The 56,458-nt window shown below is 62.0% G+C and carries 56 protein-coding genes (1 of these 56 cut by a window edge); 53 read left to right on the top strand and 3 right to left on the bottom strand.

Going from position 1 to position 56,458, the window contains the following annotated elements; all coding sequences use genetic code 11:
* The 43 genes from flgK to B2Y33_RS06570 all read left to right on the top strand — a co-directional run.
* On the top strand, window positions 1–1,910 hold the 3' portion of the coding sequence (flgK, locus tag B2Y33_RS06780) for a flagellar hook-associated protein FlgK (RefSeq protein WP_206405610.1). It extends 133 nt beyond the left edge of the window; the window shows 1,910 of its 2,043 coding nt (coding positions 134–2,043); the start codon falls outside the window, past its left edge; the stop codon is at window positions 1,908–1,910.
* A gap of 11 nt (window positions 1,911–1,921) precedes the next feature.
* Window positions 1,922–3,487 (top strand): flagellar hook-associated protein 3, encoded by a 1,566-nt coding sequence (locus tag B2Y33_RS06775; RefSeq protein ID WP_059183749.1) that lies wholly within the window; start codon window positions 1,922–1,924, stop codon window positions 3,485–3,487.
* Window positions 3,488–3,912: 425 nt separating this feature from the next.
* On the top strand, window positions 3,913–4,842 hold the full coding sequence (locus tag B2Y33_RS06770; protein WP_023533948.1) for a ketoacyl-ACP synthase III: 930 nt from the start codon (window positions 3,913–3,915) through the stop codon (window positions 4,840–4,842).
* A 587-nt stretch (window positions 4,843–5,429) separates the two neighbouring features.
* The gene (locus tag B2Y33_RS06765; protein ID WP_206405609.1) at window positions 5,430–7,139 is read left to right on the top strand and encodes a flagellin; all 1,710 of its coding nucleotides are present in this window, start codon (window positions 5,430–5,432) and stop codon (window positions 7,137–7,139) included.
* 77 nt (window positions 7,140–7,216) lie between these two features.
* Window positions 7,217–7,567, top strand: a complete 351-nt coding sequence (locus B2Y33_RS06760; protein WP_128610306.1) for a flagellar protein FlaG — start codon at window positions 7,217–7,219, stop codon at window positions 7,565–7,567.
* Between the two features lie 78 nt (window positions 7,568–7,645).
* Window positions 7,646–9,001 (top strand): flagellar filament capping protein FliD, encoded by a 1,356-nt coding sequence (fliD, locus tag B2Y33_RS06755; protein ID WP_027915943.1) that lies wholly within the window; start codon window positions 7,646–7,648, stop codon window positions 8,999–9,001.
* Between the two features lie 79 nt (window positions 9,002–9,080).
* The gene (fliS, locus tag B2Y33_RS06750) at window positions 9,081–9,473 is read left to right on the top strand and encodes a flagellar export chaperone FliS (protein WP_145128581.1); all 393 of its coding nucleotides are present in this window, start codon (window positions 9,081–9,083) and stop codon (window positions 9,471–9,473) included.
* A 24-nt stretch (window positions 9,474–9,497) separates the two neighbouring features.
* Window positions 9,498–9,791, top strand: a complete 294-nt coding sequence (locus tag B2Y33_RS06745; protein WP_027915945.1) for a hypothetical protein — start codon at window positions 9,498–9,500, stop codon at window positions 9,789–9,791.
* A 179-nt stretch (window positions 9,792–9,970) separates the two neighbouring features.
* Complete coding sequence (fleQ, locus tag B2Y33_RS06740; protein WP_288632789.1) at window positions 9,971–11,446, top strand: transcriptional regulator FleQ; 1,476 nt, start codon at window positions 9,971–9,973, stop codon at window positions 11,444–11,446.
* Window positions 11,447–11,586: 140 nt separating this feature from the next.
* Window positions 11,587–12,804, top strand: coding sequence for a sensor histidine kinase (locus tag B2Y33_RS06735; protein WP_028687993.1), 1,218 nt, complete (start codon window positions 11,587–11,589; stop codon window positions 12,802–12,804).
* Window positions 12,804–14,162, top strand: coding sequence for a sigma-54-dependent transcriptional regulator (locus tag B2Y33_RS06730; protein WP_206405607.1), 1,359 nt, complete (start codon window positions 12,804–12,806; stop codon window positions 14,160–14,162). Before B2Y33_RS06735 ends, B2Y33_RS06730 begins: the two co-directional genes overlap by 1 nt.
* Before the next feature lie 226 nt (window positions 14,163–14,388).
* Entirely contained in the window at window positions 14,389–14,721 is a 333-nt protein-coding gene (gene fliE, locus B2Y33_RS06725; RefSeq protein ID WP_023533916.1) for a flagellar hook-basal body complex protein FliE, read from the top strand.
* A 15-nt stretch (window positions 14,722–14,736) separates the two neighbouring features.
* Window positions 14,737–16,515 carry a flagellar basal-body MS-ring/collar protein FliF gene (fliF, locus tag B2Y33_RS06720; RefSeq protein ID WP_023533998.1) on the top strand — a complete coding sequence of 593 codons (1,779 nt, stop codon included), beginning with the start codon at window positions 14,737–14,739 and terminating at the stop codon, window positions 16,513–16,515.
* Window positions 16,508–17,527, top strand: a complete 1,020-nt coding sequence (fliG, locus tag B2Y33_RS06715; RefSeq protein WP_023533955.1) for a flagellar motor switch protein FliG — start codon at window positions 16,508–16,510, stop codon at window positions 17,525–17,527. The genes fliF and fliG overlap by 8 nt, the downstream gene beginning before the upstream one ends.
* Before the next feature lie 115 nt (window positions 17,528–17,642).
* On the top strand, window positions 17,643–18,419 hold the full coding sequence (fliH, locus tag B2Y33_RS06710) for a flagellar assembly protein FliH (protein WP_088523278.1): 777 nt from the start codon (window positions 17,643–17,645) through the stop codon (window positions 18,417–18,419).
* Window positions 18,409–19,764 (top strand): flagellar protein export ATPase FliI, encoded by a 1,356-nt coding sequence (gene fliI / locus B2Y33_RS06705; RefSeq protein ID WP_023533988.1) that lies wholly within the window; start codon window positions 18,409–18,411, stop codon window positions 19,762–19,764. Before fliH ends, fliI begins: the two co-directional genes overlap by 11 nt.
* A 6-nt stretch (window positions 19,765–19,770) precedes the next feature.
* Window positions 19,771–20,223 carry a flagellar export protein FliJ gene (gene fliJ / locus B2Y33_RS06700; protein WP_027915950.1) on the top strand — a complete coding sequence of 151 codons (453 nt, stop codon included), beginning with the start codon at window positions 19,771–19,773 and terminating at the stop codon, window positions 20,221–20,223.
* A gap of 132 nt (window positions 20,224–20,355) precedes the next feature.
* Complete coding sequence (locus B2Y33_RS06695) at window positions 20,356–20,661, top strand: STAS domain-containing protein (RefSeq protein ID WP_027915951.1); 306 nt, start codon at window positions 20,356–20,358, stop codon at window positions 20,659–20,661.
* Window positions 20,662–20,669: 8 nt separating this feature from the next.
* Window positions 20,670–22,361: a fused response regulator/phosphatase gene (locus B2Y33_RS06690; protein WP_206405606.1), complete on the top strand. Its 1,692-nt coding sequence runs from the start codon at window positions 20,670–20,672 to the stop codon at window positions 22,359–22,361.
* Between the two features lie 48 nt (window positions 22,362–22,409).
* Window positions 22,410–22,757 (top strand): Hpt domain-containing protein, encoded by a 348-nt coding sequence (locus B2Y33_RS06685; protein WP_027915953.1) that lies wholly within the window; start codon window positions 22,410–22,412, stop codon window positions 22,755–22,757.
* 89 nt (window positions 22,758–22,846) lie between these two features.
* The gene (locus tag B2Y33_RS06680; protein WP_027915954.1) at window positions 22,847–24,088 is read left to right on the top strand and encodes a flagellar hook-length control protein FliK; all 1,242 of its coding nucleotides are present in this window, start codon (window positions 22,847–22,849) and stop codon (window positions 24,086–24,088) included.
* Between the two features lie 161 nt (window positions 24,089–24,249).
* The gene (gene fliL / locus B2Y33_RS06675; RefSeq protein WP_023533973.1) at window positions 24,250–24,747 is read left to right on the top strand and encodes a flagellar basal body-associated protein FliL; all 498 of its coding nucleotides are present in this window, start codon (window positions 24,250–24,252) and stop codon (window positions 24,745–24,747) included.
* A gap of 9 nt (window positions 24,748–24,756) precedes the next feature.
* Complete coding sequence (gene fliM, locus B2Y33_RS06670; protein WP_023533965.1) at window positions 24,757–25,725, top strand: flagellar motor switch protein FliM; 969 nt, start codon at window positions 24,757–24,759, stop codon at window positions 25,723–25,725.
* A gap of 42 nt (window positions 25,726–25,767) precedes the next feature.
* Window positions 25,768–26,232, top strand: coding sequence for a flagellar motor switch protein FliN (fliN, locus tag B2Y33_RS06665; RefSeq protein WP_023533974.1), 465 nt, complete (start codon window positions 25,768–25,770; stop codon window positions 26,230–26,232).
* Window positions 26,232–26,681 carry a flagellar biosynthetic protein FliO gene (gene fliO, locus B2Y33_RS06660; protein WP_027915955.1) on the top strand — a complete coding sequence of 150 codons (450 nt, stop codon included), beginning with the start codon at window positions 26,232–26,234 and terminating at the stop codon, window positions 26,679–26,681. The genes fliN and fliO overlap by 1 nt, the downstream gene beginning before the upstream one ends.
* A complete protein-coding gene (fliP, locus tag B2Y33_RS06655) occupies window positions 26,678–27,433 on the top strand; it encodes a flagellar type III secretion system pore protein FliP (RefSeq protein WP_023533994.1) in 756 nt (251 codons plus the stop codon). Before fliO ends, fliP begins: the two co-directional genes overlap by 4 nt.
* Before the next feature lie 21 nt (window positions 27,434–27,454).
* Window positions 27,455–27,724, top strand: a complete 270-nt coding sequence (fliQ, locus tag B2Y33_RS06650) for a flagellar biosynthesis protein FliQ (protein ID WP_023533926.1) — start codon at window positions 27,455–27,457, stop codon at window positions 27,722–27,724.
* 7 nt (window positions 27,725–27,731) lie between these two features.
* Window positions 27,732–28,508 (top strand): flagellar biosynthetic protein FliR, encoded by a 777-nt coding sequence (gene fliR / locus B2Y33_RS06645; protein ID WP_027915956.1) that lies wholly within the window; start codon window positions 27,732–27,734, stop codon window positions 28,506–28,508.
* Window positions 28,509–29,651, top strand: coding sequence for a flagellar biosynthesis protein FlhB (gene flhB, locus B2Y33_RS06640; RefSeq protein ID WP_027915957.1), 1,143 nt, complete (start codon window positions 28,509–28,511; stop codon window positions 29,649–29,651).
* Between the two features lie 145 nt (window positions 29,652–29,796).
* Window positions 29,797–31,926, top strand: coding sequence for a flagellar biosynthesis protein FlhA (gene flhA / locus B2Y33_RS06635; RefSeq protein ID WP_027915958.1), 2,130 nt, complete (start codon window positions 29,797–29,799; stop codon window positions 31,924–31,926).
* Window positions 31,927–31,937: 11 nt separating this feature from the next.
* Entirely contained in the window at window positions 31,938–33,248 is a 1,311-nt protein-coding gene (flhF, locus tag B2Y33_RS06630; RefSeq protein WP_201870947.1) for a flagellar biosynthesis protein FlhF, read from the top strand.
* A gap of 93 nt (window positions 33,249–33,341) precedes the next feature.
* On the top strand, window positions 33,342–34,175 hold the full coding sequence (gene fleN / locus B2Y33_RS06625) for a flagellar synthesis regulator FleN (protein WP_023533996.1): 834 nt from the start codon (window positions 33,342–33,344) through the stop codon (window positions 34,173–34,175).
* Window positions 34,172–34,912 carry an RNA polymerase sigma factor FliA gene (fliA, locus tag B2Y33_RS06620; RefSeq protein ID WP_023533945.1) on the top strand — a complete coding sequence of 247 codons (741 nt, stop codon included), beginning with the start codon at window positions 34,172–34,174 and terminating at the stop codon, window positions 34,910–34,912. The genes fleN and fliA overlap by 4 nt, the downstream gene beginning before the upstream one ends.
* Window positions 34,913–35,017: 105 nt before the next feature.
* Window positions 35,018–35,392 (top strand): chemotaxis response regulator CheY, encoded by a 375-nt coding sequence (locus B2Y33_RS06615; protein WP_161780420.1) that lies wholly within the window; start codon window positions 35,018–35,020, stop codon window positions 35,390–35,392.
* Between the two features lie 20 nt (window positions 35,393–35,412).
* Complete coding sequence (locus B2Y33_RS06610; protein WP_023533920.1) at window positions 35,413–36,201, top strand: protein phosphatase CheZ; 789 nt, start codon at window positions 35,413–35,415, stop codon at window positions 36,199–36,201.
* A gap of 12 nt (window positions 36,202–36,213) precedes the next feature.
* Window positions 36,214–38,445, top strand: a complete 2,232-nt coding sequence (locus B2Y33_RS06605; protein WP_028687988.1) for a chemotaxis protein CheA — start codon at window positions 36,214–36,216, stop codon at window positions 38,443–38,445.
* A gap of 47 nt (window positions 38,446–38,492) precedes the next feature.
* On the top strand, window positions 38,493–39,611 hold the full coding sequence (locus B2Y33_RS06600; protein WP_027915962.1) for a protein-glutamate methylesterase/protein-glutamine glutaminase: 1,119 nt from the start codon (window positions 38,493–38,495) through the stop codon (window positions 39,609–39,611).
* Window positions 39,611–40,351 (top strand): flagellar motor protein, encoded by a 741-nt coding sequence (locus B2Y33_RS06595; protein WP_027915963.1) that lies wholly within the window; start codon window positions 39,611–39,613, stop codon window positions 40,349–40,351. The genes B2Y33_RS06600 and B2Y33_RS06595 overlap by 1 nt, the downstream gene beginning before the upstream one ends.
* A 3-nt stretch (window positions 40,352–40,354) precedes the next feature.
* Window positions 40,355–41,212: a flagellar motor protein MotD gene (gene motD / locus B2Y33_RS06590; protein ID WP_028687986.1), complete on the top strand. Its 858-nt coding sequence runs from the start codon at window positions 40,355–40,357 to the stop codon at window positions 41,210–41,212.
* Window positions 41,213–41,348: 136 nt separating this feature from the next.
* Window positions 41,349–42,137: a ParA family protein gene (locus B2Y33_RS06585; protein ID WP_028687985.1), complete on the top strand. Its 789-nt coding sequence runs from the start codon at window positions 41,349–41,351 to the stop codon at window positions 42,135–42,137.
* Window positions 42,137–43,069 carry a CheW domain-containing protein gene (locus B2Y33_RS06580; RefSeq protein WP_027915966.1) on the top strand — a complete coding sequence of 311 codons (933 nt, stop codon included), beginning with the start codon at window positions 42,137–42,139 and terminating at the stop codon, window positions 43,067–43,069. The genes B2Y33_RS06585 and B2Y33_RS06580 overlap by 1 nt, the downstream gene beginning before the upstream one ends.
* A gap of 4 nt (window positions 43,070–43,073) precedes the next feature.
* Entirely contained in the window at window positions 43,074–43,553 is a 480-nt protein-coding gene (locus tag B2Y33_RS06575) for a chemotaxis protein CheW (protein WP_003254393.1), read from the top strand.
* A gap of 1 nt (window position 43,554) precedes the next feature.
* Window positions 43,555–43,950 (top strand): DUF2802 domain-containing protein, encoded by a 396-nt coding sequence (locus tag B2Y33_RS06570; protein ID WP_206405605.1) that lies wholly within the window; start codon window positions 43,555–43,557, stop codon window positions 43,948–43,950.
* Between the two features lie 32 nt (window positions 43,951–43,982).
* On the opposite strand, the gene B2Y33_RS06565 is transcribed toward B2Y33_RS06570, so the two are convergent.
* The 3 genes from B2Y33_RS06565 to B2Y33_RS06555 form a co-directional block, all read right to left on the bottom strand.
* Window positions 43,983–46,691: a dermonecrotic toxin domain-containing protein gene (locus B2Y33_RS06565; protein ID WP_206405604.1), complete on the bottom strand. Its 2,709-nt coding sequence runs from the start codon at window positions 46,689–46,691 to the stop codon at window positions 43,983–43,985.
* 73 nt (window positions 46,692–46,764) lie between these two features.
* A complete protein-coding gene (locus B2Y33_RS06560) occupies window positions 46,765–47,097 on the bottom strand; it encodes an EscU/YscU/HrcU family type III secretion system export apparatus switch protein (RefSeq protein WP_027915968.1) in 333 nt (110 codons plus the stop codon).
* A complete protein-coding gene (locus tag B2Y33_RS06555) occupies window positions 47,094–48,644 on the bottom strand; it encodes a flagellar hook-length control protein FliK (protein WP_206405603.1) in 1,551 nt (516 codons plus the stop codon). Before B2Y33_RS06555 ends, B2Y33_RS06560 begins: the two co-directional genes overlap by 4 nt.
* A 161-nt stretch (window positions 48,645–48,805) precedes the next feature.
* Here B2Y33_RS06555 and ccmA point away from each other — a divergent pair, with 161 nt between their 5' ends.
* Genes ccmA through B2Y33_RS06505 form a run of 10 tightly spaced genes read left to right on the top strand, consistent with a single transcriptional unit; the run spans window position 48,806 to window position 56,149 of the window.
* Entirely contained in the window at window positions 48,806–49,438 is a 633-nt protein-coding gene (gene ccmA, locus B2Y33_RS06550) for a cytochrome c biogenesis heme-transporting ATPase CcmA (RefSeq protein WP_027915970.1), read from the top strand.
* On the top strand, window positions 49,435–50,103 hold the full coding sequence (ccmB, locus tag B2Y33_RS06545) for a heme exporter protein CcmB (protein ID WP_027915971.1): 669 nt from the start codon (window positions 49,435–49,437) through the stop codon (window positions 50,101–50,103). The genes ccmA and ccmB overlap by 4 nt, the downstream gene beginning before the upstream one ends.
* A 45-nt stretch (window positions 50,104–50,148) precedes the next feature.
* Window positions 50,149–50,916, top strand: coding sequence for a heme ABC transporter permease (locus B2Y33_RS06540; protein WP_027915972.1), 768 nt, complete (start codon window positions 50,149–50,151; stop codon window positions 50,914–50,916).
* The gene (gene ccmD, locus B2Y33_RS06535; RefSeq protein ID WP_023533952.1) at window positions 50,913–51,089 is read left to right on the top strand and encodes a heme exporter protein CcmD; all 177 of its coding nucleotides are present in this window, start codon (window positions 50,913–50,915) and stop codon (window positions 51,087–51,089) included. The genes B2Y33_RS06540 and ccmD overlap by 4 nt, the downstream gene beginning before the upstream one ends.
* On the top strand, window positions 51,086–51,541 hold the full coding sequence (ccmE, locus tag B2Y33_RS06530) for a cytochrome c maturation protein CcmE (protein WP_028687980.1): 456 nt from the start codon (window positions 51,086–51,088) through the stop codon (window positions 51,539–51,541). The genes ccmD and ccmE overlap by 4 nt, the downstream gene beginning before the upstream one ends.
* A gap of 11 nt (window positions 51,542–51,552) precedes the next feature.
* Window positions 51,553–53,526, top strand: coding sequence for a heme lyase CcmF/NrfE family subunit (locus B2Y33_RS06525; protein ID WP_173645908.1), 1,974 nt, complete (start codon window positions 51,553–51,555; stop codon window positions 53,524–53,526).
* Entirely contained in the window at window positions 53,523–54,059 is a 537-nt protein-coding gene (locus tag B2Y33_RS06520; RefSeq protein WP_023533963.1) for a DsbE family thiol:disulfide interchange protein, read from the top strand. The genes B2Y33_RS06525 and B2Y33_RS06520 overlap by 4 nt, the downstream gene beginning before the upstream one ends.
* The gene (locus B2Y33_RS06515; RefSeq protein ID WP_049695634.1) at window positions 54,056–54,532 is read left to right on the top strand and encodes a cytochrome c-type biogenesis protein; all 477 of its coding nucleotides are present in this window, start codon (window positions 54,056–54,058) and stop codon (window positions 54,530–54,532) included. The genes B2Y33_RS06520 and B2Y33_RS06515 overlap by 4 nt, the downstream gene beginning before the upstream one ends.
* A complete protein-coding gene (ccmI, locus tag B2Y33_RS06510; protein WP_028687979.1) occupies window positions 54,525–55,715 on the top strand; it encodes a c-type cytochrome biogenesis protein CcmI in 1,191 nt (396 codons plus the stop codon). The genes B2Y33_RS06515 and ccmI overlap by 8 nt, the downstream gene beginning before the upstream one ends.
* An 11-nt stretch (window positions 55,716–55,726) precedes the next feature.
* Window positions 55,727–56,149, top strand: a complete 423-nt coding sequence (locus tag B2Y33_RS06505; protein WP_059183762.1) for a hypothetical protein — start codon at window positions 55,727–55,729, stop codon at window positions 56,147–56,149.
* The last annotated feature ends 309 nt before the right edge of the window (window positions 56,150–56,458 follow it).

Genomic DNA, 56,458 nt, shown 5'->3' with positions numbered 1-56,458 from the left:
CTTCGCAGTACATGGGCGCAGGTTTTCTGGGCAGTGGGACCACGCTGGCAGACGTGCGCCGTATCTACAGTGCCTACCTCGACAATCAGTTGCAGACGGCGACCTCCCTGCAAGCCGATTCCACGGCATTCCAGGACCAGATCACCGGTATCGACAAGTTGCTGGCTGACCGTGACACCGGCATCAGCTCGGTGCTCACGGCCTTCTTTTCGGCCCTGCAGACAGCGGCAGCCAAACCGGGCGATGTGGCTTCGCGGCAATTGCTGTTGACCCAGGCGCAGACCTTGAGCAACCGTTTCAACGCCGTCAGCACCCAACTGACCCAGCAGAACGATGTGATCAACTCCCAGCTCGATACCTTGGCGGGGCAGGTCAACAAGCTCACCACCAGCATCGCCGAATACAACAAGCAGATCGTGGCTGCCAGCGGCACCGGCAGCACGCCCAACAACCTGCTCGACGCCCGCAGCGAAGCCGTGCGCCAGCTGAACGAACTGGTGGGCGTGACCGTTCAGGAGCGTGAGGGCAACTACGATGTGATCCTGGGCAGCGGCCAGTCGCTGGTGACCGGGAGCCGGGCCAACCCGCTGTCGGTGCAGCCGGGGGTGGCCGACAAGAGCCAGGCGACGTTGCGCATCAACTACGAGTCGTTCAGCTCGGACGTGACCTCGGTGGCCACCGGGGGCACCATCGGTGGCCTGTTGCGCTACCGCCAGGACGTGCTGACGCCGTCGATGAACGAGCTGGGCCGCGTGGCGCTGGTCGTCGCCGACAGCATCAACAGCCAGCTGGGCCAGGGCCTGGACGCCAATGGCCAGTTCGGCAGCTCGCTGTTCTCCAGCATCAACAGCGCCAGTGCCATCGCCCAGCGCAGCCTGGCCTCGTCGAACAACAGCGCAGGTTCGGGCAACCTGGATGTCACCATTGCCAACAGCGGCGCCCTGAGCACCTACGACTACGAAGTGAAGTTCACCAGCGGCAATCAGTACAGCGTGCGCCGCTCCGACGGCACCGACATGGGTTCGTTCGACCTCAATGCCGACCCCGCGCCGGTGATCGACGGGTTCAGCCTGTCCCTCAAAGGTGGCGCCCTGGCGGCGGGTGATAGCTTCAAGGTGATTCCTACTCGCTCAGCCGCGACCGGTATTGCCACAGTGCTCACCGATGCCAACAAGCTGGCATTCGCAGGCCCCGTAAGCGCTGCCGTCGGCAGTGGCAACAGCGGCACCGGCACCATCACCCAACCCAACCTTGGGCAAGCGCTGGATATCTACGGCGGTGCCGACACGGCGCTGACGCAGCAGGCGATCAAGGACGCCCTGCCGGTGCGCGTGGTGTTCGACGCAGCCAGCGGTGGGTCCCAGGGCTACAAGCTATTCGATGCCAAGGGCGCGCAGATCGGCACCGGCACCGTGGTGCCAGGCCAGGACAACAAGCTCTCGCTGTCGATCCCGATGCGTGATGCATCGGGCAACCCGATTCTCGACCCCAGCGGCAATCCGCGCAGCTTTGCGCTGGAAACCACTGTGGGTGGCAGCCCGGCAGCCAATGACAGTTTCACCTTGTCGTTCAACGTCGATGGCAAAGCCGATAACCGCAATGCCAATGCCCTGTTGAGCCTGCAGACCAAATCGACCGTGGGGACCAATTCCGGTGGCGGCACCAGTTTCACTTCCGCCTATGCCGCCTTGGTAGAGCGGGTGGGTGCCAAGGCCAGTCAAGCGTCCATCGATACCACGGCAACGGCCGCGGTACTCAAGTCGGCAAGTGAAAGCCGCAGCGCCGTCTCTGGGGTGAACCTCGACGACGAAGCCGCCAACCTGGTCAAGTTCCAGCATTACTACACTGCGTCGTCCCAGATCATCAAGGCGGCGCAAGAAACGTTCTCGACGTTGATCAACGCGCTATAAGGAGGCTGATCGTGCGAATTTCAACTGCCCAGTTTTACGAAACCAGCTCCAACACCTATTCCAAGAATTACTCGGATTTGGCCAAGATCACGGCCCAGGTGACCTCCAAGTCGCGCATTCAGACCGCAGGCGACGATCCAGTGGGCGCTGCGCGCTTGCTGTTGTTGCAACAGCAGAGCGCGTTGCTCGATCAGTACAGTGGCAACATGACCACCGTCAAGAACACCCTGCTGCAGCAAGAAAGCGTGTTATCTACCATCAACGATGCGCTGCAGCGGGCAAGCGAGCTGTCGATTCAGGCGGGTAACGGTGGTCTGAGCGACGCCGATCGCACCTCCATCGCCAGCGAAATCAAGGAGATCGAGGCCAACGTGTTCGGCCTGCTCAACTCCCGCGACGCCAACGGGGACTACATGTTTGGAGGGTCCAAGAATGCGACCCCGCCCTATGTTCGCAATGCCGACGGCTCCTACAGCTATCAGGGCGACCAGACCCAGATGAGTCTGCAGGTGTCCGACACCTTGCACCTGGCCATCAACGACAGTGGCTTCAGCGTCTTCGACCAAGCCACCAACAACAGTCGCACGCAATCGACCTTGCAGGCGCCGACGCCCAACGATGGCAAGGTGCTGCTTTCGGGTGGGTTGCTGACATCGGCCAATACCTACAGCGACAAGTTCGCCGCGGGCCAGCCTTATACGGTTACCTTTACCAGCGCCACTGAATACAGCATCAAGGACGCCGCCGGTAACGACATCACCAACGAAACCGCTGGCAAGGGCAAGTTCGATGTCAATACCGAAGGCGGCAAGATGATCTCGTTGCGGGGTGTGGATTTCGAGGTCAACCTGAACCTTGCCGAGGGTGACGATCCTGATGCCGTGGTGGCAGGGCATGTCTTCACCCTTGAAGCCAAACCAGACACCCTGACCGCTACCCGCAGTGCAGGCAACCCATCGACCTCTCAGGTCGTGGGCTCAAGTGTTACGGACCCCGATGCCTACCGCAGTACCTTCCCCAGCAACGGTGCAGTGCTCAGGTTCACCAGCGACACCGAGTATCAGCTGTTTGCACAGCCCTACGATGCCCAGAGCAAACCGATAGCGTCGGGCACCGTGGGGGCGGGTAATGCCGTGACGGTAGCGGGTGTGACCTATCAGTTCGACGGGGCGCCGGCTCAAGGCGATCAGTTCTCCATCAATGCCAATACCCACCGCACGCAGAACCCTCTGGACACCCTGGGGCAGTTGCGAAGCGTGTTGGAAAAACCCCTTGATACCCCTGAAGCGCAGGCTGCTCTGAAAGCTGCAACGGACTCGGCGATTTCCAACCTGGCCAGTGCGCGTGATCGCATCGACATTACCCGAGGCTCGATCGGTGCACGGGCCAATTCCCTTGAGATCCAGGCTCAGGAAAACGAAAGCCTTGGTCTGGCCAACAAGAGCACGCAAAGCGCTATTGGCGACACCGACATGGCGACCGCCACGATCCAGCTGACCCTGCAACAGGCGATGCTCGAAGCCTCGCAGCTGGCATTTGCACGCATATCGCAGTTGAGCTTGTTCGATAAGCTCTAAGTGGATCAGGGGGCGCGAAGCCAGGCTTTGCGCTCTGCTTCGCCGCAACCGATCAGGGCTGTGATTTTGCGACTTCGCTGCGTTAGCGCGCTCATCTGATGGCGCCCGCAGCGAAGGGTGCGTCAACGGCGAGCTCGATTGAAACTCGCGGTCTTGACCCTCAATGACGGGACATCCCGACGCACGACACGTGCACAATTCCACGTGGCATGACCCCTGATACCTGCCTTTCATTGCATTTCAATGTGACCAATGAGTCAAAACGGTCATCTTCCCTGTATTCTATGCAGCAGCTGTTGCAGCATTTTGTTACCGGTGCGCAGGCAGGCGCTGCTTTATCCCCTCCCCAGGCGGTGACGCTCCGGTTTTTGGCGCCCTCAATCGATCGAGTGGTGGTCTTTGGCTGTTTTCATTGGGAAGCCAGAATGATTGGCATCAAGAGTATCGCGAGTTACGTGCCCACCGCTGGCCTGGACAACTACGTCCAGGGTGCGAAGTTCGGCAAGGACGAAGAGTTCATGTTCGGCAAGATCGGTGCGTCCTTCCTGCCACGCAAGGCCCCGGAGCAGGAAACCTCCGACCTGTGCGTGGAGGCCGCCCGGGCACTGTTCGCCAACAACCCCGACCTCGATCCGCAGTCGATCGACGCGTTGATCGTGGTGACCCAGAACGGCGATGAAGAGGGCCTGCCGCACACCGCCGCCATCGTCCAGAGCAAGCTCGGGTTGTCTACCCGCGTGGCAGCGTTCGATATCTCCCTGGGCTGCTCGGGGTATGTGTATGGGCTGTACGCGATCAAGGGCTTCATGGAGGCGGCGGGCCTGAAGAACGGGCTGCTGATCACCGCCGACCCGTACTCGAAGATCGTCGACCCGGAAGATCGCAATACCACCATGCTGTTCGGCGACGCGGCCACCGCCACCTGGATGGCCGATGGCGCCATCTGGAAGCTGGGCGAGGCGCGTTTTGGCACCGACGGTTCGGGCGCCGAGCACCTGAAGGTGTCCGATGGCACGTTCTTCATGAATGGCCGGCAGGTCTTCAACTTCGCCTTGGTCAAGGTACCGGCTCACTTGCACGAGCTGCTCGATGCCAGTGGGTTGCAGTCGTCGGATATCGATGCGTTCTGTATTCACCAGGGCAGTGCGGCGATTGTCGATGCGGTAGCTCGCCGGTTCGAGGAGCATCACCCGGAGAAATTCGTGAAAGACATGCTGGAGACGGGCAATACCGTGTCGTCCAGCGTGCCATTGCTGCTGCAGAAGCACATGCTCGACGGTAGCTGGAAGCGGGTGGCAGTGAGTGGGTTCGGGGTGGGGTTGTCCTGGGCTTCGGCGATTCTTTATCGCGATTGATGTGTCCGCGGTGGGGTAGGGGCGTTCTGCCTTTGTTCGGGCTGGTCCCTGTGCTTAATCGGTTGAGCCCAACTTCCAGGGCTGCTTAAAGGCCCATCGCGGACGGTGCCAAAATCAGCTGCTAAGCGCAAACCTGGGTCCGCTGCGCAGCCCATCGCAGCCGGTCCGGCGCCCCGGCGAGGCCGCTCCCACCCCAACCGCGTGACGCCTGAATTCGCGGGCTCGCACTTTGTGGGAGCGGCTTCGCGCTGCGATGGGCCGCGCAGCGGCCCCGACATTTCCTGACGCCAAGCTGCATACCTTGAACCTTCGCCACCTCCTCTTCAGCCCCCAGTTCGCCAAGCCATCCCTCGACTCGCTCCAGACGCCGTCATCCCCCTCATACCTCCCCACCCCGCTTTTTGACGCCAAAATTCCGCGCTTAACCCCTTGATTTTCCAGGGCTGGCTGCATGCCAGCATTTTTTTTTGCAAAAACCCCTCAAGCAACCGGGCCATCCGACGATAACCATTACGAAGGTTCTCTAGGCCACACCCGGCTGTCGCCAGGGCCGGAAGCCGCAGTATCCATACCACGAGGAATTCGTCATGGCTTTGACCGTCAACACCAACATCACCTCCTTGAGCGTTCAGAAGAACCTGAACCGCGCTTCCGAAGCGCTGGGTACTTCGATGTCCCGCCTGTCCTCTGGCCTGAAAATCAACAGTGCCAAAGACGACGCCGCTGGCCTGCAAATTTCCAATCGCCTAACCAGCCAGATCAAAGGCCTGAGCGTTGCCGTAAAAAACGCCAACGACGGCATCTCCATTGCCCAGACCGCTGAAGGCGCAATGCAGGAATCGACCAGCATTCTTCAGCGTATGCGCGAACTGGCCCTGCAGTCGGCTAACGGCTCTAACAGCGATGACGACCGTACTTCCTTGCAGCAGGAATTCACTGCTCTGTCCGGCGAACTGAATCGTATTGCTAGCACCACCACCTTCGGTGGTCGCAACCTGCTGGATGGCTCCTTCGGTAGTACTGCTTTCCAAGTGGGTGCAAGCGCTAACGAAACTATTTCGTTCAGCATGAAAGACGTAAGTGCGACCGGTTTGAAGGGTAGCTACAGCGAAGCGAATGTTGCCGGTAGTGTTACTAATCTCTCGGCTTCTGTAGTAGGTAAAGTTTTCACCCCGCCTCCTGCTAGTTTTACAACTACCGTTGATCTTTCCTCGTTCTCTGCTTTGGGGAACGATGAAGTAGCGAAGTTGACTGTCGGCTCAACAGATATTGATATCAAAGGGGCAGTTACCACCCCTGCAGCAGCACCCGCGGAGAATAACGACAAAGCAACGCTTTCTGCCGCATTCGAAGCGGCGCTTGCCGCGGAAAGCATCACCTTCACTAAAGACGGTGATAAATACAGCCTCTCCAGCCCAACAACCTTCACCGCAACTACTAGTGGTACAGATGCTGGAAAGCTTGGTTTCACTGTTCCAGCAGTAGCAGCAGCGTCTGCTACCAAAATTAGTATCAATGATAAAGAGATCACCATCCCTGCAGGCAAAACTGCTGCTGAAATAGCAGGTATCATCAATACCGATACCACAGACACTGGTGTGAAAGCGGCGGTCGATTCCGCAACCGGCCGACTGCTGCTGAGCTCTGAAGGTGGTAAGGCGATCAAGCTGGAGAACGGTACTGCTGGTGCTTTGTCCTCTTTAGGTCTGTCTTCTGGCTCGACTCAAGCTAAATTGGTCGCGGATACTTCCATCACTCTTAACAACGTTGAAGTGAAGTTCAAAAAGGGCGATGACATGGATGCTGTGGTAGCTGCTATTAACAGCGCTAGCACCGGCGTCACTGCCAGCAAAAACGAAGACAATACTCTGAGCCTTTTCTCTGACGGCAACATCTCTATCGCAGATGGTAGCGCTGGCACTGGTTTGAAAACTTTGGGTCTTGAGGCCAAAGTAGGTACTACCACTGCTACTACTGTGGAAACCACTGTTTCTGACCTGAATATCCTGAATGCAGCAGATTCTCAGGTTGCTATCCAGGCTCTGGACGCGGCCATCGCCCAGGTTGACAGCCAGCGCGCTCAGCTCGGTGCCGTGCAAAACCGCTTCGACAGCACCGTTGCCAACCTGAACAGCATCTCGGAAAACTCCACCGCTGCCCGCAGCCGTGTACAGGACGCCGACTTCGCTTCGGAAACCGCCGAGCTGACCAAGCAGCAAACCCTGCAGCAGGCATCCACCGCGATCCTGTCCCAGGCCAACCAGCTGCCGTCTTCGGTACTGAAACTGCTGGGCTAATTGCCAAAGCAGGCTAAGTTTGACGAAGGGTACGTTCACGTACCCTTTCGTCTTTTCGTCACTTGAGGGTGTAAGTCGTGGATATAAGCATGAAGCTGGGCCTGTCCCATCCCGCTGCCATCACGCCGGAAGCGCCATCCAGCGCACGGCCACCCAGCGAGCCGGTCAAGGCCGAGCCCGCCGACAAGGTTTCCGAGCCCGTAGCCCGGCCTGATCTGGAGAGCGCCGTCAGTGCCATCCAGGATTTCGTCAAGGCTTCGGAGCGACAACTGGATTTTTCCATCGACGACTCCACCGGCCAGGTGGTGGTCAAGGTCATCGCCCGACAAAGCGGTGAAGTCATTCGCCAGCTGCCTTCTGAAGCTGCGCTCAAGCTGGCGGAAAACCTCAAAGATGCCAACAGCCTGTTGTTCAGCACTCAGGTTTAAGTTGGCACGGCTTTTGTTTACCAGCGCACGGATGCTTTTTCGTCGGGATACCGGCGGTTACGATAAAGGAGATGTGATATGGCAAGCTCGACCATCAATGGGCTTGGCTCTGGCCTGGACATCAGCGGCATTGTGAAGGCCCTGGCAAGTGCCGAGAAGGCGCCCAAGCAAACCCAGATCAACAACCAGACCACCACCGCCACCACCTCGCTTTCGGCCATCGGCTCCGTCAAGAGCGCGCTCGAAACGTTCCGTGCCGCAGTCGCCAAGCTCAACACCGCATCGAGTTTTTCAGGCCTGGCTTCTTCGTCCTCGGACGAGGCCATCGCCAAGATCAAGCTGGGCGACGGCGCTTCCTCGGGCAACTACGCGCTTGAAGTCACCCAGCTGGCGACCGCCTCGAAAATCTCCACCCAGATTTATGAAAAGACCTCGACGATCGTCAACGACTCGGGTGAATCCCAGACCCTGACCATCAACCAGGGCAATGCGACCCACAGCGTAAACATTGCCGCGGGCGCCACACTTCAGCAGGCGCGTGACACGATCAATGACCAGCTGCAGTCCAAGGGCATCACGGCCAACATCGTGACCGATGCCAGTGGGTCGCGGCTCATTTTCTCATCGACCAAGATGGGCGAAGGTACCGAGTTGACGCTGGGTGGCGATGCCAGCATGGCGCAGGGTGTGTCTACCGTTGCCACGCCGCAGAACGCCAAATACACCCTCGATGGGCTGGCGCTGGAGTCTGCTTCCAACACCGTGACTGGCGCGATCAGCGGTGTGGACATAACCCTGGTCAAGGAAGGCAAGTCCAACCTGGCCGTCACCAGCAACAGCGACACGCTCAAGACGTCGGTCAAGTCTTTCGTCACTGCCTACAACGCGCTGATGACCACCATCAACACCCAGACCAAGGTCACTACCGGGGCCGATGGCGCAGCCACAGGTTCGGCCGCGTTGACCGGCGATGCCACCATGCGCTCGCTGGTCAATTCCGTGCGCAACGAGATCAGTCATAGCGTCGGTGCAACGGGTCTGCGCACCTTGTCGCAGCTCGGAATCAACACGGTGCAGAAAACCGGCCTGCTGGAGTTCAACGACACCAAGTGGGATGCGGCGGTCAAAACCTATGGTGCCGACATCAACAACCTGTTTACAGGCAAGGATGGGCTGTTGACGCGCATGACCAACGTCACCGAGGAGTACACCAAAGCCGGTGGCATCCTCGCCTCGCGCCAGACCAGCCTTACCAACCAGCTCAAAGAGCTCGAGGAGTCGCAGCAGGCGTTGGATCGGCGCATCGATTCACTGACGGACACCCTGACCAAGAAGTACAACGCGATGGACACCATGGTTGCGCAGCTCAAGGCGACCAGCGACAGCGTCATGACCACGCTCAACGCGTTGAATAAAGCCAAGAGCGACAGCTGACAGCGCTAAAGAAAACGCGCGGGGCGCCGATAAACTGGCTATACGGCCCCCGTCCAGCCTTGTTCACTGAGGATTTACCATGCACCCGATGAGAGCCCTTCGCCAATACCAGAAGGTCAATTCCCACGCCCAGATCTCCGAGGCCACGCCCCATCGTCTGGTGCAGTTGCTCATGGAAGGCGCGTTGGATCGCATGGCTCAAGCCAAAGGCGCCATCTCTCGCGGTGACGTGGCACAAAAAGGTGTCATGTTGGGCAAGGCCGTCGACATCATCGGCGGCCTGCGCGAAGGGCTGGACAAGGACAAGGCTGTCGACCCGGATGAACTTGATCGCCTGGACAGTCTGTACGAGTACATGACGCGCCGGCTGACCCAGGCCAACCTACACAGTGATCCCGAAATAATCGATGAGGTCGCACGACTCATGATCACCGTCAAGAGCGGCTGGGATGCTATCGCGACTGCCGAGTAACAACCTCTCTGCAAGGAGTCACCTATGAGCGCATTGCATCAGATTGCCCACACCTGCCACGCATTGAACGAAGCGCTGGAAGCTCGCGATTGGGTGACCATTGGTCAATTGGACTTGGGTTGCCGTGCGCTCGTCGATGAGGCGCTGGTAGCCGACCAGGAAGATGCGACCGCGCTCAAGGCGAACCTGGAGGCACTCATGGCCGTGTATCGTCAGCTAATCGACGTTGCAAGTGATGAGCGTCAATCTCTGGTCGCAGAAATGTCGAATATCAATCAAGCCAAACAGGCCACAAAGGTATACCATCTATTCAGCTGAGATTGCGTGAGGCCGGATGCAGCCCGCACTTCTACGGCGCCATATATTTGACTGCTCGGACGTTTTTGACTTTACTAGTGCCTGTTCTCGTATTCCAGACGTCGAAACACTGACCATTCAGTCGGAATGATGTCGAGCACGCCTTCGGGCGCCGATATGACTAGGGAAGTTGCTATTGCATGTGGCGTGAAACCAAGATTCTCCTGATCGATGACGACAGCACCCGCCGCCGCGATCTGGCGGTGGTGCTCAACTTCCTGGGCGAAGAAAACCTGTCCTGCGCCAGCCATGACTGGCAGCAAGCGGTCGAGCCCCTGTCTTCGAGTCGCGAAGTGCTTTGCGTACTCATCGGCACTGTTAGCACGCCCGGCACGCTGCTTGGGTTGCTTAGGACAGTGCTTTCATGGGATGAGTTCCTTCCAGTCTTGTTTTTAGGTGATATTTCTTCGAGCGAGTTGCCTGAAGAGCTGCGCCGTCGCGTGATGTCGAACCTGGAAATGCCGCCCAGCTACAGCCAATTGCTCGACTCCCTGCACCGTGCGCAGGTGTATCGTGAGATGTACGACCAGGCCCGTGAGCGCGGCCGTCAGCGCGAGCCGAATTTGTTCCGCAGCCTGGTGGGCACCAGCCGTGCCATTCAGCACGTACGCCAGATGATGCAGCAAGTGGCCGATACCGACGCCAGTGTGCTGATCCTGGGCGAGTCGGGCACGGGCAAGGAGGTGGTGGCGCGCAATCTGCACTACCACTCCAAACGCCGCGAAGCGCCGTTCGTGCCTGTCAACTGTGGCGCGATCCCGGCTGAGTTGCTGGAAAGCGAACTGTTTGGCCATGAAAAAGGTGCGTTCACCGGCGCCATCACCAGCCGTGCGGGTCGCTTCGAACTGGCCAACGGCGGCACGTTGTTCCTGGATGAGATTGGCGACATGCCGCTGCCCATGCAGGTCAAGTTGTTGCGCGTGCTGCAGGAGCGTACGTTCGAGCGGGTGGGCAGCAACAAGACACAGAGCATTGATGTACGCATCATTGCCGCCACCCACAAGAACCTCGAAAACATGATCGAGGCTGGCACCTTCCGCGAAGACCTGTATTACCGGCTTAACGTCTTCCCTATCGAAATGGCGCCCCTGCGCGAGCGCGTCGAAGACATCCCGCTGCTGATGAACGAGCTGATCTCGCGCATGGAGCACGAAAAACGTGGCTCCATCCGCTTCAACTCGGCGTCGATCATGTCCCTGTGCCGCCACGGCTGGCCGGGCAATGTGCGCGAGTTGGCCAACCTGGTCGAGCGTATGGCCATCATGCATCCGTACGGGGTGATCGGTGTGTCGGAACTGCCGAAGAAATTCCGCTACATCGATGACGAAGACGAGCAGATGGTCGATAACCTGCGCAGCGACCTGGAAGAGCGCATTGCCATCAACGGGCACGCGCCCAGCTTTAGCAACCCTGCCATGTTGCCGCCTGAAGGCCTGGACCTGAAGGACTACCTGGGCAGCCTGGAGCAGGGGCTGATCCAGCAAGCACTGGACGACGCCAACGGCATCGTCGCGCGCGCTGCCGAGCGCTTGCGCATTCGCCGCACCACGCTGGTCGAGAAAATGCGTAAGTATGGGATGAGCCGGCAGGGTGGTGAAGACCAGGCAGAGGAGTGATCGTGGTCGATAGGCGGTAGATTCTCTGCCGGAGTGCAAAGTCTCCGGCAAATGTCGTAAGCCCTTATCTGCGGCACGGGTATTGCTACGCACTGGCCACCACACCGTTTTTATGACGGTCAGCCACGCGAGAGAGCACGATGCCCCAGGCCGCCCATGTATCCCGAGCCCTTTCCCCCCAGGCGCAGTCACTGGTCGAGCAGGAAAGCCGCCAGGGTGTCGAGCAGGCGTTCGCTTTGTTCGACCAGGTCTCCAGCCAGCTCAGCCAGTCCTACAGCCTGCTCGAAGCCCGGGTCAGTGAGCTCAAGGGCGAGCTGGCGGTGGTCAGCGCCCAGCGCATCGAGGAGTTGAACGAGAAAGAACGCCTGGCCAACCGCTTGCAGCATTTGCTGGACCTGCTGCCGGGCGGGGTGATCGTCATCGACGGGCAGGGTAGCGTTCGCGAAGCCAATCCGGCCGCCTGCGAGTTGTTGGGCAAGCCATTGATCGGCCAGCTGTGGCGTGAAGTCATTGCCCGCAGTTTTGCCCCGCGCCTGGACGACGGCCATGAAGTGTCCCTGCGCGACGGCCGTCGCCTGTCCATTGCCACGCGCTCGCTGGATGCCGAGCCGGGGCAGCTGGTGCTGCTCAACGACCTGACGGAAACCCGTCGCCTGCAAGACCAGTTGGCACGCCACGAGCGATTGTCCTCGCTCGGGCGCATGGTCGCCTCGCTGGCGCATCAGATTCGCACGCCGCTCTCTGCTGCCATGCTCTACGCCAGCCACCTGGCCGACCCTGAACAGGCGTTGACCACTCAGACCCGGCAGCGCTTCGCTGGCAGTCTCAAGGAGCGTCTGCATGAGCTGGAACAACAGGTCCGCGACATGCTGGTGTTCGCCCGTGGCGAGTTGCCACTCACGGATCGAATTTCTCCGAAAGCCTTGTTCCAGGCGTTGCAGCAGGCTGCGCAGACGCATGTTCACGGGCACGCGGTGCGCTGGCAGTGTGACAGCCGCCTGGGTGAGCTGCTGTGCAACCGCGACACGCTGGTGGGTGCACTGCTGAACGTGATCGAAAACGCCACCCAGGCCAGCCAGGGCGCTGCGCGGCTCAAGGTGCACCTATGGCGTCGCCAGCAGACCCTGCACCTGTGCATCAGTGACGCTGGCACTGGCATTGCACCTGATCTGCTCGCCCGTCTTGGCGAGCCCTTCCTGACCACCAAGTCGACCGGTACGGGGCTCGGGCTGGCGGTGGTCAAGGCGGTGGCCAAGGCCCACCACGGCAGCGTGCAGGTGCGTTCGAAGGTGGGGCGCGGCACCTGCGTGCGGGTGGAGTTGCCCTTGATCGACGGGTCGTTGGCGGAGAGCCGGTGATGACGGTGAATGTGTTGCTGGTCGAGGATGACCGTGTGCTGCGCGAGGCACTGGCCGATACCCTCGACCTGGGTGGTTTCGCCTACAAAGCGGTGGACAGTGCAGAGCAGGCCCTGAAAGTGGTGCACGAAGAACCCTTCAACCTGGTCATCAGCGACGTGAACATGCCGGGCATGGACGGCCACCAGTTGCTGGCCCAGCTGCGCCGCCAGCAGCCGCAATTGCCGGTATTGCTGATGACCGCTCACGCGGCCGTGGAACGGGCGGTGGAAGCCATTCGCCAAGGTGCGGTGGATTACCTGGTCAAGCCCTTTGAACCCAAGGCGCTGCTCAACCTTGTGCAGCGGCATGCCGCCGGGCGTATAACGGACGAGGAAGGCCCTGTTGCACGCGAGCCCTCCAGCCGGCAGTTGCTGGAGCTGGCCGCACGCGTGGCGCGCAGTGGCTCGACCGTGTTGATTTCCGGTGAGTCGGGCACGGGCAAGGAAGTGCTGGCGCGCTACATCCACCAGCAGTCCCCCCGTGCCAGCCAGCCGTTCGTTGCGATCAACTGTGCCGCCATTCCGGACAACATGCTTGAGGCCACGCTGTTCGGCCATGAGAAGGGTGCCTTTACCGGGGCGATCGCTGCCCAGCCCGGGAAGTTCGAGCAGGCCAACGGGGGTACCTTGCTGCTGGACGAGATCTCGGAAATGCCCCTGGCCTTGCAGGCCAAGTTGCTGCGGGTGCTGCAGGAACGTGAGGTCGAGCGGGTAGGGGGGCGCAAGCCCATCGCGCTGGATATCCGCGTGGTGGCCACCACCAACCGGGACCTGGCGGGCGAGGTGGCTGCCGGTCGTTTTCGCGAGGACCTGTTCTACCGGTTGTCCGTGTTCCCGCTGGCCTGGCGCCCCCTGCGCGAGCGGCCCGGCGACATCGTTCAACTGGCCGAGCGCTTGCTGGCTCGTCACATTGCAAAAATGCAGCATGCCCCCGTGCGCCTGTCCGCCGACGCGCAGGCCTGCCTGCAAGCCTGGACCTGGCCTGGCAACGTGCGTGAGCTAGATAATGCATTGCAGCGCGCCTTGATCCTGCAGCAAGGCGGGGTGATCGAGGCGGCGGATTTTTGTCTTGATGGCGCCATTCCCTTGTCAGGTGGCACTGTGCCACTATCTGGGCAAGGTGGACTTGCAGCCGAGCAGGGCGACGACAAGCGGCGTCACGAGTACCAGCAGATCATCGATACCCTGCGGGCCGAGCGAGGTCGGCGCAAGGAAGCGGCCGAGCGCCTGGGGATCAGCCCGCGCACGCTGCGCTATAAGCTTGCGCAGATGCGCGACGCCGGTTTCGACGTCGAGGCCAGTCTGTTTGGCGAGTAAGACAGTCGCGTTTACCCTGCAGACGTCATCTCTAGCGCGGGTAATCCAGCGCTCTTTTAGGCATCGCCCGCCAAGCGTGCGTGATCTTCACGGTGCTTCGTAGCCTGATACGCCCGTTTTTTCCTAGACGTATTCACCCTTTCATAAGGCTGGCACCTTTGTTGCTTTACGAAGGCTATCCGCCGCATGACTGTCAAAAATATGCGGCCGCCGGAGAGAGAAGCTCATGACCCAAGGTGTTGAATTCAATCGTCTGATGCTGGACATGCGGGCCATGCAGGCCGATGCCATGTCGCTGCCGAAAGTATCAGCCGCCCCTGAGCTGGCCCCAGGGCAAAGTACCTTTGCCGACATGCTGGGCCAGGCCATCGGCAAGGTGAATGACACCCAGCAGGCCTCTTCGCAGCTGGCGAACGCGTTCGAAATCGGCAAGACCGGGGTCGACCTCACCGACGTGATGATTGCCTCGCAGAAAGCCAGCGTTTCGATGCAGGCCTTGACCCAGGTACGCAACAAGCTCGTCCAGGCGTACCAGGACATCATGCAAATGCCGGTTTGAGGGCAGACGTAGACCATGGCTGAAGCAGTCGTCGACAACGCGCCCGCCAAGGGCGGCGCGCCAGCGCCCAAGGCACCCCTGGTGCGCCTGGCGTTCCTGGAAAACATTGCGCAGATGCCCATGCTGCGTCAGATCGGCCTGATGGTCGGCCTGGCTGCCAGCGTGGCGATCGGCTTTGCCGTGGTGCTGTGGTCGCAGCAGCCGGACTACCGTCCGCTGTACCCCAGCCTGTCGGGCATGGACACCAAGCAGGTCATGGACACCCTGGCGGCGGCCGACATTGCCTACAACGTGGAACCCAATTCCGGGGCCCTGCTGGTCAAGGCCGACGACATCTCCCGTGCGCGCCTGAAGCTGGCAGCTGCGGGCGTGGCGCCTACCGACGGCAACGTCGGCTTCGAGCTGCTCGACAAGGAGCAGGGCCTTGGCACCAGCCAGTTCATGGAGGCCACGCGTTACCGCCGCAGCCTGGAAGGCGAATTGGCGCGCACCGTGTCGAGCCTGAACAACGTCAAGGGTGCCCGCGTGCACCTGGCCATTCCCAAGAGCTCGGTGTTCGTGCGCGATGAGCGTCGGCCCAGTGCATCGGTACTGGTCGAGCTCTATCCAGGTCGTGCACTTGAGCCCGGCCAGGTAATGGCCATCGTCAACCTGGTGGCCACCAGCGTGCCTGAGCTGGACAAGTCCCAGGTCACCGTGGTCGACCAGAAAGGCAACCTGCTGTCCGAACAGATCCAGGATTCTGCCCTGACCCAGGCCGGTAAGCAGTTCGACTACAGCCGCCGAATGGAAGGCATGCTGACCCAGCGTGTGCACAACATCCTGCAACCGGTGCTGGGCAACGACCGCTACAAGGCCGAAGTGTCTGCCGACCTGGACTTCAGTGCGGTCGAGTCCACCTCCGAGCAGTTCAATCCGGACCAACCGGCGCTGCGCAGTGAGCAGTCGGTCGACGAGCAGCGCGCTAGCAGCCAGGGCCCACAAGGTGTGCCGGGCGCGTTGAGCAACCAGCCACCGGGTGCCGCTTCGGCGCCACAGACCACTGGCGGTACCGCAGGTGCAGCGGGCGCCATCCAGCCTGGCCAGCCGTTGGTCGATGCCAATGGCCAGCAGATCATGGACCCGGCCACCGGCCAGCCGATGCTCGCGCCTTATCCGTCCGACAAGCGCCAACAGAGCACCAAGAACTTCGAGCTCGACCGCTCCATCAGCCATACCCGCCAGCAACAGGGGCGCATGACGCGCCTGTCCGTGGCGGTTGTGGTGGACGATCAGGTCAAGGTGGACGCCGCCACCGGGGAGACCACCCATGTGCCGTGGGCTGCCGAGGACCTGACGCGCTTCACCCGGCTGGTCCAGGATGCCGTTGGCTTCGACGCCAGCCGGGGCGACAGCGTGACCGTGATCAACGTGCCGTTCGCGCCAGACCGTGGCGAAGAGATTGCCGATATCGCGTTCTACCAGCAGCCCTGGTTCTGGGATATCGTCAAGCAAGTGCTGGGCGTGCTGTTCATCCTGGTGCTGGTGTTCGGCGTATTGCGGCCTGTGCTCAACAACCTGACAGGGGGTGGCAAGCAGCCTGCCCTTGAAAATGACATGGAGCTGGGCGGCATGATCGGTCTAGATGGCGAACTGGCCAACGACCGCGTCAGCCTGGGTGGCCCGACAAGCATTCTGCTGCCTAGCCCCACCGAGGGTTACGAGGCACAGCTCAACGCAATCAAAGGCCTTGTGGCCGAAGACCCGGGCCGCGTAGCCCAGGTCGTCAAAGACTGGATCAACGCCGATGAGTGATAACCGAGCCGTTACCGCCAAGCTGAGCCGCGTCGACAAGGCAGCCATCCTGCTGCTCTCGCTGGGTGAAACCGATGCCGCGCAGGTACTGCGCCACATGGGGCCCAAGGAAGTGCAGCGCGTGGGCGTGGCCATGGCGCAGATGGGCAACGTGCACCGTGACCAGGTCGAACAGGTGATGAGCGAGTTCGTCGAAGTGGTCGGTGATCAGACCAGCCTGGGCGTGGGCTCCGATGCGTACATTCGCAAGATGCTCAACCAGGCACTGGGCGAGGACAAGGCCAACGGCCTGGTCGACCGCATCCTGCTCGGTGGCAACACCAGCGGCCTGGACAGCCTCAAGTGGATGGAACCACGCGCCGTGGCCGACGTGATCCGCTACGAGCACCCGCAGATCCAGGCCATTGTCGTGGCTTACCTGGACCCTGACCAGGCCGGTGAGGTGCTGAGCAACTTTGACCACAAGGTCCGGCTGGACATCGTATTGCGCGTCTCGTCGCTCAATACCGTGCAACCTGCTGCCCTGAAGGAGCTGAACCAGATTCTGGAGAAACAGTTCTCCGGCAATTCCAACGCCGCGCGCACCACCCTGGGTGGCATCAAGCGTGCCGCCGACATCATGAACTTCCTCGACAGCTCCGTGGAAGGCGCCCTGATGGATTCGATCCGCGAAATCGACAGCGACCTGTCCGAGCAGATCGAAGACCTGATGTTCGTCTTCAACAACCTGGCCGATGTGGATGACCGCGGTATCCAGGCGCTGCTGCGCGAGGTGTCTTCCGACGTGCTGGTGGTGTCGCTCAAGGGCGCGGACGAGCGGGTCAAGGACAAGGTGTTCAAGAACATGTCCAAGCGTGCTTCGGAACTGCTGCGTGATGACCTCGAGGCCAAGGGTCCGGTCCGTGTCAGCGATGTCGAAACGGCCCAGAAGGAAATCCTCACCATCGCCCGTCGCATGGCCGAAGCCGGCGAAATCGTGCTCGGTGGCAAAGGTGCCGAGGAAATGATCTAAGCGGCGAGCCGCCATGGGTCAGCGCAAGGCGATTGCGTCACGCACGCAATCTGCCTTAGCGTGCAGTCTTCGGCAGGCGGTATGGCGCCTGGCACCCTGATAGACAGGTTTTTGAATGTCGACCAAAGAACATCACCCCAGTGACCTGATCCGGGCCCGCGACCTCGAGGGCGTGGACGTCTGGACGTTGCCCAGCTTCGACCCCCAGCCCGCGCACGAGCCTGAGCCCGAACCGGTCGAGGTGGAGGAAGAAGTCGAGGAAGTGCCGCTGGAGGACGTTCAGCCGCTGACCCTCGAAGAGCTCGAAGCTATTCGCCAGGAAGCCTACAACGAAGGCTTCGCAACCGGTGAGCGTGATGGGTTTCACAGCACCCAGCTCAAGGTGCGCCAAGAGGCTGACGAGGCCCTGAAGGCGAAGCTGGGCAGCCTGGAAAAGCTGATGACCCATTTGATGGAGCCCATCGCCGAGCAGGACACCCAGATCGAAAGGACCCTGGTGCACCTCGTGTCGCACATGGCGCGCCAGGTGATCGGCCGTGAACTCACGAGCGATTCCAGCCAGATTACCCAGGTGCTGCGCGAAGCCCTCAAGCGCCTGCCCATGGGTGCCGACAATATCCGTATTCACCTGAACCCGCAGGATTTCGAACTGGCCAAGGCCTTGCGCGAGCGCCACGAAGAGCAGTGGCGCCTGCTCGAAGACAGCACCCTGCTTCCCGGTGGCTGCCGTATCGAGACTGCCCACAGCCGTATCGATGCGACCATGGAAACCCGCATCGAGAAGACCGTCGCGCAGTTGTTCGATCAGATGCATGACCATGCGCTGCACCCGGCAGCGCCTGATGTGAGCGTTGACCTGGACGCGCCGGTGGAGGACGCCGATGCGCCTTGACCGTACTAGCTTCGCCAAGCGCCTGGGCAGTTATGCCGAGGCCATCGAGGTGCCGGCGCAACCGGTGGTCGAGGGGCGACTGCTGCGCATGGTAGGCCTGACCCTGGAAGCCGAAGGGCTCAGGGCAGCCGTGGGTAGCCGCTGCCTGGTGGTCAACGACGACAGCTACCACCCGGTGCAGGTCGAAGCGGAAGTCATGGGGTTCTCTGGGTCGAAGGTGTTCCTCATGCCGGTTGGCAGCATTGTCGGCATCGCCCCGGGTGCCCGCGTGGTGCCGCTCGACGACGGTGGTCGGCTGCCCATGGGCATGAGCATGCTGGGCCGGGTACTGGACGGCGCGGGCCGCGCGCTGGACGGTAAAGGCGGCATGAAGGCCGAGGACTGGGTGCCGATGGACGGGCCGGTGATCAACCCGCTCAACCGCGACCCCATCAGCAAGCCGCTGGACGTGGGCATCCGCAGTATCAACGGCCTGCTCACCGTCGGGCGCGGCCAGCGCCTGGGCTTGTTCGCCGGTACCGGTGTGGGCAAGTCGGTCTTGCTGGGCATGATGACCCGCTTCACCGAAGCCGAAATCATCGTGGTCGGCCTGATTGGCGAGCGGGGCCGCGAAGTGAAGGAATTCATCGAACACATCCTTGGCGAGGAGGGGCTCAAACGCTCCGTGGTGGTGGCTTCGCCCGCTGACGATGCGCCCCTGATGCGCTTGCGGGCGGCCATGTACTGCACCCGTATCGCCGAGTATTTTCGCGACAAGGGCAAGAACGTGCTGCTGTTGATGGATTCGCTGACCCGCTTTGCCCAGGCGCAGCGGGAAATCGCACTGGCCATCGGGGAGCCGCCCGCCACGCGTGGCTATCCGCCTTCGGTGTTCGCCAAACTGCCCAAGCTGGTCGAGCGAGCGGGCAATGGTGAGCCGGGTGGCGGCTCGATCACGGCGTTCTACACGGTGCTGTCCGAGGGCGACGATCAGCAAGATCCGATCGCAGACTCGGCCCGGGGTGTGCTGGACGGCCACTTCGTACTGTCGCGACGGCTGGCCGAGGAGGGTCACTACCCGGCAATCGACATCGAAGCGTCCATCAGTCGGGTGATGCCCCAGGTGGTCGATGCCGACCACCTTCGCCAGGCGCAGAAATTCAAGCAGCTCTGGTCTCGGTTGTCGCAGAGCCGCGACCTGATCAGCGTGGGTGCCTACGTGGCGGGCGGGGACCCCGAGACCGACCTTGCCATCGCGCTGCAGGCCAGGCTGGTGGAGTTTCTGCGTCAAGGGCTGCGTGAGAACGTGGGCATGGCGCAAAGCCGCGATCAACTGGGGGCGATCTTCACGCCCCCGGCGGGCTGATAGGCCATGGCATTGCCCGGACGTGCGGCGCGCCTGGCCCCCGTGGTGGACATGGCCGAGGAAGCCGAGCGCAAGGCGGCCCAGCGCCTGGGCCATTTCCAGCAGCAGGTGGCCACGGCCCAGGCCAAGCTAACGGAGCTGGAGCGCTTTGGCGAGGATTATCAACAGCAGTGGCTCAACCGGGGCGGCCAGGGTGTAGACGGAAACTGGCTGGTCAACTACCAGCGCTTTCTCGGCCAGCTGGAAACGGCCATGACCCAACAGCGCCAGAGCCTCACCTGGCACCAGAACAACCTCGCCAATGCCCGCGGCACCTGGCAGCAGGCGTATGCGCGGGTAGAGGGCTTGCGCAAGCTGGTGCAACGCTATATGGACGAGGCGCGGCGCGCCGAGGACAAGCGCGAGCAGCGCTTGCTCGACGAGTTGTCCCAGCGGCTGCCGCGGCAGGGGCCGCTGTAGCTGGGGGAGCTTGATCTAGCCCCAGGTCTCTGCCCACCGGCCAATACGGCTCCCATCCCCGCTTGCCCCCTCGCCCCATCACTGCTACACCTTCATGGAGCCGCATCCGCCATCATCGAAGGAATCGCTAGCATGGCAGTGGAAACCGATGTCTCGCAGGACGGTAAAAAGCTGACGATCAAAATCAAGGGACGTTTCGATTTCGGCAAGCACCAGGCCTTTCGTGAGGCCTACGAACGCCAGCCACGCCGCCCTGACGCGGTCATCGTCGACTTGCAGGAGGTGACCTACCTGGACAGCTCTGCATTGGGCATGCTTCTGCTGCTGCGCGATCACGCCGGCGGGGACGAGGCGGATGTGCGGGTCGTCCATGCCAATTGCGACGTACGCAAGATTCTCGCCATCTCCAATTTCGACAAGCTTTTCGACATCAGTTGAGCGCACCGATGGCTGATGAGCTTGGGTTGACCGTGCTGGTGGCTGAAGATGGCGCGGCCGATCGTCTGCTATTGGCGCAGATCGTCAGGCGCCAAGGACACGACGTGTTCACTGCCGAAAATGGCCAGCAAGCCGTGGACGTGTTCAAGGCTCAACGCCCGCAAGTGGTGCTACTCGATGCGTTGATGCCGGTCATGGACGGCTTCGAGGCGGCGCGGCAGATCAAGGCCCTGGCTGGCGAAACCCTGGTGCCCATCATCTTTCTCACGGCACTCAACGAAGAACAGGCCCTGGTGCGTTGCCTGGAAGCCGGTGGGGATGATTTTCTGGCCAAGCCCTACAGCGCAGTCATTCTGGCAGCCAAGATTCGGGCCATGGACCGGCTGCGACGGCTTCAGGCCACGGTGCTGGATCAGCGCGATCAGATTGCGCGGCACCACCACCATTTACTCAACGAACAGCGGGTGGCCAAAGCCGTATTCGACAAGGTGGCCCATTCTGGCTGTCTGGACGCACCGAACATCCGCTTTTTGCAATCGCCGTACGCGCTGTTCAACGGCGACCTGATGCTGGCCGCGCTCACGCCGTCCGGGGACATGCGCGTGCTGCTGGGGGACTTCACCGGGCACGGGCTGCCGGCTGCCGTGGGGGCCATGCCGCTGGCCGAAGTGTTCTACGGTATGACGGCCAAGGGCTACGGCATGGCGCAGGTATTGCGAGAGATGAATGCCAAGCTAAAGCGCATTCTGCCTGGCGACATGTTCTGCTGCGCACTGCTGGTCAACCTGAGCATGCAGCGCGGCGCAGTGGAGGTATGGAATGGCGGCATGCCTGATGGCTTCCTGCTTTCCACTGGGGGCAAGGTGTTGTCTGCATTGAGTTCCCGGCACTTGCCGCTGGGTGTTCTGGGTGCTGAGCAGTTTGACGACCAGACCGAAGTCTGGCCGCTGGCGCCGGGCGAGCGGCTGCTGCTGATGTCCGATGGGGTGCTCGAAACCGCCGATGATCAGGAGCGTCTGTTCGGTGAGCAACGCCTGCGGGCGGTATTGGCCGACAACCGCAATCCCGCGCTGTTGTTCGATGAGCTGCTCGACGCGCTACAACGCTTCGGTGGGCGGGCGCGCGACGATGTCAGCTTGTGTGATATACGCATGCTGGGTGCGCAATTGCCGCAGCCCATGGCGATGTTGCCTCAGGACCTGGGCCGCTGTAGCGCCATGGACTGGTCGCTGAGTTTCGATGTGAGAGGAGAAAGCCTGCGCCGTTTCAACCCGGTACCCTACCTGGTGCAGTTGTTGCAGGAAATACATGGCCTGCGTTCATCGGCCGGCACCCTCTACAGTGTGCTGAGCGAACTGTACTCTAATGCGCTTGAACATGGCGTGCTGGGGCTGGATTCTCGGCTCAAATGCGATGCGCCAGGCTTTGCCGATTATTATCAGGAGCGTGCCAGGCGCTTGCAGGTGATCGAAGAAGGCTACGTGCGCATCAATCTTGCAGTTGAACCGCTCGCCGCTGGTGGGCGTCTGAAAGTGGAGGTCAGGGACAGCGGCGAAGGGTTCGACGTGCAGCGGGTGCTTGCGCAGCCATTGCCAGAGCAAGGCCTCAGTGGCCGGGGAATGGCACTGGTCAGGCGCCTGTCCACTGTGGCGCGCTGGACAGAGGGCGGGCGCTGTGCGCACGTCGAGTTCATCTGGTGAGTCCGCGTCGGGCTCTGCCATAATCTGACTTGATCAAGGAGCGAACAAGTGGCTGACATGCATATCGACCACAAGGTACTCAGTGACCTGCGTGAAATCATGGAAGACGGCTATCTGCAGCTGGTGCAGACCTTTCTGGACGATTCCGAACGGCGTCTTGGCCAACTTCACGCTGCCCGCAGCGCAGTGGAACTCGGCGCCGCCGCCCACAGTTTCAAGGGCAGCAGCAGCAACATGGGCGCCGTTGCGCTGGCAACTCTGTGCCAGGAACTCGAGGACAAGGCCCGCCATCCCCCGCTGCTGGGCATCGAAGACCTTATCAACCGGATTGATCTGGAGTTTGCCGAGGTGCAGCGCTTCTACCGTGCCGAACATCATCGGATATCGGCGGGTTAGCCCACGCGCTTGCCGCCCCCGTATGAGTTGGCGCGAGTTTTGCTGGGTAATGCCCGTGATCATTTTGTTTATGGCGCGGAGACTGCTCAATGCCTGTTGCATCCAACCCTTTGCTGCAAGCCAACATCAAGGCTGACGCAGCCCGTTCTGCTAGCGCCACCGCCGCCAAACCCCAGCAGACGCTGGGCGAGCAGGGTGATGGCTTCGGTCAGATGATGGCCAGGCAGGGGCGTGACAAGGTTGCCGGCGCTGCAGACAAGAACGCTTCGAGCAAGGCCGCTGAAAAGGCTGAAGCGGCCTCAAGCGGCAAAGGCAAGCCTGCCGACAAGCGCAGCGTTGCCGATGACGGCAATGCCTCGCCCACCGAGCACGCCACCCAGGCCGACACTGGCATGCGCGATGCCAGCCTGGTTGCCGGTCAAGTCACTGACGCGCAGCCTGGCGCCCAGTTGATCCAGGCCCAGGCCGAGGCGGTAGCCCCTGTTTTGCAGGCTGCCAATGATCAGCCGCCGTCCGAAGAGGCGCCAGATTTCGACCCTGCTGCCGATGCCCTGGCGAACTTGCCTACCCTGCGCCTGGCCCTGGAGCACAGTGCCCAAGCCAAGGGGGCCACCTCGGCCCATGCCGCAGACCCTGGTCAGCAACAGGCGCAGGCTGCGTCCGTCAATACCTTGGCGCAGGCGGGGCAAGGGGCCGAAGAAGCTTCCACCGACACCGGTGACAAGGCATTTGGCGCATTGCTCGAAGAAGGGTTGAAAGACACCAAGGGCGCCAACAGCGATACCCGAATCGATGACTTCGCCAGCCGCCTGGCCAACCTCACCCAGGCGGCAACGGCCAAGACGGCCAACGCCGTGCCGGTGAACCCCAACCCGTTGCAGCAGCCGCTGTCGATGAACCAGAACGCCTGGACCGAGGGGCTGGTGAACCGAGTCATGTACTTGTCCAGCCAGAACCTCAAGTCGGCTGATATCCAGCTTGAGCCTGCCGAGCTGGGGCGCTTGAACATCCGCGTCAATGTCGCCGCCGACCAGGCTACCCAGGTGACCTTCATCAGCGGCCACGTCGGTGTACGCGATACGCTGGACAGCCAGGTGCACCGGCTGCGCGAACTCTTTGCCCAGCAGGGCCTGGCCCAGCCGGATGTCAACGTGGCCGATCAGTCGCGAGGTCAGCAGCAACAAGGGCAGGCGGCGCAGGGGCAGGGGGGGAATGGTCTGTCCGGGGTGGCTGCGCGTGCAGGGGAGGGCTCGGTCGACGCAGCCGAGCGCGAACGGCCTGTGGAGCAGCAGGTCGTGATTGGGGACAGCGCTGTGGATTATTACGCCTGAGGCGGCTGAAGATAGGGTGACCGCCCGGCTGCCAATGCTGTTCATGTAAGACCGCTGGGGCCGTGTAATGGCCCCAGCCTGGACGCTCGCCTATTTGGCATAACACTTGCTCACCCCAAGCCATCTTCCCAGTTACTCCCGATGGACGACGGAATATTGGCATGGCGAATACCGAAGCAGTCAAAGACCCTGCCCCAAAAGGCAAACTCAAACTGATCCTCCTGGCCGTGGGTGGCCTGCTGGTGGCCGTGGGCATTTCCGTGGGCGCCACATGGTTCATCATGCACAAGAGCGAGCCTGCGCCTGCCGAGCAGGAAGGCGCCAGCACTACCAAGCCAGCGGCCATCTACGAAGCGCTCACACCCGCGTTCGTGGTGAACTTCAACCAGAATGGTCGCCAGCGCTACATGCAGGTCAGCATCACCTTGCAGGGGCGCAATCAGGCTGACCTCGATGCCCTTAAAGTGCACATGCCGGTCATCCGTAACAACCTGGTGATGATGTTCTCCGGGGTCGGCTTCGATACCCTGGCCAGCAGTTCGGTCGGCCAGGAAATGCTGCGCCAGAAAGCGACCGTCGTGGTGCAGGAAGTGGCCCAGAAAGAAGTCGGCAAGCCCGTGATCGACCAGTTGCTGTTCACCAATTTCGTATTGCAGTAGGAGCACGCAATGGCCGTACAGGACCTGCTGTCCCAGGATGAGATCGATGCCCTGCTGCACGGCGTCGACGATGGCCTGGTGCAGACTGAAAGTGCATCCGAGCCTGGCAGTATCAAAAGCTATGACCTGACCAGTCAGGACCGTATCGTCCGGGGCCGCATGCCGACCCTGGAGATGATCAACGAGCGATTTGCCCGTTACACCCGCATCAGCATGTTCAACCTGCTGCGCCGCTCGGCCGATGTGGCCGTGGGCGGCGTGCAGGTGATGAAGTTCGGGGAATACGTGCATTCGCTGTACGTGCCCACCAGCCTCAACCTGGTCAAGATCAAGCCGCTGCGCGGCACTTCGCTGTTCATCCTCGACGCCAAGCTGGTGTTCAAGCTGGTGGACAATTTCTTCGGCGGGGACGGCCGACACGCCAAGATCGAAGGCCGCGAATTCACCCCGACCGAGTTGCGCGTGGTACGCATGGTGCTGGACCAGTGCTTCATCGACCTCAAGGAAGCCTGGCAGGCGATCATGGAGGTGAACTTCGAGTACATGAACTCCGAGGTCAACCCGGCCATGGCCAACATCGTCGGCCCCAGCGAGGCGGTCGTGGTGTCCACGTTCCATATCGAGCTCGACGGCGGCGGGGGCGACCTGCACGTGACCATGCCGTATTCGATGATCGAGCCGGTGCGTGAAATGCTCGATGCCGGGTTCCAGTCCGATCTGGACGACCAGGACGAGCGCTGGGTCAAGGCGCTGCGTGAGGACGTGCTTGATGTCGCCGTGCCGGTAACGGCCACGGTAGCCAGGCGTCAGCTCAAATTGCGGGACATCCTGCACATGCAGCCCGGGGACGTCATCCCAGTCGAGCTGCCCGAGCACCTTGTGCTGCGCGCCAACGGCGTGCCGGCCTTCAAGGCGCGCCTGGGCTCGCACAAGGGCAACCTGGCGCTGCAGATCATCGACCCGATCGAACGCCGCTGACGGCGGCCGCTCCCAACGAATTGAATGCCTGTCGAGGAAATCATGGCTAACGAAAACGAGATCACCTCCCCGGAAGACCAGGCGCTCGCCGATGAGTGGGCTGCTGCGCTGGAAGAAACCGGTGCGGCCGGCCAGGCCGACATCGATGCACTGCTGGGCGATACCAGCCAGAATCAGGGGCCCGGCCGCCTGCCGATGGAGGAGTTCGCCAGCTCGCCCAAGCCCAATGCCAACGTCAGCCTCGAAGGCCCGAACCTGGATGTGATTCTCGACATCCCGGTGAGCATCTCGATGGAAGTAGGTAGTACCGAAATCAACATCCGCAATCTGCTCCAACTCAACCAGGGTTCGGTGATTGAGCTCGACCGCCTGGCAGGCGAGCCCTTGGATGTGCTGGTCAATGGCACGCTGATCGCCCATGGCGAAGTGGTAGTGGTCAACGAGAAGTTCGGCATCCGCCTGACGGACGTGATCAGCCCCAGTGAACGCATCAAGAAGCTGCGTTGATGAAGGCCAGGGTGCGCGTCATCGCGGCGGTTGCCGCGGCACTGGCCAGCCAGGTGTGTCTGGCCGCCGCTACGCCTGCGGCGACGCCGGTCAACCCTCCAGGGAGCCTGGGCGGGCAACTGGCGCAAATGGTCTTTGGCCTGTTGCTGGTGGTCGGGCTGATCTTTCTGCTCGCCTGGCTGCTGCGCCGAATGCAAGGTTCGGCGGTCAAGGGCGGGCACGTGATCGACATCATCGGCAGCCGCGCCATCGGCCCGCGTGATCGGCTGCTGCTGGTGCAGGTGGGCAAGGAGCAGATCCTCATCGGTCATACACCTGGCAACATCGAAGCGTTGCACGTGCTGGCCGAGCCAGTGGATGTACCCCAGGGTGCCCGCCAGGTGACGCCTGAGTTCGCCCAGCGGCTGATGGAACTGATGGGCAAGGACCCTAAGGACAAGACCCGATGAGCGCAGCGCTGCGACTGTTGTTCACCTTGGCGCTGCTGTTGGCGGCGCCGTTGGCACTGGCGGCCGACCCGCTGTCAATCCCGGCCATCACCCTGTCCAACGGTACCGATGGGCAGCAGGAGTACTCGGTCAGCCTGCAGATCCTGTTGATCATGACGGCGCTGAGCTTCATTCCAGCGTTCGTCATCCTGATGACCAGCTTCACCCGGATCATCATCGTCTTTTCCATCCTGCGCCAGGCGCTGGGGCTGCAACAGACGCCTTCGAACCAGATACTGACCGGCATGGCGCTGTTCCTGACCCTGTTCATCATGGCGCCGGTGTTCGACCGCATCAACCAGACGGCCCTGCAGCCTTACCTGAACGAGCAGTTGACCGCCCAACAGGCCATTGACCGAGCGCAGGGCCCGCTCAAGGACTTCATGCTGGCCCAGACCCGGCAGAGCGATCTGGACTTGTTCATGCGCCTGTCCAAGCGCACCGACATCGCCAGCCCCGATCAGGTGCCGTTGAGTATCCTGGTGCCGTCCTTCGTCACCTCGGAACTCAAGACGGCCTTCCAGATCGGCTTCATGATCTTCATTCCGTTTCTGATCATCGACATGGTGGTGGCCAGCGTGCTCATGGCCATGGGCATGATGATGCTGTCGCCGCTGATCATCTCCTTGCCATTCAAGATCATGCTGTTCGTGCTGGTCGATGGCTGGGCCCTGATCATGGGCACGCTGGCCAGCAGTTTCGGTGGTGTGTGACTTTGCCTGGGAGGGCCGTGCATGACGCCTGAAGTAGCCGTCGACCTGTTCCGCGACGCCTTGTGGCTGACCACGTTGATGGTTGCCGTTCTGGTGGTTCCCAGCCTGCTGGTGGGTTTGATCGTGGCCATGTTCCAGGCCGCCACCCAGATCAATGAGCAGACCTTGAGCTTTCTGCCGCGCCTGCTGGTGATGTTGATCACACTGATCGTGGCCGGGCCGTGGTTGGTGCAGAAGTTCATGGAGTACATCACGACCCTGTACACCAACATCCCCCAGCTCATCGGTTGATGCGCGAATGCTTGAGCTGACCGACACGCAAATCGGCACCTGGGTGGCCACCTTCATCCTGCCGCTGTTCAGGGTGACGGCGGTGCTGATGACCATGCCCATCTTCGGCACGCGCATGTTGCCGGCGCGGGTGCGCTTGTACGTTGCCGTGGCGATTACCGTGGTCATCGTGCCGGCGCTCCCGCCCCTGCCGCCGTTCGATCCGTTGAGCCTCAAAGGGGCGCTGCTGTGCGCCGAGCAGATCATCGTCGGTACCATGTTCGGCTTGGGGTTGCAGTTGCTTTTCCAGGCCTTCGTGATCGCCGGGCAGATCGTGGCAGTACAGATGGGGATGGCCTTTGCATCTATGGTCGATCCTGGCAACGGGGTCAACGTCACTGTGATCAGTCAATTCATGACCATGCTGGTGAGCGTGCTGTTTCTGCTGATGAACGGTCACTTGGTGGTATTCGAGGTGTTGACCGAGAGCTTCACCACGCTACCGGTTGGCAATGCCCTGGTGGTCACGCATTTTTGGGAGTTGGTCGGGCGCATGGCGTGGGTGTTCGGCGCTGGGCTGATATTGATCCTGCCGGTGATCGCAGCGCTGCTGGTCGTCAACGTCGCCTTTGGCGTGATGACCCGTGCGGCCCCGCAACTGAATATTTTTTCCATTGGTTTCCCACTGACCTTGGTCATGGGCATGCTCATTTTCTGGATCGGCCTTGCCGATATACTGTCTCATTACCAGGCATTGGCCAGCGAAACGTTGCTGTGGCTGCGGGATTTGGCGAGGGCCGGTTGAATGGCAGAAAGCGAGAGCGGTCAGGACAAGACAGAGGAACCCACCGAAAAGCGCAAGCGCGACGCACGGGAAAAAGGCGAAATCGCGCGTTCCAAGGAGCTCAACACGGTGGCGGTCACCCTGGCAGGTGCCGGGGGCATATTGGCTTTTGGCGGGTATCTGGCCGAGACTCTGCTGGAAATGATGCGCATGAACTTCAGCCTGACCCGAGAGATCATCGTCGATGAGCGATCCATGGGGGCGTTCTTGCTCACGTCCGGCAAAATGGCCATCTGGGCCGTGCAGCCGATTCTGATCCTGCTATTCGTGATTTCCTTCGTTGCGCCGATCGTACTGGGTGGGTTCGTATTCTCCGGCAGCTTGCTGCAACCCAAATTCAGCCGCATGAACCCACTTTCGGGCATCAAGCGCATGTTCTCCATGAATGCCTTGACCGAATTGCTCAAGGCGCTGGCCAAGTTCTTCGTGATCCTGGTAGTGGCGGTGGCGGTGCTGGCCAGCGACCGTCAAGCTCTGCTGTCGATCGCCAACGAGCCGCTGGAGCAGGCAATCATCCACAGCCTGCAGGTGGTAGGGTGGAGCGCACTCTGGATGTCGGCCGGGCTGTTGCTGATCGCGGCCGCCGACGCCCCGTTCCAGCTGTGGCAGACGCACAAGAAAATGAAGATGACCAAGCAGGAAGTGCGCGACGAGTACAAGGACAGCGAGGGCAAGCCGGAGGTCAAGCAGCGTATCCGCCAGTTGCAACGCGAGGTGTCGCAACGGCGAATGATGGCGGCTGTGCCCCAGGCCGATGTGATCATCACCAACCCGACCCATTACGCCGTCGCGCTGCAGTACGATCCGGAAAACGGGAATTCGGCCCCCTTGCTGCTGGCCAAGGGCAGCGACTTCATGGCCTTGAAGATTCGCGAGATCGGCGCTGAGCACAAGATCCAGATTCTCGAATCCGCCGCCTTGGCTCGGGCGATCTACTACTCCACCGAGGTGGAGCATGAAATTCCTGCCGGCCTGTACTTGGCGGTGGCTCAGGTGTTGGCGTATGTCTTCCAGATCCGTCAGTACCACGCAGGCAAGGGTAAGCGGCCAGATCCGCTGAAGACCGACTTGCCCATTCCGCCCGATCTGCGACGCGACAGTTGACCTTGCGCCGGGGATGGCTGAAATGGCCGCCATAGGGCCAGCACAGGCAATATAAATTCTCCACCCGACAAAGTTGGAAAGCTTCTTGCAATGGCAGCGCCAGTCGCCTGACAGGCGTCAAAGTTTTGCAAGAAGAGGACTCGCGGTGGATCGCACTCAGTTAATCAGCAACGCTCGCCATAACCTGGCCGGTCTCGGGCGGGGCAACCTCGGCGTGCCGCTGTTGCTGTTGGTGATGCTGGCAATGATGATGTTGCCAATACCACCGTTTTTGCTCGACGTGTTCTTCACCTTCAACATCGCCTTGTCCATCGTGGTGCTGCTGGTCAGCGTGTACGCGCTGCGCCCGCTGGACTTCGCCGCTTTCCCCACCATCCTGCTGGTGGCGACCCTGCTGCGACTGGCCCTGAACGTGGCTTCCACCCGCGTGGTCATGCTGCACGGCCAGGAAGGGCACGGCGCCGCGGGCATGGTGATCCAGGCCTTCGGCGATGTGGTCATCGGCGGCAACTACGTGGTCGGTGCGGTGGTCTTCGCCATCCTCATGATCATCAACTTCGTGGTAGTGACCAAGGGTGCGGGGCGTATCTCGGAGGTCAGCGCACGCTTCACCCTGGATGCGATGCCGGGCAAGCAGATGGCCATCGACGCCGACCTGAACGCCGGCCTGATCGACCAGGCGCAGGCCAAGGCGCGCCGCAGCGAAGTCGCCCAGGAGGCTGAGTTCTACGGTTCGATGGACGGTGCCAGCAAGTTCGTGCGCGGTGACGCCATCGCTGGCCTGCTGATCCTGTTCATCAACCTGATCGGTGGCATGCTGATCGGCATGTTGCAGCATGGCATGAGCTTCGGTGATGCCGGCAAGGTGTATGCCCTGCTGACCATCGGTGACGGCCTAGTGGCGCAGCTGCCTTCGCTGCTGCTCTCCACCGCCGCAGCCATCATGGTCACCCGTGCCTCGGGCTCGGAGGACATGGGCAAGCTGATCAACCGCCAGATGTTCGACTCGCCCCGGGCCCTGGCTGTGTCCGGCGCCATCATGATCGTCATGGGCCTTGTGCCGGGCATGCCGCACCTGGCGTTCCTGAGCCTGGGCCTGATGGCGGGCGGCGGTGCCTACCTGGTGTGGAAAAAACAGCATAAGACCAAGGTGCTGGCCCAGCAGGAAGCACAGCGCCAGCAAGAGCTGCTGCCGTCCCCGCAGAGGGCGGCCGAAACCAAGGAGCTGGGCTGGGACGACGTCACCCCGATCGACATGATCGGCCTCGAGGTGGGTTATCGCTTGATTCCGTTGGTCGACCGCAACCAGGGCGGGCAGCTGCTGGCGCGGATCAAGGGGGTGCGCAAGAAGCTGTCTCAGGACTTGGGCTTTCTCATGCCTACCGTGCACATCCGCGACAACCTGGACCTGCAACCCAGTGCCTATCGCCTGACGTTGATGGGGGTAATTCTGGCCGAAGCAGAGATCTACCCGGACCGCGAGCTTGCCATCAACCCAGGGCAGGTGTTCGGCAGCCTCAACGGCATTGCGGCTCGCGATCCTGCTTTTGGCCTGGAGGCGGTGTGGATCGACGTCGGTCAGCGCTCCCAGGCTCAGTCGCTTGGCTACACCGTCGTAGACGCCAGCACGGTGGTGGCCACTCACCTCAACCAGATATTGCAGAAGCATTGCCACGAGCTGATCGGTCACGAAGAAGTGCAGCAACTGTTGCAAGTCTTGTCCAAGGCGTCGCCCAAGCTGGCGGAAGAGTTGGTGCCGGGTGTCATTTCGCTGTCTGGTCTTCTCAAAGTCCTACAGGCTTTGTTGTCAGAACAGGTGCCAGTGCGCGATATTCGTAGCATTGCCGAATCCATCGCCAACAACGCGGCAAAGAGTCAAGATACCGCCGCTTTGGTCGCGGCCGTGCGCGTCGGATTGTGTCGCGCCATCGTGCAAAGCATTGTTGGCGTTGAGTCCGAGCTGCCTGTGATCACTTTGGAGCCCAGGTTGGAACAGATCTTGCTCAATAGTCTGCAGAGGGCCGGGCAAGGTCAGGAAGACGGAGTGCTTCTTGAGCCGAGCATGGCCGAAAAGCTACAGCGTTCGCTGATCGAAGCCGCACAGCGTCAGGAGATGCAAGGCCAGCCGGCCATCCTCCTGGTTGCTGGCCCGATCCGCGCCATGCTGTCGCGTTTCGGTCGGCTGGCCGTACCGAATTTGCATGTGCTGGCGTATCAGGAAATACCGGACAACAAGCAAGTCACCATCGTTGCCACCGTGGGCCCTAATGGCTGAGGTAGTGGATAATGCAAGTTAAGCGATTCTTCGCCGCTGATATGCGTCAGGCCATGAAGCTGGTGCGCGATGAGCTGGGCGCTGATGCGGCCATCATCGGCAATCGCCGTATCGCAGGCGGGGTCGAACTGACCGCCGCGCTGGACTACAAGCTGTCCGCCCTGGCACCTCGGGTACCGAACGTCGAACTCGAAGAAGAGCTTCGCAAGACGCACACGCGCATCGCCACGGCCAAGGCCGAGCTCGATCAGCGCCCGGACAGCAGCGACAGCAATCGCCAACTGTTCGCCGGTCAATCGCTCACGGCGGCCGAGCCCTTGGTCGAGCCGCATGTCGATACCCCGCAGCCGGCCGCCACCGCAAGCAGCCAGGCCTCGGTGGACCCGCGCCTGTTCGATGCCATGCGCTCGGAGCTGACCGGCTTGCGCGAACTGCTGGAAGTGCAGCTGGGGTCGCTGGCCTGGACCCAGCTGCAAGGTAGCAAGCCGCAGCAGGCCACGTTGTGGCGCCGGCTGCAGCGCATCGGCCTGTCTGGCCCCATTGCCCGCGAATTGCTCGAGCTGACCAAGGACATCGAGGAGCCTCGCCACGCCTGGCGTATGCTGCTGGCGCACCTGGCGCGCATGATCCGTACGCCTGACGTCGAACCGATCGAGGACGGCGGCGTGATTGCCGTCGTCGGCCCAGCCGGCATGGGCAAGACCACCACCCTGGCCAAGCTCGCGGCGCGTTATGTGCTCAAGTACGGCGCCCACAACCTGGCGCTGGTGAGCATGGACAGTTTTCGCATCGGCGCCCAGGAACAGCTCAAGACCCTGGGCCGGATCCTGAATGTGCCGGTCACCTATGTCGACCCCGGTCAGTCGTTGGCGGCGGCGCTCGAGCCGCTGCTGCGCAAACGCGTGGTGCTGATCGATACGGCCGGCCTGCAAGCCAGCGACCCGGCCTTGCGCATGCAGCTCGATACCCTGGCCGGTCGCGGTATCGCTGCGAAGAATTACCTGGTCCTGGCCACCACCAGCCAGAAGCAGGTGCTGACCGCGGCCTACCACAGCTACAAGCGCTGCGGGCTGGCCGGCTGCATCCTGACCAAACTCGACGAGTCGGCAAGCCTGGGCGATGTCCTGAGCCTTGCCATCAGTTTCCGACTGCCCGTGGCCTACCTTACCGATGGGCCGCGTATCCCGGACGATCTGCACTTGCCCCGTGGGCACCAGCTGGTCACCCGCGCGGTCAATGTGCAGCAGCAGGACGAGCCCAGCGAGGAGGCCATGGCCGACATGTTCGCTGATCTCTACCACAACCCACGGCGAGCGGGTTGAAAATGAAATGTGTGCAAGGTAGCTATGCCAAGGGGTACGCAGCATTGCCCTTCGTGTGGCATGAGTCCCAGCGAGACAAGGTAAAGAACAGACATGGGTAGCATGCATCCCGTACAGGTGATCGCCGTGACCGGTGGCAAAGGTGGCGTCGGCAAGACAAATGTTTCAGTGAACCTGTCTCTGGCGTTGGCCGAGCTGGGCCGCAGGGTCATGCTGCTCGACGCCGACCTTGGCCTGGCCAATGTCGATGTGTTGCTGGGCCTTGCGCCCAAGCGCACGCTGGCCGATGTCATCGAGGGGCGTTGCGAACTGCGCGATGTGATGCTGCAGGGCCCGGGCGGTGTGCGCATCGTCCCGGCCGCTTCGGGCACCCAGAGCATGGTACACCTTGCGCCTGCCCAGCATGCGGGTCTGATCCAGGCGTTCAGCGAAGTCGGCGACAACCTCGATGTGCTGGTGATTGATACTGCGGCCGGCATCGGCGATTCGGTGGTCAGCTTCGTGCGCGCGGCTCAGGAAGTGCTGCTGGTGGTGTGCGATGAGCCGACCTCGATCACCGATGCCTACGCGCTGATCAAGCTGCTCAACCGCGATTACGGCATGAATCGCTTCCGGGTGCTGGCCAATATGGCCCAGAGCCCTCAGGAAGGGCGCAACCTGTTTGCCAAGCTGACCAAGGTCACCGACCGCTTCCTGGATGTGGCGCTTCAGTACGTGGGCGCCGTGCCTTACGACGAATGCGTGCGCAAGGCGGTGCAGAAACAGCGTGCCGTGTACGAGGCGTTCCCGCGCTCCAAATGCGCCTTGGCCTTCAAGGCCATTGCGCAGAAGGTCGACAGCTGGCCGCTGCCTGCCAACCCCCGTGGCCACCTGGAGTTCTTCGTCGAACGCCTGGTGCAGCCGACCAGTGCAGGTTCGATGTCATGAGCGCCAGCGGCTTCAAGATGTACAGCCGCGCCTCGAAGGACGCGCAATATGAGCTGATCGAGCGCTATGCCCCGCTGGTCAAGCGCATCGCCTATCACCTGCTTGCGCGACTGCCTGCCAACGTGCAGGTCGAGGACCTGATCCAGGCGGGCATGATCGGTCTGCTCGAGGTCGCCAACAAGTATGACGCCAGCAAGGGCGCCAGCTTCGAGACCTATGCCGGCATCCGCATTCGCGGCGCCATGCTCGACGAGGTGCGCAAAGGCGACTGGGCGCCGCGTTCGGTGCACCGCAACACCCGCATGGTCAGCGACGCCATGCGCGCGGTAGAAGCCAAAACCGGCCGCGACGCTAAAGATCATGAAGTTGCTGCCGAACTCAAGTTGAGCCTCGATGATTATTACGGGATTCTCAACGACACACTGGGCAGCCGCCTGTTCAGCTTCGACGACTTGTTGCAGGACGGCGAGCACGAAGGCTTGCATGAGGACGGCGTTAGCGGCCAGGCCGAGCCTGCCCGTGGGTTGGAGGAAGAGCGGTTCCAGGTCGCGTTGACCGAGGCCATCGCCAACCTGCCGGAGCGTGAGCGCCTGGTGCTGGCGCTGTACTACGACGAGGAACTGAACCTGAAGGAGATCGGTGAGGTCTTGGGGGTCAGCGAGTCGCGGGTCAGCCAGTTGCACAGCCAATGCGCCGCGCGCCTGCGCAGCCGCCTGGGGGAATGGCGGGCCCGTTGAGCCCGCCGCCGTCGTTGCCGTTTTCCACGTTGTACCGAATCGATTGAGTGCGCGCTCGGGGCCGAGCGCGTTTGAGACTGCTTGGAGGTCTAATTGGACAAAAACATGAAAATCCTCATCGTCGACGACTTTTCGACGATGCGGCGCATCATCAAGAACCTGCTGCGTGACCTGGGCTTCACCAACACCAGCGAAGCCGATGACGGCATGACGGCGCTGCCCATGCTCGAAAATGGCCATTACGATTTTCTGGTAACTGACTGGAACATGCCGGGCATGTCCGGTATCGACCTGCTGCGCAAAGTGCGCGCCAGCGACAAGCTCAAGAGCTTGCCGGTGTTGATGGTGACCGCGGAAGCCAAGCGCGACCAGATCATCGAGGCCGCCCAGGCAGGCGTGAATGGCTATGTGGTCAAGCCGTTCACCGCCCAGGTGCTCAAAGAAAAGATCGAGAAGATCTTCGAACGCGTCAACGGCTGAGTCACGTCAGGGGGCGCGCCATGAGTTCATCACACACGTCATTGGGCGAGTTCGAATCGACCCTTAAAAAGCATGCCCAGGAGTTGGTCGAAAGCCTGGAGCGCGGACGGTTCGGCGAGGCGGTGCAACTCATTCACGAGTTGAACCAGACCCGCGATCGGGGGCTGTACCAGGAAGTGGGCAAGCTGACCCGCGAACTGCACAGCGCCATCGTCAGTTTCCAGATCGACCCGACCATACCCCAGGCCGAAGAGGTGTCGCAGATTACCGACGCCACCGAACGCCTGTCCTATGTGGTCAAGCTCACTGAAGGGGCGGCAAACCGCACCATGGACCTGGTCGAGGAAAGCACGCCTGTGCTCAACGACCTGGCCAGCGAAGCCAAAGCGCTGAGTGCCGATTGGCAGCGCTTCATGCGCCGGGAAGTGAACGCCACGGAGTTTCGCGACCTGGCCAAGCGCGTCGACGGTTTCTTGGCGCACAGCGCCGAAGGTAACCGCAAGGTGGCTGGCCATCTCAACGACATCCTGCTGGCCCAGGATTACCAGGACCTGACCGGGCAGGTGATCAAGCGCGTCACGGCGTTGGTGACCGAAGTGGAAAGCAACCTGCTGAAACTGGTGATGATGGCCAGCCAGGTCGACCGCTTTGCAGGCATCCAGCATGACCAGGATCAACTGCGCGCAGAAAAAGATCGTGAAAAACATCCGACTCGGGGTGAAGGTCCGCAGATTCATGCCGATAAGCGTGAAGACGTCGTGTCCGGTCAGGACGATGTCGATGATCTGCTATCCAGCCTGGGTTTTTAAGGAGCACCTTTGATGAGCTTCGGCGCCGATGAAGAAATCCTTCAGGATTTCCTGGTAGAAGCCGGTGAAATACTTGAGCAATTGTCCGAGCAGCTGGTCGAGCTTGAAAGCCGCCCTGACGATGCCGACTTGCTCAATGCAATTTTTCGCGGTTTCCACACTGTAAAAGGGGGCGCCGGCTTCCTCCAGCTCAATGAGCTGGTGGAGTGCTGCCATATCGCCGAGAACGTGTTCGACGTGCTGCGCAAAGGTGAGCGCCGGGTCGATGCAGAACTGATGGATGTGGTGCTCGAAGCACTGGATGCCGTCAACGGCATGTTCGCCCAGGTGCGTGAGCGCAGCGAGGTCACACCGGCCACGCCCGAACTGCTGGCAGCCCTGGCGCGTCTGGCAGAGCCCGGCAGCGCCGAAGCGGCCCCGGCACCGGCTGTGCCCGTGCCGGTTGAACCTGCGCCCGTGCAGCAGGCTGCGCAAGCTACCGAAGCTGACATCACCGACAGCGAATTCGAGCAACTGCTCGATTCGCTCGACGCAGTCAAAGCCCAGGCGGCGGCCGAGCAGATGCCTGCCGAGCCGGTCAGCGGCCAGGGTGACGACATCACCGATGCCGAATTCGAGTCGCTGCTCGACCAGTTGCATGGCAAGGGCCAGTTCAGTGCCGAAGTGACGGCCCAGCCGGTGGCTGCCGCTGCCGAGCCGGCCAGCGATGAAATTACCGACGCCGAGTTCGAGTCGCTGCTGGATCAGTTGCATGGTAAAGGCACGTTCCAGGCCGATGCCTTGCCCGCAGCCAAGGCGGCGGCGCCTGTCGAACAAACATCTGCCATCACTGGCGACGACATCAGTGAGCACGAGTTCGAGGCGTTGCTGGACCAGCTGCATGGCAAGGGCAAGTTCAATGGCGACGTGGCTGCCGTCGATGCACCTGCCAGTGTTCAGGCCGCAGCCCCAGCCAGGGCCGAGGCGCCGGCGGTCGCCCGTCCTGCTGGCGCGGCGGCACCGGTTGCAGCGCCCAAGCCTGCCGCGGCCCCGCGGGCGCCAGCGGCGAGTGCCGACAAGCACGCGGTCAGCGAAGCGGAAACGACCGTCAGGGTCGATACCGCGCGCCTGGACGAGATCATGAACATGGTCGGCGAACTGGTGCTGGTGCGTAACCGTCTGGTACGCCTGGGCCTGAACAGCGGCGATGAAGCCATGTCCAAGGCCGTGTCGAACCTCGACGTGGTCACCGCCGACTTGCAGACGGCGGTGATGAAGACGCGCATGCAGCCGATCAAGAAAGTGTTCGGCCGCTTCCCGCGCCTGGTACGTGACCTGGCGCGGCAGTTGAAGAAAGAGATCAACCTTGAACTGGTGGGCGAAGAAACCGACCTGGACAAGAACCTGGTCGAGGCGCTGGCCGACCCGCTGGTGCACTTGGTGCGCAACGCCGTGGACCATGGGGTGGAAATGCCCGATGAGCGCGAGGCCGCGGGCAAGGCGCGCACCGGGCGTGTCGTATTGTCTGCCGAGCAAGAAGGCGACCATATCCTGCTGTCGATTTCCGACGACGGCAAAGGCATGGACCCGAACGTACTGCGTGCCAAGGCCGTGGAAAAGGGCCTGATGGACAAGGACGCCGCCGACCGCCTGAGTGAGTCGGACTGCTACAACCTGATCTTCGCCCCGGGCTTTTCCACCAAGACCGAGATTTCCGACGTCTCCGGGCGGGGCGTGGGCATGGACGTGGTCAAGACCAAGATCTCCCAGCTCAATGGCTCGATCAACATCTACTCGGCCAAGGGGCAGGGCTCGAAGATCGTCATCAAGGTCCCGTTGACCCTGGCGATCATGCCCACCCTGATGGTGATGCTGGGCAACCAGGCGTTCGCCTTCCCGTTGGTCAACGTCAACGAGATCTTCCACCTGGACCTGTCGCGCACCAACGTGGTCGATGGCCAGGAAGTGGTGATCGTGCGGGACAAGGCGTTACCGCTGTTCTACCTCAAGCGCTGGCTGGTCCAGGGCCAGGTGCATGAAGAACAACACGAAGGTCACGTGGTGATCCTGTCGGTCGGCACCCAGCGCATCGGCTTTGTCGTCGATCAACTGGTGGGCCAGGAAGAAGTGGTAATCAAGCCTCTGGGCAAGATGTTGCAAGGCACCCCGGGGATGTCCGGGGCCACCATCACCGGCGACGGTCGCATTGCGCTGATTCTCGACGTCCCGAGCATGCTCAAGCGTTACGCCGCGCGGCGTATTTGATCTCGGTGGCGCCCCCTTGGCCGGGGGCGCCGCCTAACGGAGTGTTTATGGCAGTCAAGGTCCTGGTGGTGGATGATTCCGGTTTCTTCCGCCGCCGCGTCTCGGAAATCCTCTCGGGGGACTCGACGATCCAGGTAGTGGGCACTGCAACCAACGGCAAGGAAGCGATCGACCAGGCGCTTGCGCTCAAGCCCGATGTGATCACCATGGACTACGAGATGCCCATGATGGATGGCATCACGGCGGTGCGGCACATCATGCAAAGGTGCCCGACACCTGTGCTGATGTTCTCATCGCTCACCCATGAAGGCGCTCGGGTCACGCTCGATGCGCTCGATGCCGGGGCGGTGGACTACCTGCCGAAGAATTTCGAAGACATCTCGCGCAACCCCGAGAAGGTCAAGCAGATGCTGTGCGAGAAGGTGCATACCCTGTCGCGAAGCAATCGCCGCATGGCCAGTTACGCCCGCCCGGCGGTCGCGCCCGCTGCTGCCCCTGCGCCGACGCCCACAACAGCCACCAGCGCTGCAGCGCCGGCACCGGTGCGCAGCACCACAGCCCCCGTCAGGCCGGCGGCCGCCCATTCGCCTGCGCCCAAGCGCAAGCCTTACAAGCTCGTTGCTATCGGCACCTCGACCGGGGGACCGGTGGCCTTGCAGCGTGTGCTCACGCAATTGCCAGGCAATTTCCCGGCGCCGATCGTGCTCATCCAGCACATGCCGGCAGCCTTCACCAAGGCCTTTGCAGAGCGCCTGGACAAGCTGTGCCGGATCAGCGTCAAGGAAGCCGAAGATGGCGACATTCTGCGCCCCGGGCTGGCGCTGTTGGCCCCCGGTGGCAAACAGATGATGATCGATGGCCGTGGAACCGTGAAGATTCTGCCCGGTGACGAGCGGCTCAACTACAAGCCCTGCGTGGACATTACCTTTGGCTCGGCAGCCAAGTCCTATGGCGACAAGGTGTTGTCCGTGGTACTGACGGGCATGGGCGCGGACGGCCGGGAAGGGGCGCGCCTGCTCAAGCAGGGTGGCAGCACGGTGTGGGCACAGGATGAAGCCAGCTGCGTGATTTATGGCATGCCCATGGCGATCGTCAAGGCCAACCTAGCCGATGCGGTGTACAGCCTCGACGATATTGGCCGGCACCTGGTGGAGGCGTGCGTCTGATGGACGTGCTCAGCCTGATTGGCCTGATCCTGGCTTTTGTCGCCATCGTGGGCGGTAACTTCCTCGAAGGCGGCCATGTGGGCGCCTTGATCAATGGGCCGGCAGCGCTGATCGTATTGGGCGGTACCCTGGCGGCAGCCTTGCTGCAATCGCCGCTCTCCTCGTTCAAGCGGGCCTTGCAGATCCTGCGCTGGATCCTGTTTCCACCGCGTGTCGATCTGCCGGGTGGGGTCGATCGCGTGGTGAACTGGAGCCTCACGGCGCGCAAGGAAGGCCTGCTCGGGCTGGAAGGGGTAGCCGATGGCGAGCCTGACCCTTACGCGCGCAAGGGCTTGCAGTTGCTGGTCGACGGCGCCGAGCCCGAAGCCATTCGCAGTATCCTCGAAGTGGATTTCCTGACCCAGGAGGGCCGTGACCTGCAGGCTGCCAAAGTCTTCGAGAGCATGGGCGGGTACGCTCCGACCATCGGAATCATCGGCGCGGTGATGGGGCTGATTCACGTCATGGGCAACCTGGCCGACCCGGCGCAACTGGGCAACGGCATCGCCGTTGCCTTCGTGGCGACCATCTACGGGGTCGCCAGCGCCAACCTGATCCTGTTACCCATCGCCAACAAGCTCAAGGCGCTGGTGCTGCGCCAGTCGCGTTACCGGGAAATGCTCCTCGAAGGCCTGCTGTCCATTGCCGAAGGCGAGAACCCGCGCTCGATCGAGCTGAAGCTGCAAGGCTTCATGGAGTAGCCCATGCGTCGTCGCCGTCATGCCGAGGAGCCGGAAAACCACGAACGCTGGCTGGTATCCTACGCCGACTTCATCACCTTGCTGTTCGCCTTTTTCGTGGTGATGTATTCGATTTCCTCGGTCAACGAGGGCAAGTACAAGGTGGTGTCCCAAGCCTTGTTGGGCGTGTTCAACGACCCTGAGCGCAGCATGAGGCCCATTCCCATCGGGGATGAGCGCCCGCTGACCGTGCGACCTGCCCAGCCCTTGGTCAAGGACAGCGAGCAGTCCGACGCTGGCCTGACGGCCGCCAGCAACGACCCGCTCAAGACCATCGCCGATGAAGTGCGCGACGCCTTTGGTGACCTCATCAAGGGTGATCAGATGACGATCCGGGGTAACGAGCTGTGGATCGAGATCGAGCTCAATTCCTCGTTGCTGTTCGGCAGTGGCGATGCCATGCCCAGTGACAATGCATTCGCCATCATCGACAAGGTGGCGGCCATTCTCAAGCCTTTCGCCAACCCGGTTCACGTCGAAGGCTTCACCGATAACCAGCCTATCCGTACGGCGCAATACCCGACCAATTGGGAGCTTTCCTCGGCCCGTGCCGCCAGTATCGTCAGGCTGTTGGCCATGGGCGGCGTGAACCCTGGGCGTATGGCCTCGGTGGGCTACGGCGAGTATCAGCCCGTGACGGGCAATGATACCCCCGAGGGCCGGGCCCGTAACCGGCGCGTGGTACTGGTGATATCCCGCAACCTTGAGGTGCGCCGCAGCCTGACCAGTACCGGTGCTGCCAATGCCACGCCTGATGCTGCACTGCGCCGGGCTGGCACACAAAGTGCACCGGCAAGCTCAGCAGCGGTGGCAGGCCAGTGACTCGTCAATTCTCTGTCGCCCCATTGGCGGATGTCCATGCACGGCGCCTGACCGACAGCCATCCACGCCTTTCATTTTCCAGCAAGGCAGCGGGCACACCACGCGCCCTGCCTCACCCACGGACAGAGTTTGCCTGATGAGAGTCTGGGCAGTAGCCAATCAAAAAGGTGGCGTCGGCAAGACCACCACCACCATCGCCCTGGCTGGCCTTCTGGCCGACGCCGGCAAGCGTGTAATCGTCGTCGATCTTGATCCGCATGGGTCGATGACCAGCTATTTCGGGCATAATCCCGATGCGCTGGAGCACAGCTGCTACGACCTGTTCCTGCACAAGGGCAGCGTTCCGGACGGGCTGCCGGGGCAGTTGCTGTTGCCAACCAGTGACGAGCGCATTTCATTGCTTCCCTCTAGCACTGCCCTTGCTGTGCTGGAGCGTCAATCGCCCGGTCAGAACGGTCTGGGGCTGGTCATCGCCAAGAGTCTGGCGCAGTTGTGGCAAGACTTCGACTTCGCATTGATCGACAGCCCCCCTTTGCTAGGGGTGTTGATGGTCAATGCGCTGGCGGCCAGCCAGCAACTGGTCATCCCGGTGCAGACCGAGTTCCTGGCCGTCAAGGGACTTGAGCGCATGGTCGGCACCCTTGCCATGATCAACCGCTCCCGGCGCCAGGCGCTGCCTTACCAGATCGTGCCGACGTTGTTCGACCGACGTACCCAGGCGTCCCTGGGAACGCTCAAGTTGCTGCGCGATGCCTACGGCGAACAGGTATGGCAGGGCTACATTCCCGTGGACACGCGGCTGCGCGATGCCAGCCGCAAGGGCGTCACGCCGTCGCAATTCGACAACAAGAGCCGAGGGCTGGTGGCCTATCGGGCGCTGCTCAAGCACTTGTTGACCTACAAGCCCGCGGCGCAGGTGGCCTGATGACACAAACACGGCAAGTGAGCAGCAAGCCCCAGTTGGCCCTGCAGTCCTATCTTGACGGTCTGCTCCAGGAAGCCACCGAGCCCTTGGAGACGCCGCCACCGCCAGGCGCGGCAGATGACTTCGCCCTGGCGGTGCGCCAGGAGCAGGCCCGCGATGCGCGTCAGCCTGGCCAGGCCACGCAGGCACAACCGGCGCCGCCCGCACCTGAGCGGCCGTTCGCCGAGCCCAGGCTTGCGGTGTTGCCTAGCGTCATACCTGTGCAGCCGCCCGTGGTGGCGGTGGTGGAACAGGCAGTGGTGGCCGAGGCCAGCATCCCGGTCTTGACTGATACCCCGGCTGTGGAGCCGGCAATGCCCCTGGTGGACGTCCACCTGCCTGCACCGGATGTGCCCGTACCGCCGGCCACCGTCGATGGGCGCCCGGCCTGGGCTGCCGAGCCGTTCGAGTGCCTGCTGTTCGATGTGGCCGGCCTGACCTTGGCCGTGCCGCTGGTGTGCCTGGGCTCGATCTACACCTTGGCCGACCGCGAGCTGACGCCGCTGTTCGGGCAGCCCGAGTGGTTCCTGGGCATCCTCACCTGCCAGGCTGGCAACCTCAAGGTGCTCGACACCGCGCGCTGGGTCATGCCTGACCGCTACCGCGATGATTTCCGCCAGGGCCTGCAATACGTCATTTCTGTCCAGGGCTACGAGTGGGGGCTGGCTGTGCATCAGGTCAGCCGCTCGCTGCGCCTGGACCCGTCCGAGATCAAGTGGCGTAGCCAGCGGGGCCAGCGGCCGTGGCTGGCCGGCACGGTCATTGAACACATGTGTGCACTGCTGGACGTGGCGGAGCTGGCCGAGTTGATCGCCAGCGGCGCCGTCAAGCAGTTGCACGCCAAACAGCACATCACACCGAACACACCGCCAAAGGCGGATTTCAAGGGGTAGGGGAATGAAAAAGTCGTCCGCACAAGGTTCTGAAGATCCGATCCTGCAGTGGGTTACCTTCCGTCTGGACAACGAGTCCTACGGCATCAACGTGATGCAGGTACAAGAAGTGCTGCGCTACACGGAAATCGCCCCGGTGCCGGGTGCGCCCAGCTATGTGCTGGGTATCATCAACCTGCGCGGCAACGTGGTGACCGTGATCGACACGCGCCAGCGCTTCGGGCTGATGCCAACCGAGGTCACCGACAACACCCGCATCGTCATCATCGAAGCTGACAAGCAAGTGGTCGGCATTCTGGTCGATAGCGTCGCCGAGGTGGTGTACCTGCGCCAGTCCGAGATCGAAACCGCGCCCAACGTCGGCAACGAAGAATCGGCCAAGTTCATCCAGGGCGTGTGCAACAAGAACGGCGAATTGCTGATTCTGGTCGAGCTGGACAAGATGATGACCGAGGAAGAGTGGTCGGAACTGGAGAACATCTGACTTGATTTTCGAGGTCGGCGTCATCTTACTGGCCCTGCTGTGGGCCTTGAGCCTGTGGTTCTTCCTGAACTACGCCAAGCGTCAGCGCGAGCTGGCTGCGCAGCAGGCCATTGGCGATGCCTTGCGCGACCAGCGTATCAAGGACCTCGGCAAGCGGCTCGATGACTACCAGAACGTCACCGTGCGCATGGGCGACGCCATCCATGAGCTGCGCGGTGCGGTGGCCACGCTGCCCGACCGGCTGGAACGGCTGGAGCAGCGTGACCCGAGCAGCGTCACCTTCACCCAGGCTGCACGGCTGGTCGGCATGGGCGCTAGCGTGTCGGAACTCACCGAAACCTGCGGCCTGACCCAGGCCGAGGCCGAGCTGATGAGCAAGCTGCATCGCAACGACTGAACATCAGGGTGGCGCCAGTCGCCCTGTGCGTTTCAAGGTTTGCCCCACGAATGGTAGTTGCCCACTTGTGCAACATTGCCCAGTGCCAAGTCGTGGGTAATCGCCGCCTTTACCGCCTGCGTCTTGCCAATGGTCAGAAACAGCGGTTTGGTCTGTGGCAATGTGTGCAGGTTGGTGAGTTGGCGCAAGCAGTAGAGCCGGGGTAGGTGCTGATCGATCACATCATTGAGCACTGCGGGGCCCGTCAAGTGATTCAGGCGTCTGGCATACGCCTTGAAACCGGCAGTGCCGGTGATGGGCCTGTGCTGATAAAAGTCTGGCATGGCCTGGTAGCGTTCGTGCATGAGATCGCTGATCGCCTGCAGGTTGGGGTTTGAAGGATGAGTGCCAATCATGTTGGTGTTGTAGTGGCAGTGCATGCCGAGCGTATCGTTGTTTGTAGGGTCACCCAGGATGAAACCGTCCTGTGTCGTGGCCAGTTCGACGGTTTCGATAGCGGCGCGAGCAGGGTCCTGCGGTGCCTCGGGATGGGGTAGCAGCGAATCGTCGACATCCATGTAGATGCCCCCCAAACTGTCGAGCATTGAATAGCGCAAGATGTCCGATGCCGAAGCGTAATTGGCCCCAGGATCGCTGGTGGCATGCTGGTATTGCTCGAAATTCACGCTTTCAGTGAAGTGCGCATAGAACGGCTGCTCCTCCAAAGGCAGCACTTCAAGCCTGGGCGCGCGTTCATTGAGCAGTTGCCGATTGGCTTCAAAGGCCTGGGGTTCTGCCTTGGACAAGTACAGGCGGTAAGTGTAATTGCTGTTGCTCAGGCGCTCTGCGTTGGCGGCCAAGTTGTCTACAAGCTCAGGCGCGATGATCTTGTTGCCTACCCATAGGCTGGAAATGGTTTTGGGAATAGGCTGAGCCGCCGAGTGGTCGACGGCAGGGATATCGAGCGGTAATGGCAGATCAATACCAAGGCCCCTGAGCGTTGCCGAGCGCATTTCGTCGGTAACCGGGCGTGTGGTGATATCCACTGGGGTAAGGCCACGATGGCCCGGGGTCACCTGGTAATAGGTTGGGTCCACATCGTTGACTGCATCATCGACGATGAAAGCATCGTGTTCACTGTCGTACAGCACGTTTGCGTTGTAACCGCCGATTTCCCCTTGCAGCTGCGCGGGTCCCTGCTCACTGACAGGTATTCGGATGATGGAGCGCGCGACCGGGCTATCGTCAGCCGGCACGGGCTGCAGCGCATCGCCGAAGAAATCACCGATCTCCGGCTCGGAAAAATGCGGTGGGTTTATCGGGCTCAGCGGGTAGCCCAATTGGTCGTTCAAACGGATGGGCGTGAAGAAGCGCGAGCGTTGTGCGCAGAACACTTCTGTTGCGCGCGTCGTGGCCTCGCCAACCAGGGGGAGGGCATTGAACAGTCCGTAAACCGTGTTGCTGACGCCCTGCGCTTTGTCCTCCAGTGTCTTGCCATTGATGGCCTGATCCAGGCCCAGGCCAAACTGAGCGGCGCCTGCCAACGCAAGCATAGGTGCCAGGGCAGGAATCACGATCGCCAGTGGTGCCAGTAAATTGATCGAGGCGAGCACATAGCCTCGCCATTTTGCCTTGGTCACGGCTTGGTCACTGGTGATGATGAAGTCCGCATCGGCGTAACTGCGCACGCGCTGACGCTCAGTAAGCACGGCAAACAAGTCATCCTTGATCGACGGGCTGTACTGTTTGGTCTTGTAGTAAACGTATTGCCGCGGCGGCCACTGACCATCGGTTGTGAAACCGGAACGATTGGGCGATCGATGATAAACGGCAGGATAGGCGCCTAACCCCTCGAGCGCCGTATCCAAGCCGCTGAAGTCCAGCCCGTCTGGCGTATCGGCTAGCCGGAAATATCGGCGCAGTGCCTCACGCTTCTCTGCAACGCGGCACTGGTCACCAAACCAGTCTTTCATGCTGTCCAGGCTTGCGAACTCATGGAAAGGCGAGGCATTACCTGGAAGGTACAGCACCACCCCGCGCCTGTGCTGGTCAGCGATTGCGATCAGGTCGGTGGATGTGTAGCCATAGACATTGAGCGCCCGGATTCTGAGACTGGTAGCGCGAGGCGCCAGGCCTGCTGCTTCCCAGAGCATCTGGCGCGCCGTGTCGCTGAGCGAGCCCTCTTGCACTTGCTTGTTGCAAGCCGCTACGAAGCCGATTTGCAGGCATTGCTGGTGGCTGTCACGGGCGTTGTGCCAGTAATCGTCGAGCATGGCGACGAAACGGGTGTGAAAATCCAGCTCCCAGATGGCGTGCTGCATGGCTTCGACGTCGATGGGCAGGTGGGTCGAGCTGTCGTAGCGTGCGGGTTGGGTTCTGCGGAACAGCCCATTGAAGACCAGATAGGCAGGCCTGTTGTCCAGCACGCTATTCTCGGGCAGGCGGTTGACGATTTTGAACGGGCGCGATGGCATGTGACCTGCCCACTCGCCAGGAAGCAGCTGCCCCAACAGATTCTTGCAGGTTTCCCCCTGCCAGTTCGACAGCACCGCCTGGGTCAGCGAAAGCCGTTGCATCACGACGGCCTCATCGCCCCGGTAGTGCAAGGTGACGACATCCGTCTGATCCGGATCCAGGTCATGGCCTTGCCGCTGAGCCCACTCGCGTATAGCAGCGGCGGCCTGGCGATCTGGGCGCGGTATGTTGCGCAGGTGATTACGCACGTACCGTTGGCCGACTGAGTTGACGAAGGTAGTAGCCATGGTTATCGACTCATGTAGTGGATAGAGCCGATACAGTGTCGATGCGCCTGCAGTTTTGGGTCGTAGCCAACTACTACCCTTCAGGCAAACGCAAGTGCGCCGGGGTAATGTCCCTCGGCTCAGCGGGGGTGTCCTCGAAGCCCGGTGGTACTTTGCCGCGCAGCTGCCAGGCGAAAGCGATGACTTCGGCGATGGTCAGATACAGCGCCTCAGGGATCTGCTCGCCCAGTTCAAGACGCGCCAGTAAACGAACCAGCTCAGGGTTTTCATAAATGGGCACTTCATGTTCGCGGGCCAGGGCCAGGATGGCGTCTGCCAACTCATCGTCACCTTTGGCGCTCAGTGTCGGCGCCTGCTGCCCGTCGTAGCTCAGCGCCACGGCCTGACGCGGGTTAGGGTTACTCATGCGTTTTCATCCACCCAACGTTGTTCGACCCTGGTACGTGAGCCTTGTGCAGGCCTGCCGGGGTAGCAGTGCAGATCATCGACCAGCAGACCGCGGGCCAGCAGGCGCTCACGCAGCGCGCCAAGCTGCCCTTCGATCAGGCGGGCGGTCTGTTCGCGCTCGGCCCACAGCTGGCCGTTCAGACGGCCCTGTGTCAGCTGGGCCTGGACTTGAAGCGGCCCGAGCGGCGGCAGATCGAAAGCCAGCTCGATACGCCACAACGGTTGCAGCGTTTCAGGCGCCTCACGCTCGCGGTCGGCTTGCTGCTGAGGTGTCTCTTCGCGCTGAAGCTTGATTTGCAAGGGCACGAAATCCTGTCCATGGCGAATGGGCACTTCGGTCTGCCAAGTGGTCTGCAGGTTGCCGTTTTCCAGCGTGCCGCTTTGCTGCAGGCTGCTCATGGCGTGGCTTTGCAGGCGAGAGACGGCGGCTGCTGCCAGGCGCAGCAGCTGTTCCAGGTCCCCTTCTTCTTCCATCGCCTGCAATAACCTGGAGGGGAGGGGGAACGCGCCGGGCTGGGGTTTGGGGCTTACCCGCTCCAGCATGCCCAGGGCGTTTCGGACCAGGGCGGGCATGGCCGCGGCCACGCTCGCCGCTGGTGGGCCGAGGGCGCTACTGGCACTGATCTGGTTGATCAATTGCAGCATGTTTGCCTTGAGGTCAGTGGCCAGCGTGGCTGTCGCCCCTGTCATCAACTTGGCCTCGAGAAAGGCGCCGCTGTTGAGCAACGCCTGAGCAACGGCTTTGGCATCCCCCAGTTGCTGGACTGTCGGCAGCGCGCCAAGCAATCGTTCGACGGTCGTGCGCAGCGCGCTGTCAGTCCCGGCGTCGCGTGCCAACTGTTGCAAACCGGCCAGCAGGCCCGGCAGCGACGCCTGACGGTTCTGCTGGCTGCCAAGGTGCTGGGCGATGCCCAATTGATCCTGCCTGCCGGCCAGGGGGACGAACTGCAGCGACTGGTCGCCCTGTACCCGTGCGCTGAGCAGGCTGCCGATTGCCAATGGTCGGGGGCTGTCCACGGCCAGCACGGCACCGGCTTGGGCGGTATTGAGAAGGCTCACCAGCGCCCGGTAGCTTGCAGGCTGACCCGGTACTTCAGGGAGTAGTTGGTTGGTCATGACCTTACCCTGCACCAGGGTACCGACCGGTACCTGCGTAGTATCCAGGCGGGTGAGGGTTGCGATTTGGCTAGCGCTGGCCTGCTGCAGCAAAATGGCCAGACGCCCGACTTCAGGTTGGCTGACGGTCACTTGGCTGCCCTGGGGCAAAGGCTGGCTGGCGCTGGCTTGCAGTTGAGTCTGCAGACCGTTGGCTTGCAGCAAACGCAACACCAACTGGAACTCCTGGCCAGTCTGGCGCATGGCAACCACCTCGGCCTGCGCCGTCTCCCCAGGGCTCAGCAAACCCGGTTGAGCCTGGGTGAGGCGCAGCAATTCGCCGGTCATGGCAGCCTTGATCGCTTGGGCTCCAGTGACGGTTTGCGGGCCGAGACTATTGATTTCAGTCATGATTGTATACAACCTTAGGCGCTCAGCCTCTTGGCAGCAGGGCTGTGCATGTAATAATGCCGCCCGCCCATAGTTGCCACTGTAACGGCAGCGCATCGGGCGACTTGAGTGGCAGGGCTCCGGGCACCGTCACCCGAACCCTAGAACGATAAGGCGAAACCGTGACCCTTCATCTTCAAGCCGTGGGCCTGGCCTGCGAGCGCGACTGGCGTCTGCTGTTCGAGCACCTTGCCTTCGAGCTGCGGCCCGGCGACATGCTACAGATCAGCGGCCCCAACGGCAGCGGCAAGACCAGCCTGCTGCGCCTGCTGGCTGGCCTGATGCAGCCGACCGCCGGTCAGATCCTGCTCGGTGGCCGTCCGCTGGATGAACAGCGGCATGCGTTGGCCAGCATCCTTGTGTGGATTGGCCATGCTGCGGGCATCAAGGAACTGCTCACGGCCGAAGAGAACCTGACCTGGCTGTGCGCGCTGCACCGTCCAGCCAGCCGCGAACAGATCTGGCAGGCCCTGGCTGCCGTTGGGCTGCGTGGTTTCGAGGACGTGCCCTGCCATACTTTGTCGGCAGGGCAGCAACGCCGCGTGGCCCTGGCGCGCCTGCACTTGGCAGCTGCGCCGTTGTGGATCCTGGACGAACCGTTCACTGCCCTGGACAAACAGGGCGTCGCGGACCTGGAGGCCCACTTGGCCGGCCATTGCGAACACGGTGGCACCGTGGTGCTGACCACCCACCACACCTTGTCCCACACGCCTGCGGGCTACCGAGAACTCAACCTGGGGCAATGGGCAGCATGAGCGTCTTCACCCTGTTGTTGCGGCGCGAGGCGCGGTTGCTGTTCCGCCGTCCTGCGGAGCTTGCCAACCCTCTGGTGTTCTTCGCCATCGTGGTGGCCTTGTTCCCCTTGGCGGTTGGCGCGCAGACCCAGATGTTGCAGAACCTGTCCCCGGGGCTGGTGTGGGTGGCCGCATTGCTGGCGGTGTTGTTATCGCTCGATGGCCTGTTTCGCAGCGATTTCGAGGACGGTTCACTGGAGCAGTGGGTACTCTCGCCGCATCCGCTGGCACTGATGGTGTTGGCCAAGGTGCTGGCGCACTGGTTGTTCTCCGGGCTTGCGCTGGTGTTGCTGGCACCTTTGCTGGCGCTGATGCTCGGCTTGCCAGGGCACTGCCTGCCGGTACTGCTGGGCTCGCTGCTGCTGGGTACGCCGGTATTGAGTCTGTTGGGCGCAGTGGGCGCCGCGCTGACGGTCGGCCTCAAGCGCGGCGGTTTGTTGCTGGCGTTGCTGATCCTGCCGTTGTATATCCCTGTATTGATCCTGGGCAGTGGTGCCTTGCAGGCGGCGTTGCAGAATATGCCCGCCGCTGGCCACCTGCTCTGGCTCGCCAGCCTGACGGCCCTGGCCGTGACCCTGGCACCCTTTGCGATCGCCGCCGGCCTGAAAATCAGCGTCGGCGAATAACGAGCCTGGGCTTTGAAGCCTGGCCAATACCCTGGATGCACCCTGATGAAAATGAGCTGGACGTGGTTTCACAAGCTGGGCTCTCCGAAATGGTTCTACGCCATTAGCGGGCGCATGTTGCCCTGGCTGTCCATCGCTGCCGTTGTATTGCTAGTGGTTGGCACGGTCTGGGGGCTGGTCTTTGCGCCCCAGGACTACCAGCAGGGCAACAGCTTTCGCATCATCTATATCCATGTCCCGGCAGCGATGCTGGCGCAGTCCTGTTATGTCCTGCTGGCGGTGGCCGGTGTGGTGGGGCTGGTGTGGAAGATGAAGCTGGCCGATGTCGCCCTGCAATGCGCCGCCCCCATCGGCGCCTGGATGACCGCCGTGGCGCTGGTGACCGGGGCCATCTGGGGCAAGCCAACCTGGGGCAGCTGGTGGGTGTGGGATGCGCGCCTTACCTCGATGCTCATCCTCTTGTTCCTGTACTTCGGCATCATTGCGCTGGGCCAGGCAATCAGTAATCGTGACAGCTCGGCGAAAGCCTGCGCCGTGCTGGCCATCGTTGGGGTGGTGAACATCCCCATCATCAAGTATTCGGTCCAGTGGTGGAACACGCTGCATCAGGGCGCCACTTTCACCCTGACCGAAAAGCCCGCGATGCCCGCCGACATGTGGTTGCCGCTGTTGTGTACGGCGCTGGGCTTCTACTGCTTTTTCGGCGCGGTGCTTCTGATGCGCATGCGCCTTGAGGTGCTCAAGCGCGAGGCGCGTGCCAGTTGGGTGAAGGAAGAGGTATCGAACAGCCTGGGTGGGAGGGCCGTGCCATGAGTTTCGCCAGTTTCGGCGACTTTATCGCCATGGGTCATCACGGCCTTTATGTGTGGTCGGCCTACGGCATCTGCGCCGCTGTGCTGGCGCTCAACGTCGCCGTACCGGTGCTGGCCCGGCGCCGTTACCTGCAAGAAGAGGCGCGCCGCTTGCGCCGGGAGAAAACGCAGTGAATCCGCAGCGCAAGAAACGCCTGTTGCTCATCATCGGTCTGCTGGTCGGCGTGGGGGTTGCCGTGGGCTTTGCCCTCACTGCCTTGCAACAGAACATCAACCTGTTCTACACCCCCACCCAGATCGCCAATGGCGAGGCTCCGCTGGACACGCGTATCCGCGCTGGCGGCATGGTCGAACAGGGCTCGGTGCAACGTTCCTCCGACTCGCTGGACGTGCGTTTCGTGGTCACCGATTTCAACAAGTCCGTGCCCATCACGTACCGCGGCATCCTTCCGGACCTGTTCCGTGAAGGGCAGGGCATCGTGGCCTTGGGCAAGCTCAACGGCGACGGCGTGGTGGTGGCCGACGAAGTGCTGGCCAAGCATGACGAAAAGTACATGCCTCCTGAAGTCAGCAAGGCGCTGAAGGAAAGCGGCCAGGCGTCAGCCCAGACGGGGGCGCGGCCATGAACGCAGCGCTGGTGATACCTGAACTCGGTCAACTGTCGATGATTCTGGCCATCTGTTTCGCTGCGGTGCAGGCCAGCCTGCCGCTGCTCGGGGCGTGGCGTGGTGACAGCTTGTGGATGAGCCTGGCGCGGCCCGCAGCCTGGGGGCAGTTCGCCTTCCTGACGTTCGCGTTCGCGTGCCTGACCCACGCCTTCATGACCGACAACTTTTCGGTTGCCTACGTGGCCAGCAACTCGAACAGCGCATTACCCTGGTACTACAAGTTCAGCGCAGTCTGGGGGGCGCATGAAGGCTCCCTGCTGCTCTGGGCGCTGATTCTGGGGGGCTGGACCTTTGCCGTGTCGGTGTTCTCGCGGCAATTGCCCCAGGTGATGCTCGCCCGGGTGCTGGCGGTCATGGGCATGATCAGCGTGGGCTTTCTGAGCTTTTTGATCATCACCTCCAACCCGTTCCAGCGCCTGCTGCCTCAGGTGCCTGTCGATGGCCGTGACCTCAACCCGCTGCTGCAGGACATTGGCCTGATCGTGCATCCGCCAATGCTGTACATGGGCTATGTCGGCTTTTCGGTCGCCTTCGCCTTTGCCATCGCCGCCTTGCTCGGCGGGCGTCTGGATGCCGCCTGGGCCCGGTGGTCGCGGCCCTGGACCCTGGTAGCCTGGGCCTTCCTGGGCGTGGGTATCACCCTGGGTTCCTGGTGGGCGTACTACGAACTGGGCTGGGGTGGCTGGTGGTTCTGGGACCCGGTGGAAAACGCATCGTTCATGCCCTGGCTGGTAGGGACGGCGCTGATCCACTCCCTGGCGGTGACAGAGAAGCGCGGGGTGTTCAAAAGCTGGACCGTTCTGTTGGCCATCGCTGCGTTCTCACTGAGCCTGCTAGGGACGTTCCTGGTGCGTTCCGGGGTGCTCACCTCTGTGCATGCCTTTGCCGCCGACCCCTCGCGCGGCATTTTCATTCTGTTCTTCCTGCTGTTCGTGGTCGGCGGCTCGCTGACCCTGTTCGCCCTGCGTGCGCCGGTGGTCAAGAGCCAGGTGGGGTTCGCCCTGTGGTCGCGCGAAACCCTGCTGCTGGCGAACAATCTGGTTCTGGTGGTTGCAGCGTCGATGATCCTGCTAGGCACCTTGTACCCGCTGGTGCTCGACGCCCTGACCGGCGCCAAGCTTTCGGTAGGCCCGCCTTATTTCGATGCCCTGTTCCTGCCGCTGATGGCACTGTTGATGCTGGTGCTGGGGGTAGGGGTAGTGGTGCGGTGGAAGGATACGCCTGGCAAGTGGCTGCTGGGCATGATGACGCCGGTCCTCGTCGGCAGCGCCGTGCTGGCGCCGGTGGCGGGCCTGATCGTCGACGATTTCGACTGGCAGGTACTGACCACGTTCGCTCTGGCTGCCTGGGTGGTGCTCGGAGGGCTGCGCGATGTGTTCGACAAGACGCGCCACAAAGGGCTGCTCAAGGGGCTGCCTGGGCTGGGGCGCAGTTACTGGGGGATGCAGGTCGCTCACCTGGGGCTTGCGGTGTGTGCCCTCGGGGTGGTGCTGTCGAGCAACAATAGCGCCGAGCGTGATCTGCGAATGGCCCCGGGCGAAAGCGTGGAGCTGGGCGGTTATCACTTCCTGTTCCAGGGCGCCAGGCACTTCGAAGGGCCCAACTTCATTTCCGACAAGGGCACAGTGGTGGTCAGCCGCGAGGGTCGTCCTGTGGCCACCCTGCACCCGGAGAAACGCTTGTATACCGTGCAGCAGTCGATGATGACCGAGGCCGGGATCGACGCAGGCTTTACCCGCGACCTGTACGTGGCCCTCGGGGAGCCTTTGGAAAACGGTGCCTGGGCGGTGCGTGTGCATATCAAGCCCTTTGTTCGCTGGATCTGGCTGGGCGGTCTGTTGACGGGCCTGGGCGGATTGCTGGCGGCCCTCGACCGGCGCTACCGCGTCAAGGTCAAGTCCCGGGTGCGTGAGGCCCTGGGCGTGTCTGGAGCAGTTGCATGAAACGTTGGTTGATGGTGGTGCCCCTGGCGGTGTTCCTGCTGGTGGCGGTGTTCCTGTACAAGGGTTTGTTTCTCAAGCCCGATGAATTGCCCTCGGCAATGATCGGCAAACCGTTCCCGGTCTTTTCGCTGGCTTCCACCCAGGGCGACCGTACGCTTACCCAGGCAGACCTGCAGGGCCGGCCTGCGCTGGTCAACGTCTGGGCCACCTGGTGTGCGTCGTGCAAAGTCGAGCATCCTTATCTCAACCAGCTGGCTTCCCAGGGTGTGGTCATCTACGGGGTCAACTACAAGGACGACAACGCCGCAGCGCAGAAGTGGCTGACCGAGTTCCACAACCCCTACCTGCTCGACATCAGCGACGAGCAGGGCAGCCTAGGTCTGGACCTGGGTGTGTACGGTGCGCCGGAGACGTTCCTGATCGATGGCGATGGCGTGATTCGGTACAAGCATGTGGGCGTGGTCGATGCCAGCGTTTGGCGAGAACAGTTGGCGCCACGCTACCAGGCGCTGCTCGACGAGGCGACACCATGAAGCGCTGGTTCGCAGCCCTGGCCTTGAGCCTGTGCGTGGGTGGGGTAGCCAAGGCCGCCATCGATACCTACCAGTTTCGTGACCAGGCCGAGCGTGAGCGCTACCAGCAACTGACCAAGGAATTGCGCTGCCCCAAGTGTCAGAACCAGGATATCGCTGACTCCAACGCACCCATTGCGGCTGACCTGCGCCGGGAAATATTCCGCATGCTGGGGGAGGGCAAGAGCAACCAGCAAATCGTCGACTTCATGGTGGACCGTTATGGCGACTTCGTGCGCTACAAGCCGGCGCTGAGCGGCCGGACCTGGTTGCTCTGGTTCGGCCCGGGCATTCTGCTGGCCGGCGGGTTTGCCGTATTGGCGGTGATTGTACGGCGTCGTCGCCTGGCGTCCGTGCAAGGCACTGATGAATTGTCAGCCGAGGAGCGCGCACGGCTGGTCAACCTGCTGGAAAAAGAACGTACCCATGACTGAATTCTGGCTTAGCGCGGGCTTGTTGCTGCTCGCGGCCCTCAGCTTTCTGCTGATCCCGATCCTGCGTGGCCATCGCCGCCAGCAGGAGCAAGACCGAACAGCGCTCAACGTGGCGCTCTATCAGGAACGCATCGACGCGCTGGCCGCGCAGCAAGCATCGGGTGTGCTCGATGACCTGCAATTGAATCAGGGCCGCGATGAAGCCGCCCGGGAGTTGCTGGCCGACACCGAGGGCGCCGAACCCGCCAGGCAGCGTCAATTGGGCAAGGCCTTGCCGTTGCTGGCAGCCGTCCTGGTGCCGCTGCTGGCGTTAGGGCTGTACCTGCACTTCGGTGCGGCGGACAAAGTGGCCCTGACCCAGGAATTTGCCCAGGCACCGAAGTCGATGGAAGAGATGACGGCACGTCTGGAGCGAGTGGTCCAGGCACAACCTGATTCAGCCGAGGCGGTGTACTTCCTGGGCCGTGCCTACATGGCCGAACAACGCCCTGCCGAGGCGGCCCGCACGTTCGAGCGCGCAGTGGCCATGGCCGGTCGCCAGCCCGAGTTACTGGGCCAGTGGGCCCAGGCCCTGTATTTCGCGGCCGACAAGCGCTGGAGTGCGCAACTGCAGGCATTGACTGACGAAGCGCTCAAAGCCGACCCCAACGAGGTCACCAGCCTGGGCCTGCGTGGAATTGCGGCATTTGAAGGTGAGCGCTATCAGGAGGCTATCGCGTACTGGAAGCGGTTGTTGGCGCAGTTGCCGCAAGGAGATGCTTCGCGCGCTGCATTGCAGGGTGGCATTGACCGTGCGGCCGAGCGGTTGGGCACTCAGACCGCTCAGGTGCCGGCACCTGCTGCGGTGCGTTTGAAGGTGCGGGTGGAATTGGCGCCGGCTTTGCGGGACAAGGTAAAGGCACAGGACACCGTCTTCATTTTCGCCCGCGCCAGCAGTGGCCCGCCCATGCCGCTTGCCGCCAAGCGGGTGACGGTGGCGCAATTGCCGATCGAGGTCGAGCTTTCAGATGCGGATGCGATGATGGCGCAGATGAAACTGTCCGATTTCGCCGAAGTCCAACTGGTTGCGCGTGTTTCCAAGGATGGGCAGCCGACCCGTGGTGAGTGGGTTGGCCAGAGCGCGCCTTTGCCCAATACGACCCAGGCCCAGCAGCGCCTGATCATCGACAGCCCTGATTCGTAAGAGAGTTTCCTATGCACGCGACGGTACGCCTCACCCTGATCACCCTGGCGCTGGGTTTGTCGGCCTGTACGGTGCATGGGCCTTCTTCGCAGCCTGAGCCTGAACCACCGATCGAACGGCTGCCGCCCAAGGGCCCGGTGGTCACGCCGCTGCCGGGTGGGCAGCCTGCAGGGCCTGGGAGCAAGCCTGCACCGCCAGCCAAGCCAGTGCCGCGCACCTCGGCAAGCTTTGCGCCGCCGCCGGGCGGGGCGAGCCATTGGGACCCCAAGTTGGGCGTGTATGTGTTGGACAAGAAGCCCAATACCTTCTATCGCCAGCGAACGTATTACCGGTTCGACAATGGCTGGAGCTGGTCGGTGAGCCCGGATGGACCGTGGCAGCAGACCGACAGCAGTGGTGTGCCTGGGGGGCTGGGGCGGGCTTTTGGGCAGTAGTTTTTTCGACACCCGGCCGGCCGCAACGCGACGCACAGCAGCCTTAGTTATATAGGCGTTCTAACCGACAACCTGGGGCCGCTGCGCGGCCCATCGCGGCACAAGACCGCTCCTACATGAAATGGGATTGCCTTGTAATATTGTGCAAAGCAGTTGCACCGCAATGAGCAAAATGAATGCTTGGTACCCAAGACACTTCATCCCAAAGAGCGCCAGTCCATTGAAATAGCCGCTCTTGATCTTGATCAAGATCTTGATCTTGCTTCTAAGCGCGCGGTAGTTCAGACCCCGCAGATCGCGACTTCAGGA

This window comes from Pseudomonas sp. UBA5666 (assembly GCF_002420785.1).
Lineage (GTDB): Bacteria > Pseudomonadota > Gammaproteobacteria > Pseudomonadales > Pseudomonadaceae > Aquipseudomonas > Aquipseudomonas fulva.
The sequence above is the reverse complement of the archived record's forward strand: the minus strand, read 5'-3'. Positions and strand labels throughout refer to the sequence as shown.

What these genes read in the sequence shown, in the direction of transcription:
- B2Y33_RS06770 (WP_023533948.1), top strand. Translation starts at nt 3,913, where the DNA reads ATGATTGGCATCAAGAGTATCGCGAGTTACGTGCCCACCGCTGGCCTG.
- B2Y33_RS06765 (WP_206405609.1), top strand. Translation starts at nt 5,430, where the DNA reads ATGGCTTTGACCGTCAACACCAACATCACCTCCTTGAGCGTTCAGAAG.
- fliD (WP_027915943.1), top strand. Translation starts at nt 7,646, where the DNA reads ATGGCAAGCTCGACCATCAATGGGCTTGGCTCTGGCCTGGACATCAGC.
- fliS (WP_145128581.1), top strand. Translation starts at nt 9,081, where the DNA reads ATGCACCCGATGAGAGCCCTTCGCCAATACCAGAAGGTCAATTCCCAC.
- B2Y33_RS06745 (WP_027915945.1), top strand. Translation starts at nt 9,498, where the DNA reads ATGAGCGCATTGCATCAGATTGCCCACACCTGCCACGCATTGAACGAA.
- fleQ (WP_288632789.1), top strand. Translation starts at nt 9,971, where the DNA reads ATGTGGCGTGAAACCAAGATTCTCCTGATCGATGACGACAGCACCCGC.
- B2Y33_RS06735 (WP_028687993.1), top strand. Translation starts at nt 11,587, where the DNA reads ATGCCCCAGGCCGCCCATGTATCCCGAGCCCTTTCCCCCCAGGCGCAG.
- B2Y33_RS06730 (WP_206405607.1), top strand. Translation starts at nt 12,804, where the DNA reads ATGACGGTGAATGTGTTGCTGGTCGAGGATGACCGTGTGCTGCGCGAG.
- fliE (WP_023533916.1), top strand. Translation starts at nt 14,389, where the DNA reads ATGACCCAAGGTGTTGAATTCAATCGTCTGATGCTGGACATGCGGGCC.
- fliF (WP_023533998.1), top strand. Translation starts at nt 14,737, where the DNA reads ATGGCTGAAGCAGTCGTCGACAACGCGCCCGCCAAGGGCGGCGCGCCA.
- fliG (WP_023533955.1), top strand. Translation starts at nt 16,508, where the DNA reads ATGAGTGATAACCGAGCCGTTACCGCCAAGCTGAGCCGCGTCGACAAG.
- fliH (WP_088523278.1), top strand. Translation starts at nt 17,643, where the DNA reads ATGTCGACCAAAGAACATCACCCCAGTGACCTGATCCGGGCCCGCGAC.
- fliI (WP_023533988.1), top strand. Translation starts at nt 18,409, where the DNA reads ATGCGCCTTGACCGTACTAGCTTCGCCAAGCGCCTGGGCAGTTATGCC.
- fliJ (WP_027915950.1), top strand. Translation starts at nt 19,771, where the DNA reads ATGGCATTGCCCGGACGTGCGGCGCGCCTGGCCCCCGTGGTGGACATG.
- B2Y33_RS06695 (WP_027915951.1), top strand. Translation starts at nt 20,356, where the DNA reads ATGGCAGTGGAAACCGATGTCTCGCAGGACGGTAAAAAGCTGACGATC.
- B2Y33_RS06690 (WP_206405606.1), top strand. Translation starts at nt 20,670, where the DNA reads ATGGCTGATGAGCTTGGGTTGACCGTGCTGGTGGCTGAAGATGGCGCG.
- B2Y33_RS06680 (WP_027915954.1), top strand. Translation starts at nt 22,847, where the DNA reads ATGCCTGTTGCATCCAACCCTTTGCTGCAAGCCAACATCAAGGCTGAC.
- fliL (WP_023533973.1), top strand. Translation starts at nt 24,250, where the DNA reads ATGGCGAATACCGAAGCAGTCAAAGACCCTGCCCCAAAAGGCAAACTC.
- fliM (WP_023533965.1), top strand. Translation starts at nt 24,757, where the DNA reads ATGGCCGTACAGGACCTGCTGTCCCAGGATGAGATCGATGCCCTGCTG.
- fliN (WP_023533974.1), top strand. Translation starts at nt 25,768, where the DNA reads ATGGCTAACGAAAACGAGATCACCTCCCCGGAAGACCAGGCGCTCGCC.
- fliO (WP_027915955.1), top strand. Translation starts at nt 26,232, where the DNA reads ATGAAGGCCAGGGTGCGCGTCATCGCGGCGGTTGCCGCGGCACTGGCC.
- fliP (WP_023533994.1), top strand. Translation starts at nt 26,678, where the DNA reads ATGAGCGCAGCGCTGCGACTGTTGTTCACCTTGGCGCTGCTGTTGGCG.
- fliQ (WP_023533926.1), top strand. Translation starts at nt 27,455, where the DNA reads ATGACGCCTGAAGTAGCCGTCGACCTGTTCCGCGACGCCTTGTGGCTG.
- fliR (WP_027915956.1), top strand. Translation starts at nt 27,732, where the DNA reads ATGCTTGAGCTGACCGACACGCAAATCGGCACCTGGGTGGCCACCTTC.
- flhB (WP_027915957.1), top strand. Translation starts at nt 28,509, where the DNA reads ATGGCAGAAAGCGAGAGCGGTCAGGACAAGACAGAGGAACCCACCGAA.
- flhF (WP_201870947.1), top strand. Translation starts at nt 31,938, where the DNA reads ATGCAAGTTAAGCGATTCTTCGCCGCTGATATGCGTCAGGCCATGAAG.
- fleN (WP_023533996.1), top strand. Translation starts at nt 33,342, where the DNA reads ATGGGTAGCATGCATCCCGTACAGGTGATCGCCGTGACCGGTGGCAAA.
- fliA (WP_023533945.1), top strand. Translation starts at nt 34,172, where the DNA reads ATGAGCGCCAGCGGCTTCAAGATGTACAGCCGCGCCTCGAAGGACGCG.
- B2Y33_RS06615 (WP_161780420.1), top strand. Translation starts at nt 35,018, where the DNA reads ATGAAAATCCTCATCGTCGACGACTTTTCGACGATGCGGCGCATCATC.
- B2Y33_RS06610 (WP_023533920.1), top strand. Translation starts at nt 35,413, where the DNA reads ATGAGTTCATCACACACGTCATTGGGCGAGTTCGAATCGACCCTTAAA.
- B2Y33_RS06605 (WP_028687988.1), top strand. Translation starts at nt 36,214, where the DNA reads ATGAGCTTCGGCGCCGATGAAGAAATCCTTCAGGATTTCCTGGTAGAA.
- B2Y33_RS06600 (WP_027915962.1), top strand. Translation starts at nt 38,493, where the DNA reads ATGGCAGTCAAGGTCCTGGTGGTGGATGATTCCGGTTTCTTCCGCCGC.
- B2Y33_RS06595 (WP_027915963.1), top strand. Translation starts at nt 39,611, where the DNA reads ATGGACGTGCTCAGCCTGATTGGCCTGATCCTGGCTTTTGTCGCCATC.
- motD (WP_028687986.1), top strand. Translation starts at nt 40,355, where the DNA reads ATGCGTCGTCGCCGTCATGCCGAGGAGCCGGAAAACCACGAACGCTGG.
- B2Y33_RS06585 (WP_028687985.1), top strand. Translation starts at nt 41,349, where the DNA reads ATGAGAGTCTGGGCAGTAGCCAATCAAAAAGGTGGCGTCGGCAAGACC.
- B2Y33_RS06580 (WP_027915966.1), top strand. Translation starts at nt 42,137, where the DNA reads ATGACACAAACACGGCAAGTGAGCAGCAAGCCCCAGTTGGCCCTGCAG.
- B2Y33_RS06575 (WP_003254393.1), top strand. Translation starts at nt 43,074, where the DNA reads ATGAAAAAGTCGTCCGCACAAGGTTCTGAAGATCCGATCCTGCAGTGG.
- B2Y33_RS06565 (WP_206405604.1), bottom strand. Translation starts at nt 46,691, where the DNA reads ATGGCTACTACCTTCGTCAACTCAGTCGGCCAACGGTACGTGCGTAAT.
- B2Y33_RS06560 (WP_027915968.1), bottom strand. Translation starts at nt 47,097, where the DNA reads ATGAGTAACCCTAACCCGCGTCAGGCCGTGGCGCTGAGCTACGACGGG.
- B2Y33_RS06555 (WP_206405603.1), bottom strand. Translation starts at nt 48,644, where the DNA reads ATGACTGAAATCAATAGTCTCGGCCCGCAAACCGTCACTGGAGCCCAA.
- ccmB (WP_027915971.1), top strand. Translation starts at nt 49,435, where the DNA reads ATGAGCGTCTTCACCCTGTTGTTGCGGCGCGAGGCGCGGTTGCTGTTC.
- B2Y33_RS06540 (WP_027915972.1), top strand. Translation starts at nt 50,149, where the DNA reads ATGAAAATGAGCTGGACGTGGTTTCACAAGCTGGGCTCTCCGAAATGG.
- ccmD (WP_023533952.1), top strand. Translation starts at nt 50,913, where the DNA reads ATGAGTTTCGCCAGTTTCGGCGACTTTATCGCCATGGGTCATCACGGC.
- B2Y33_RS06520 (WP_023533963.1), top strand. Translation starts at nt 53,523, where the DNA reads ATGAAACGTTGGTTGATGGTGGTGCCCCTGGCGGTGTTCCTGCTGGTG.
- B2Y33_RS06515 (WP_049695634.1), top strand. Translation starts at nt 54,056, where the DNA reads ATGAAGCGCTGGTTCGCAGCCCTGGCCTTGAGCCTGTGCGTGGGTGGG.
- ccmI (WP_028687979.1), top strand. Translation starts at nt 54,525, where the DNA reads ATGACTGAATTCTGGCTTAGCGCGGGCTTGTTGCTGCTCGCGGCCCTC.
- B2Y33_RS06505 (WP_059183762.1), top strand. Translation starts at nt 55,727, where the DNA reads ATGCACGCGACGGTACGCCTCACCCTGATCACCCTGGCGCTGGGTTTG.